General features: G+C 71.1%; 53 protein-coding genes (2 of these 53 cut by a window edge). 25 read left to right on the top strand and 28 right to left on the bottom strand.

Features of this window, described 5'->3' with window-relative positions:
- The 5 genes in view from G6G98_RS05890 to G6G98_RS05870 are tightly spaced (at most 1 nt apart) and all read left to right on the top strand, a layout consistent with a single transcriptional unit that may run on beyond the window.
- Positions 1-753, top strand: the 3' portion of a protein-coding gene (locus G6G98_RS05890) for an ABC transporter substrate-binding protein (RefSeq protein WP_164233265.1). It extends 258 nt beyond the left edge of the window; 753 of the gene's 1,011 nt are visible here — the last part of the coding sequence; the start codon falls outside the window, past its left edge; its stop codon occupies positions 751-753.
- A gap of 1 nt (position 754) precedes the next feature.
- Positions 755-1,534: an ABC transporter permease gene (locus G6G98_RS05885; protein ID WP_164233266.1), complete on the top strand. Its 780-nt coding sequence runs from the start codon at positions 755-757 to the stop codon at positions 1,532-1,534.
- Positions 1,534-2,370 carry an ABC transporter permease gene (locus G6G98_RS05880; RefSeq protein WP_164233268.1) on the top strand — a complete coding sequence of 279 codons (837 nt, stop codon included), beginning with the start codon at positions 1,534-1,536 and terminating at the stop codon, positions 2,368-2,370. The genes G6G98_RS05885 and G6G98_RS05880 overlap by 1 nt, the downstream gene beginning before the upstream one ends.
- On the top strand, positions 2,367-3,155 hold the full coding sequence (locus G6G98_RS05875; RefSeq protein ID WP_067349950.1) for an ABC transporter ATP-binding protein: 789 nt from the start codon (positions 2,367-2,369) through the stop codon (positions 3,153-3,155). The genes G6G98_RS05880 and G6G98_RS05875 overlap by 4 nt, the downstream gene beginning before the upstream one ends.
- Positions 3,156-5,468 (top strand): arylsulfatase, encoded by a 2,313-nt coding sequence (locus G6G98_RS05870; protein ID WP_164233270.1) that lies wholly within the window; start codon positions 3,156-3,158, stop codon positions 5,466-5,468. It abuts the gene before it with no gap.
- A 49-nt stretch (positions 5,469-5,517) separates the two neighbouring features.
- Here the strand turns inward: G6G98_RS05870 and G6G98_RS05865 are convergent, their stop codons facing one another.
- The 6 genes from G6G98_RS05865 to G6G98_RS05840 all read right to left on the bottom strand — a co-directional run bounded on the left by G6G98_RS05865 (position 5,518) and on the right by G6G98_RS05840 (position 11,151).
- Entirely contained in the window at positions 5,518-6,411 is an 894-nt protein-coding gene (locus G6G98_RS05865; protein ID WP_164233272.1) for a formylglycine-generating enzyme family protein, read from the bottom strand.
- On the bottom strand, positions 6,411-6,761 hold the full coding sequence (locus G6G98_RS05860; RefSeq protein ID WP_164233274.1) for a DUF202 domain-containing protein: 351 nt from the start codon (positions 6,759-6,761) through the stop codon (positions 6,411-6,413). Before G6G98_RS05860 ends, G6G98_RS05865 begins: the two co-directional genes overlap by 1 nt.
- Positions 6,758-7,114, bottom strand: coding sequence for a YidH family protein (locus G6G98_RS05855; protein ID WP_067349961.1), 357 nt, complete (start codon positions 7,112-7,114; stop codon positions 6,758-6,760). Before G6G98_RS05855 ends, G6G98_RS05860 begins: the two co-directional genes overlap by 4 nt.
- Positions 7,115-7,142: 28 nt before the next feature.
- Positions 7,143-8,792, bottom strand: a complete 1,650-nt coding sequence (locus G6G98_RS05850) for an amidohydrolase (RefSeq protein ID WP_164233276.1) — start codon at positions 8,790-8,792, stop codon at positions 7,143-7,145.
- Between the two features lie 2 nt (positions 8,793-8,794).
- On the bottom strand, positions 8,795-9,631 hold the full coding sequence (locus G6G98_RS05845; RefSeq protein ID WP_164233278.1) for a molybdenum cofactor biosynthesis F family protein: 837 nt from the start codon (positions 9,629-9,631) through the stop codon (positions 8,795-8,797).
- A 65-nt stretch (positions 9,632-9,696) separates the two neighbouring features.
- Positions 9,697-11,151 (bottom strand): APC family permease, encoded by a 1,455-nt coding sequence (locus G6G98_RS05840; protein ID WP_164233279.1) that lies wholly within the window; start codon positions 11,149-11,151, stop codon positions 9,697-9,699.
- 115 nt (positions 11,152-11,266) lie between these two features.
- Here G6G98_RS05840 and G6G98_RS05835 point away from each other — a divergent pair, with 115 nt between their 5' ends.
- Entirely contained in the window at positions 11,267-12,139 is an 873-nt protein-coding gene (locus G6G98_RS05835; protein WP_243842016.1) for an SDR family NAD(P)-dependent oxidoreductase, read from the top strand.
- Between the two features lie 51 nt (positions 12,140-12,190).
- Entirely contained in the window at positions 12,191-13,006 is an 816-nt protein-coding gene (locus tag G6G98_RS05830; protein WP_067349971.1) for an SDR family NAD(P)-dependent oxidoreductase, read from the top strand.
- A 13-nt stretch (positions 13,007-13,019) separates the two neighbouring features.
- Here G6G98_RS05830 and G6G98_RS05825 read toward each other — a convergent pair whose 3' ends face one another.
- The 7 genes from G6G98_RS05825 to G6G98_RS05795 form a co-directional block, all read right to left on the bottom strand.
- Positions 13,020-13,670 carry an HAD-IA family hydrolase gene (locus G6G98_RS05825; protein ID WP_164233281.1) on the bottom strand — a complete coding sequence of 217 codons (651 nt, stop codon included), beginning with the start codon at positions 13,668-13,670 and terminating at the stop codon, positions 13,020-13,022.
- A 117-nt stretch (positions 13,671-13,787) separates the two neighbouring features.
- Complete coding sequence (locus G6G98_RS05820) at positions 13,788-14,480, bottom strand: ABC transporter ATP-binding protein (RefSeq protein ID WP_164233283.1); 693 nt, start codon at positions 14,478-14,480, stop codon at positions 13,788-13,790.
- Entirely contained in the window at positions 14,477-16,267 is a 1,791-nt protein-coding gene (locus G6G98_RS05815; RefSeq protein ID WP_067349976.1) for a branched-chain amino acid ABC transporter ATP-binding protein/permease, read from the bottom strand. Before G6G98_RS05815 ends, G6G98_RS05820 begins: the two co-directional genes overlap by 4 nt.
- Entirely contained in the window at positions 16,254-17,114 is an 861-nt protein-coding gene (locus G6G98_RS05810) for an ABC transporter permease subunit (protein WP_067349980.1), read from the bottom strand. Before G6G98_RS05810 ends, G6G98_RS05815 begins: the two co-directional genes overlap by 14 nt.
- 142 nt (positions 17,115-17,256) lie before the next feature.
- On the bottom strand, positions 17,257-18,420 hold the full coding sequence (locus G6G98_RS05805; protein ID WP_067349982.1) for an ABC transporter substrate-binding protein: 1,164 nt from the start codon (positions 18,418-18,420) through the stop codon (positions 17,257-17,259).
- A 57-nt stretch (positions 18,421-18,477) separates the two neighbouring features.
- Positions 18,478-19,266, bottom strand: coding sequence for a MoaF C-terminal domain-containing protein (locus G6G98_RS05800; protein ID WP_067349985.1), 789 nt, complete (start codon positions 19,264-19,266; stop codon positions 18,478-18,480).
- A gap of 217 nt (positions 19,267-19,483) precedes the next feature.
- Positions 19,484-20,440, bottom strand: coding sequence for a helix-turn-helix domain-containing protein (locus G6G98_RS05795; protein WP_067349987.1), 957 nt, complete (start codon positions 20,438-20,440; stop codon positions 19,484-19,486).
- A 116-nt stretch (positions 20,441-20,556) separates the two neighbouring features.
- Here G6G98_RS05795 and G6G98_RS05790 point away from each other — a divergent pair, with 116 nt between their 5' ends.
- Positions 20,557-21,717, top strand: a complete 1,161-nt coding sequence (locus G6G98_RS05790; RefSeq protein WP_243842015.1) for a hypothetical protein — start codon at positions 20,557-20,559, stop codon at positions 21,715-21,717.
- 24 nt (positions 21,718-21,741) lie between these two features.
- Here G6G98_RS05790 and G6G98_RS05785 read toward each other — a convergent pair whose 3' ends face one another.
- Entirely contained in the window at positions 21,742-22,602 is an 861-nt protein-coding gene (locus G6G98_RS05785; RefSeq protein ID WP_067349990.1) for a MurR/RpiR family transcriptional regulator, read from the bottom strand.
- A gap of 72 nt (positions 22,603-22,674) precedes the next feature.
- Here G6G98_RS05785 and G6G98_RS05780 point away from each other — a divergent pair, with 72 nt between their 5' ends.
- On the top strand, positions 22,675-23,580 hold the full coding sequence (locus G6G98_RS05780; RefSeq protein WP_164233285.1) for an N-acetylglucosamine kinase: 906 nt from the start codon (positions 22,675-22,677) through the stop codon (positions 23,578-23,580).
- Positions 23,570-24,505 carry an N-acetylmuramic acid 6-phosphate etherase gene (gene murQ, locus G6G98_RS05775; protein WP_067349996.1) on the top strand — a complete coding sequence of 312 codons (936 nt, stop codon included), beginning with the start codon at positions 23,570-23,572 and terminating at the stop codon, positions 24,503-24,505. Before G6G98_RS05780 ends, murQ begins: the two co-directional genes overlap by 11 nt.
- Positions 24,506-24,586: 81 nt before the next feature.
- Here the strand turns inward: murQ and G6G98_RS05770 are convergent, their stop codons facing one another.
- Positions 24,587-26,563 (bottom strand): primary-amine oxidase, encoded by a 1,977-nt coding sequence (locus G6G98_RS05770; protein ID WP_208321428.1) that lies wholly within the window; start codon positions 26,561-26,563, stop codon positions 24,587-24,589.
- A gap of 195 nt (positions 26,564-26,758) precedes the next feature.
- Complete coding sequence (locus tag G6G98_RS05765; RefSeq protein WP_164233287.1) at positions 26,759-27,343, bottom strand: TetR/AcrR family transcriptional regulator; 585 nt, start codon at positions 27,341-27,343, stop codon at positions 26,759-26,761.
- 66 nt (positions 27,344-27,409) lie between these two features.
- Here G6G98_RS05765 and G6G98_RS05760 point away from each other — a divergent pair, with 66 nt between their 5' ends.
- The gene (locus G6G98_RS05760; RefSeq protein ID WP_164233289.1) at positions 27,410-27,940 is read left to right on the top strand and encodes a hypothetical protein; all 531 of its coding nucleotides are present in this window, start codon (positions 27,410-27,412) and stop codon (positions 27,938-27,940) included.
- Positions 27,941-27,976: 36 nt separating this feature from the next.
- Here G6G98_RS05760 and G6G98_RS05755 read toward each other — a convergent pair whose 3' ends face one another.
- Genes G6G98_RS05755 through G6G98_RS05730 form a run of 6 tightly spaced genes read right to left on the bottom strand, consistent with a single transcriptional unit; the run spans position 27,977 to position 33,995 of the window.
- Positions 27,977-29,125 carry a multidrug effflux MFS transporter gene (locus tag G6G98_RS05755; protein ID WP_164233291.1) on the bottom strand — a complete coding sequence of 383 codons (1,149 nt, stop codon included), beginning with the start codon at positions 29,123-29,125 and terminating at the stop codon, positions 27,977-27,979.
- Between the two features lie 26 nt (positions 29,126-29,151).
- Positions 29,152-30,135 carry an alpha/beta hydrolase gene (locus tag G6G98_RS05750; RefSeq protein WP_164233293.1) on the bottom strand — a complete coding sequence of 328 codons (984 nt, stop codon included), beginning with the start codon at positions 30,133-30,135 and terminating at the stop codon, positions 29,152-29,154.
- Positions 30,132-31,130 (bottom strand): alpha/beta hydrolase, encoded by a 999-nt coding sequence (locus G6G98_RS05745; RefSeq protein WP_164233295.1) that lies wholly within the window; start codon positions 31,128-31,130, stop codon positions 30,132-30,134. The genes G6G98_RS05750 and G6G98_RS05745 overlap by 4 nt, the downstream gene beginning before the upstream one ends.
- A gap of 43 nt (positions 31,131-31,173) precedes the next feature.
- Positions 31,174-32,133 (bottom strand): aldo/keto reductase, encoded by a 960-nt coding sequence (locus G6G98_RS05740; RefSeq protein ID WP_164233297.1) that lies wholly within the window; start codon positions 32,131-32,133, stop codon positions 31,174-31,176.
- Positions 32,134-32,141: 8 nt separating this feature from the next.
- Positions 32,142-33,242 carry a zinc-binding dehydrogenase gene (locus G6G98_RS05735; protein WP_208321427.1) on the bottom strand — a complete coding sequence of 367 codons (1,101 nt, stop codon included), beginning with the start codon at positions 33,240-33,242 and terminating at the stop codon, positions 32,142-32,144.
- Positions 33,243-33,257: 15 nt separating this feature from the next.
- Positions 33,258-33,995 (bottom strand): SDR family NAD(P)-dependent oxidoreductase, encoded by a 738-nt coding sequence (locus G6G98_RS05730; RefSeq protein WP_164233299.1) that lies wholly within the window; start codon positions 33,993-33,995, stop codon positions 33,258-33,260.
- Between the two features lie 100 nt (positions 33,996-34,095).
- Between G6G98_RS05730 and G6G98_RS05725 the strand changes: the two genes are divergently transcribed.
- Positions 34,096-35,064, top strand: a complete 969-nt coding sequence (locus tag G6G98_RS05725) for an aldo/keto reductase (protein WP_164233301.1) — start codon at positions 34,096-34,098, stop codon at positions 35,062-35,064.
- 2 nt (positions 35,065-35,066) lie between these two features.
- Here the strand turns inward: G6G98_RS05725 and G6G98_RS05720 are convergent, their stop codons facing one another.
- The 3 genes from G6G98_RS05720 to G6G98_RS05710 are packed head-to-tail and all read right to left on the bottom strand — an operon-like array spanning position 35,067 to position 36,336.
- A complete protein-coding gene (locus G6G98_RS05720) occupies positions 35,067-35,633 on the bottom strand; it encodes a hypothetical protein (RefSeq protein WP_067350019.1) in 567 nt (188 codons plus the stop codon).
- Positions 35,634-35,650: 17 nt separating this feature from the next.
- A complete protein-coding gene (locus G6G98_RS05715; protein ID WP_067350021.1) occupies positions 35,651-35,968 on the bottom strand; it encodes a DMT family transporter in 318 nt (105 codons plus the stop codon).
- Complete coding sequence (locus G6G98_RS05710) at positions 35,965-36,336, bottom strand: DMT family transporter (protein WP_067350026.1); 372 nt, start codon at positions 36,334-36,336, stop codon at positions 35,965-35,967. The genes G6G98_RS05715 and G6G98_RS05710 overlap by 4 nt, the downstream gene beginning before the upstream one ends.
- Before the next feature lie 268 nt (positions 36,337-36,604).
- Between G6G98_RS05710 and G6G98_RS05705 the strand changes: the two genes are divergently transcribed.
- The 7 genes from G6G98_RS05705 (at position 36,605) to G6G98_RS05675 (ending at position 44,270) form a co-directional block, all read left to right on the top strand.
- Complete coding sequence (locus tag G6G98_RS05705) at positions 36,605-38,134, top strand: ABC transporter substrate-binding protein (protein ID WP_243842014.1); 1,530 nt, start codon at positions 36,605-36,607, stop codon at positions 38,132-38,134.
- A gap of 67 nt (positions 38,135-38,201) precedes the next feature.
- The gene (locus G6G98_RS05700; RefSeq protein WP_067350032.1) at positions 38,202-39,143 is read left to right on the top strand and encodes an ABC transporter permease; all 942 of its coding nucleotides are present in this window, start codon (positions 38,202-38,204) and stop codon (positions 39,141-39,143) included.
- The gene (locus G6G98_RS05695) at positions 39,140-40,927 is read left to right on the top strand and encodes a dipeptide/oligopeptide/nickel ABC transporter permease/ATP-binding protein (protein ID WP_164233303.1); all 1,788 of its coding nucleotides are present in this window, start codon (positions 39,140-39,142) and stop codon (positions 40,925-40,927) included. The genes G6G98_RS05700 and G6G98_RS05695 overlap by 4 nt, the downstream gene beginning before the upstream one ends.
- Positions 40,924-41,757, top strand: coding sequence for an ATP-binding cassette domain-containing protein (locus G6G98_RS05690; RefSeq protein WP_164233305.1), 834 nt, complete (start codon positions 40,924-40,926; stop codon positions 41,755-41,757). The genes G6G98_RS05695 and G6G98_RS05690 overlap by 4 nt, the downstream gene beginning before the upstream one ends.
- A 68-nt stretch (positions 41,758-41,825) precedes the next feature.
- Positions 41,826-42,413 (top strand): TetR/AcrR family transcriptional regulator, encoded by a 588-nt coding sequence (locus G6G98_RS05685; protein WP_164233307.1) that lies wholly within the window; start codon positions 41,826-41,828, stop codon positions 42,411-42,413.
- A gap of 58 nt (positions 42,414-42,471) precedes the next feature.
- Positions 42,472-43,170, top strand: a complete 699-nt coding sequence (locus G6G98_RS05680; protein ID WP_164233309.1) for an alpha/beta fold hydrolase — start codon at positions 42,472-42,474, stop codon at positions 43,168-43,170.
- 110 nt (positions 43,171-43,280) lie between these two features.
- A complete protein-coding gene (locus G6G98_RS05675) occupies positions 43,281-44,270 on the top strand; it encodes a methyltransferase family protein (RefSeq protein ID WP_164233311.1) in 990 nt (329 codons plus the stop codon).
- A 156-nt stretch (positions 44,271-44,426) separates the two neighbouring features.
- On the opposite strand, the gene G6G98_RS05670 is transcribed toward G6G98_RS05675, so the two are convergent.
- A complete protein-coding gene (locus tag G6G98_RS05670; RefSeq protein ID WP_243842013.1) occupies positions 44,427-45,746 on the bottom strand; it encodes an amidohydrolase in 1,320 nt (439 codons plus the stop codon).
- A 159-nt stretch (positions 45,747-45,905) separates the two neighbouring features.
- Here G6G98_RS05670 and G6G98_RS05665 point away from each other — a divergent pair, with 159 nt between their 5' ends.
- Together G6G98_RS05665 and G6G98_RS05660 are read left to right on the top strand one after the other, a co-directional pair.
- Complete coding sequence (locus G6G98_RS05665; protein WP_208321426.1) at positions 45,906-47,348, top strand: glyceraldehyde-3-phosphate dehydrogenase; 1,443 nt, start codon at positions 45,906-45,908, stop codon at positions 47,346-47,348.
- A 35-nt stretch (positions 47,349-47,383) separates the two neighbouring features.
- Complete coding sequence (locus tag G6G98_RS05660) at positions 47,384-48,430, top strand: winged helix DNA-binding domain-containing protein (RefSeq protein ID WP_164233317.1); 1,047 nt, start codon at positions 47,384-47,386, stop codon at positions 48,428-48,430.
- Positions 48,431-48,437: 7 nt separating this feature from the next.
- On the opposite strand, the gene G6G98_RS05655 is transcribed toward G6G98_RS05660, so the two are convergent.
- Positions 48,438-49,880: an XRE family transcriptional regulator gene (locus tag G6G98_RS05655; RefSeq protein ID WP_164233319.1), complete on the bottom strand. Its 1,443-nt coding sequence runs from the start codon at positions 49,878-49,880 to the stop codon at positions 48,438-48,440.
- A gap of 112 nt (positions 49,881-49,992) precedes the next feature.
- Between G6G98_RS05655 and G6G98_RS05650 the strand changes: the two genes are divergently transcribed.
- From G6G98_RS05650 to G6G98_RS05635, 4 genes are all read left to right on the top strand, one after another.
- Positions 49,993-51,855: a phosphoenolpyruvate carboxykinase (GTP) gene (locus G6G98_RS05650; protein WP_067350058.1), complete on the top strand. Its 1,863-nt coding sequence runs from the start codon at positions 49,993-49,995 to the stop codon at positions 51,853-51,855.
- A 297-nt stretch (positions 51,856-52,152) separates the two neighbouring features.
- Positions 52,153-53,538: an MFS transporter gene (locus G6G98_RS05645; protein ID WP_067350059.1), complete on the top strand. Its 1,386-nt coding sequence runs from the start codon at positions 52,153-52,155 to the stop codon at positions 53,536-53,538.
- The gene (gene uraD / locus G6G98_RS05640) at positions 53,535-54,050 is read left to right on the top strand and encodes a 2-oxo-4-hydroxy-4-carboxy-5-ureidoimidazoline decarboxylase (RefSeq protein ID WP_067350061.1); all 516 of its coding nucleotides are present in this window, start codon (positions 53,535-53,537) and stop codon (positions 54,048-54,050) included. The genes G6G98_RS05645 and uraD overlap by 4 nt, the downstream gene beginning before the upstream one ends.
- Before the next feature lie 16 nt (positions 54,051-54,066).
- Entirely contained in the window at positions 54,067-54,510 is a 444-nt protein-coding gene (locus tag G6G98_RS05635; protein WP_067350063.1) for a nucleoside deaminase, read from the top strand.
- Between the two features lie 63 nt (positions 54,511-54,573).
- Here the strand turns inward: G6G98_RS05635 and G6G98_RS05630 are convergent, their stop codons facing one another.
- A protein-coding gene (locus G6G98_RS05630; RefSeq protein ID WP_067350065.1) for an ABC transporter ATP-binding protein crosses the window boundary here: on the bottom strand, positions 54,574-55,871 show its 3' portion. It continues 598 nt past the right edge of the window; only the last 1,298 of its 1,896 coding nucleotides appear in the window; the start codon falls outside the window, past its right edge; it ends in the stop codon at positions 54,574-54,576.

Below are 55,871 nucleotides of genomic sequence, written 5' to 3'. Positions count from 1 at the left end.
GCGGCCGCGCAGAGCGGACAGGTCGACATCGCGTACTCGCCGAGCATCCCCCTGCTCAACGCCCTCGCCAGCGGCGTGGCGCTCAAGGTCGTCGGCGCTGCCGACGGCTACATCGACGGTGCCGCGGAATCGGATGATCCGGACGCCCTCGACGACACCGGCCTCTACGCGAGCGCGGCCAGCGGCATCTCCTCGGTCGCCGACCTCGAGGGCGCGACGATCGCGGTCCCCGCACGCAAGGCGCAGCTCGAGGTCGTCATCGCGGAGGCGCTCGAGAAAGAGGGGATCGACGCGGGAGCGGTCGAGTGGGTCGTGCTGGACTTCACCTCCGCGGTCGCCGCGCTCGAGAGCGGCACGGTCGACGCCGCGGGACTGGTGAACCCGTTCACCGCCGAGGCGGACGCGATCGGCGCGGTGCGCCTGTCGTCGCCGTCGGTGCGGTTCTTCGAGGAGGGTGCCACCGGACTCTGGACGGCCGGAGCGGCGACGCTGCAGGGGAAGGCCGACGTCATCGCGGCGTTCCAGCGGGCCATCGCGAAGACGAACGCCTACGCGAACGAGCACCCGGAGGAGGCCATCCAGGCCGGCCTCGACTACACCGGGTCCAAGCTCACCCTCGACCAGGTGAAGGTGCCGTTCTGGCCGCTCGAGGTGAAGCCGGAGGAGCTCGAGAGGGTCGACGAGAAGCTCGTCGCCCTCGGATTCCTCCCCGCCCCGGTCGACCTCGAGGGCGTCATCGTCGCGGCCGAGTGACATGAAGGACTCACGACTGCTTCCCCCGCTCGTCGGAGCGGCCGGCGTCATCGCGGCGCTGGCCCTCTGGGAGTGGACGGCGACCGCGGGGCCGCTCGCCACCTCGCCGCTGCCACCGGCCACGGCCGCGATCGGCGAGGCCCTCCGGCTCCTCGGGACCGGTGCGATGTGGACCGCGCTGGGCGACACGCTCACCATGGCGCTCGGCGGCCTGCTGCTCGCGATCGCCGTCGGCGTCACGATCGGCGTCGCCGTCGGCACCTCGCCGCTGGCGATGCACGCCACGAGGGTGCCGCTCGAGTTCCTCAAGCCCATCCCGCCGATCGTCATCCTGCCCGTCGTGGTGCTGGTCCTCGGGCCCACCTGGGGCATGGGCATCTTCCTGGTGTTCTTCGGGTGCTTCATCGCGATCGCGGTCCAGTCCTCCGCGGGGGTCTTCGACACCGATCCGGTGGCGCGCGCCACCGGCCGCTCCTACGGCATGAGCCGCGCCGAGATCCTCGGCCGGATCGTGCTGCCGAGCGCACTGCCGTACATCGGCACGGCGGTCAGGGTCGCGGCGCCGACCTCGCTCGTCGTCGCCGTGGTGGCCGGCCTCCTCGGCGGCGGCCCGGGACTCGGACAGAGCCTGCTGCTCTCGCAGATCGCCGGGAACCAGCCGCAGCTGTTCGCCTACGTCCTCATCCTCGGCATCCTCGGACTGCTGGTGCAGGGGCTCAGCCAGTGGGGCGAGCGGCGGCTGCTGCACTGGCATCCGCAATACCGGAAGCAGGTCCTCTGATGACGCTCACGTCCTCGATCCAGGTGCGCACCAGGATCGCCCGCCGGCAGAGCAGGGGGTCCGCACCCCGCTGGCTCCTGATCGGCGCGGAGATCGCGGTGCCGGTGATGCTGCTCGGTCTGTGGTGGTTCGCTTCGGCCGGGTCGCTCAACGCCTTCTTCCCGCCGCTGCAGCGCATCGTCGAGCGGCTCTGGCAGCTCGTGCAGACTCCGGCGTTCCTCGTCGACGTGGCGTCGTCGGTCGGCAACCTCGTCGTCTCGTTCCTCCTCGCCACGGTCATCGGGGTGCTGCTCGGCCTCGCCCTCGGGCTGGTCAGGGTGCTGAGCTTGTTCGTCGAGCCGACGATCCACTTCTTCCGCGCCATCCCGCCCGTCGCGCTCGTGCCGATCTTCGTCTCGCTGATCGGCTTCGGCAACGAGACCCGCGTCCTCTCGATCACCCTCGCCGCCGTGTTCCCGATCCTCATCTCGACGATCGACGGCGTCCGCGCGGGCGAGCCCACGCTCGAGATGGTGAGCAGGGTGTACCGGCTCAGCGCGGCGGAGCGGCTGTTCTCTGTGATGCTCCCGGCGGCGAGCCCGCGCATCCTCTCGGGGATGCAGGTGAGCCTGATCACGGCCTTCGTCGTCATGATCGCCAGCGAGATGCTGGGCTCATCGACCGGGCTCGGCGCAGCGACCCTGCTCGCGCAGCAGTCGTTCGCGATCCCGGACATGTGGGCCGGCATCCTCGTCCTCGGCGTCATCGGCTACCTGGCCACGGCGCTCTTCACCCTCTTCCGGCGCCGTGTGCTGCGCTGGTACATCGCCTCCCAGCAGCAGGAGAAGAACTCATGACCTCCACAGATCAGGCCCCCGTCCGGCTCCGCGTCGACGGGCTGGCAAAGTCCTACCAGACCAAGAACGGTCCCGTCCCCGTGATCGCCGACCTCACCTTCGACGTCCACGTGGGGGAGGTGTGCTGCATCGTCGGCCCCTCCGGCATCGGCAAGACGACGCTGCTCAAGTGCCTCACCGGGCTTCAGGGGATCACCGCCGGCAGTGCCGCGATCGACGGACGCCCCATCGACGGGCCGCCGGAGGAGATGGCCCTCGTCTTCCAGGAGTACACGCGGTCTCTGATGCCGTGGCTCACCGTCGAGAAGAACGTCCGCCTCCCGCTCCGGCATCTGCGCCTGCCCGTCGTCGAGCGCGAGGAGCGCATCGCCTCGGCGCTCGCCGCCGTCGGGCTCTCCGGTGCCGAGGCGAAGTTCCCCTGGCAGCTGTCCGGCGGCATGCAGCAGCGCGTCGCGATCGCGCGCGCCATCGCCTACCGCCCTGAGGTTCTCGTGATGGACGAGCCGTTCGCCTCCGTCGACGCGCAGACGCGGTTCGAGCTCGAGGACCTGTGCCTGCGGATCCGCGACCAGTTCGGGATGACGATCGTGATCGTCACGCACGACATCGACGAGGCCGTCTACCTCTCCGACCGGGTCGTCGTCCTCGGGGAGCGGCCGGCGAAGGTCACCGAGATCATCGAGATCGACTTCGGCGGTCCGCGCGACCAGCTCGCCACGCGAGCGCTCCCGGCCTTCGCGGAACTGCGCACCGAGATCTTCGAGCTGATCCGGAAGGCGGGCTAGATGTCGACGGACGACGCACGCGGCTACGGGGCGTTCGGCGGCCGGGCCGAGGAGTTCACCTCGGAATCCGAGCCCTGGTGGCCCGCCCCGGTCCGCGCCGGCGAGAAGGCGCCGAACATCATCGTGATGCTCATCGACGACCTGGGCTTCAGCGACCTCGGCCCCTTCGGCGGAGAGATCGACACGCCACACATCGACGCGCTCGCGGCGGAGGGGTGGACCTTCACGAACTACCGCACGGCGCCGATGTGCTCGCCGGCGAGGGCGGCGCTGCTCACCGGGCTCAACCCGCACCGGGCCGGGTTCGGCTTCGTCGCGCACATCGATCCGGGCTACCCCGGTTTCACCTGCGAGCTCCCGGCGGACGCGCCCACCCTCGCGGAGTCGCTGCGCGCCGGGGGATATGCCACCTTCATGGTGGGCAAGTGGCACCTCACGCTGGAGTCCCGGCTGCACGACGGCGCCGACCGGTCGACGTGGCCGCTGCAGCGCGGATTCGACCGCTACTTCGGCAGCATGGACGGGTTCACCTCGCTGCACCATCCGCACCGGCTCGTGCAGGACAACGCCGTCGTCGACATCCGCGAGTTCCCCGAGGGGTTCTTCCTCACCGACGAGCTCACCGACCGGGCCATCGGCATGATCGACGACCTGCGGGTGAACGACCCGGACAGGCCCTTCTTCCTCTACTACGCGCACACCTCGGTGCACGGGCCGATCCAGGCGAAGGACGCCGACATCGAGAAGTACCGCGGCCGGTACGAGGCCGGGTGGAACGCGCTGCGCGAGGAGCGGTTCGCCCGGCAGCGCGAACGCGGCATCGTCCCCGCGCACGCCGTGCTGCCGGACGACCGGCTCGCCGACGGCGACCGCATCCCCCGCTGGGAGGCGCTCGGCGACGACGAGCGCCGGCTTTTCGCCCGGCACATGGAGGTGTACGCCGCGGCCGTCGACGAGATCGACCAGAGCGTCGGCCGCCTGCTCGAGCGGCTCGAGCGCAGCGGCGAGCGGGAGAACACCATCGTCGTGCTGGCGAGCGACAACGGCGGGACGGCCGAGGGCGGTCCGAGCGGGACGCGGAGCTACTTCGCCCAGTTCGGCACCCACGGCGGGATGCCGGAGGGATGGGTGACCGACGTTCCCCGGGACATCGACGAGATCGGCGGGCCACGCCTTTTCGGGCAGTATCCGACCGGATGGGCGCGGGTGTCGAACACCCCGTTCCGATCGTTCAAGGCGACCACATACGAGGGCGGTGTGCACGCGCCGCTGATCGTCTCCTGGCCCGGCGCGCCGATGGCGGGCGGGCTGCGCGACCAGTTCGTGTTCGTGTCGGATCTCGCCCCGACCCTGCTCGATCTCGCCGGCGTCCCCGCGCTCGCCGAGAGGGGAGGTCGCCCGGCGCAGGAGATGGACGGCGACAGCATCGCCGGGGTGCTCGCCGACCCCGCAGGGCCGGGGCGCGACGTGCAGTACTTCGAATGCGTGGGCAGGCGTGCGCTGGTGGAGGGCGACTGGAAGGTGCTCTCGCCGATCGCCCCGACGAGCGCGGAAGGAGCATCAGGCGGCACCTGGGAGCTCTACGACCTGGCTTCGGACCCGACCGAGACGGAGGACCTCGCGGCCGTGGCTCCGGAGCGGGTGGCGCGGATGGCCGAGCGCTGGCGCACGGAGGCCTGGCGCAACACGGTCTTTCCGCTGGATGACGACGGGTCGCTGTTCCGCCTGCGACCGGACACGGAGGAACCGCTGTCCGACCCGGTGGATCTCGTGCCCTTCCGTCCGCCGCTGGAGCGCTTCCGCTCGGCGAAGCTCACCGTGCTGCGCTCGTTCGCGATCGAAGTGGATCTCGAAGCAGGGGAGGGGACTGCCGGCGTCGTCGTCGCGCACGGCGATCAGGGCGGAGGCTATCTGCTCGCGATCGATGAAGGCGCTCCGCTGCTCGTCTACAACGCCTACGGTGCGATGCACCGCGCCCGAGGCAGGCGTCTGGCCGGGGGAGCGCACCGCATCGTCGTGCGGGTCGACGAGCTGCCGGGACTCCGGTGGCGCCTGACCGTGCTGGTCGACGAGGCGGAGCAGGCGGTCGTCGACGACGTGCCGATGCTGCTCGGCATGGCTCCGTTCACTGGCATCAGCGTCGGATACGACTACGGCGGCCCCGTGGACTGGGAGCTCCACGAGGCGCACCGCTCCTACCCGTTCCGCGGCGGGGCGCTGCGGCGCGTGCGCTATGTGCCCGGTGCGCGGTCGCAGCACGACGCGACAGAGCTGAGGGCCGTCGGGCGCGCCGTGCAGGCGCTCGCCGACTGATCCGGTCCGGCTTGCGCTGCGGTCGGCGCGGCCGGCGCAGGGCCGGCGGTCAGCGCGCGCAGCGGAAGCCGAGATGCGTGGTGGCCGAGTCCTCCGTCTGGGAAGAGCGCGCCGCCGGCCGGTAGCGCATGCAGTACTCCGGCGCGCAGAGGTGCGAGCCGCCCTTCGTCACGCGACGCGCGGGCCCTCCGGCTCCGTCGAGGAGCGTGGCGCGCGCTTCCGGCTGCACGGTGGGTCGCATCCCGTGGCGGGGCGTCCAGGGGTCGGCCGTCCACTCCCAGACGTTGCCGATCATGTCCTTGAGCCCGTAGCCGTTGGCGGCGAAGGAGCCCACCGGGGACGTCCCCGTCCATCCCGCCGCGCCGTCGTTGCGGTACGGGAAGGCGCCCTGCCAGGTGTTGGCCATCAGCTCGCCGGCGGGGCGCAGCTCGTCGCCCCAGGCGTAGCGCGCGCCGACCAGCCCGCCGCGGGCCGCCCACTCCCACTCGGCCTCGGTGGGCAGCCGCTTCCCGGCCCACTCGGCGTAGGCGGCGGCATCCGCGTAGGCGACCTGGACGACCGGGTGGGACATCCGGTCGGCGATGCCGGAACCCGGTCCCTCCGGTGCCCGCCAGGACGCTCCGGGCTGCCAGCGCCACCACTGTCGCCAGTCGCGAAGGTCGACGGGGCCCGGCGTCGTGGTGAAGACGAGGGCGCCGGGTACGAGCGTGGCCGGGTCGGCGCCCGGGAAGTCCGCAGGATCGGGGGCGAGCTCGGCGACGGTGGTGTACCCGGTGTCGGCGACGAAGCGGAGGAAGTCCGCGTTGGTGACCGGATGCTCCTCGAGCTCGAACGCGGCGACCTCGATCTCGACCACCGGCCCTTCCTCCGGGTAGCCGTCGGCCGACCCCATGAGCAGCCGTCCGCCCGGGATGCCGATCATCGCCGCCGCGCCGGCCGTCATCACAGCGCCGACATCGTCGCGAAGAGCAGCGCGAGCACGCCGAATCCCGTCCCGAAGGCGGTCAGCGCGAACAGCAGACGCCCGCCGGGCCGCGAAGCGGCGCCGTCTCCGGCGAGCACCGCGCTCAGCCGCAGCTGGCGGCGGCGCGCGGCGAACCACAGCGCGCACGCCGCGAGCAGGCCGGCGAGGCCGGGGGCGAATCCCCACCCGAGCGCGGCCTCTGGCAGCGCGAGAGGCAGCACCCGCAGCGAGAGCAGCGAGCCGATCGCGATGGCGAGCGCCGTCCTCCGCCAGGCGAGTTCCGTGCGCTCCACCTGCAGGCCGGGGTCGAACGGACCGGGTCCGCTCATCGCCAGAGCACCCCGGCGGTCACGAGCAGCCCGACCGTGACGACGACGACCGCGAGCAGCACCGCCGAGAACGCGCCCGGGAGCGGCCGGGCGAGGCGCAGGGCACGCTCGGCGCGCATCCACTCCCACCAGGCGAGCGGCGCCACGGCGGTGCCCGCGACGATCAGCAGGAGGGATGCGGCGAGCCGGAAGCCTGGCTGCAGGTCGAGCCCCAGCACCTCGAGGGCCACGCCGCCGGCGATCAGCGCCAGGCCCGTGCGCGTCCAGGCGAGGAAGGTGCGCTCGTTGGCCAGGGAGAAGCGCGGATCGGGTTCTTCACCGATCCCGTACACCGAGGCAGGGAACCGTCGCATCGACTCATCGTATCGGGGCACCTCCGCCTCAGCCCGCCGTGTGCACCTCGCGGCCCGCGAACCAGGTCGACAGCACGCGCGTGTGGATGATCCGGTCGGCGGGGCCCGCGACGGCATCGCGATCGAGGACGACGAGGTCGGCGGACTTGCCGACCTCGATCGAGCCGGTCTCGTGTGTGAGTCCCATCGCGGTCGCCGCGTTGATCGTGAACACCTCGAGGGCCTCCTCCGCCGTGATGGCCTGCTCGAGCCACAGCGTCCCCGGTGCGCGGCCGAGCGGGTCGGCGCGGGTGACCAGGCCCTGCATGCCCTCCAGCGGGTTCGGAGAGTCGACGACCGGCCAGTCCGAGCCCCCGGCGACGACACCGCCCGCGTCGAGGATCGAGCGGTTCGGCTGCGAGTGCTCTGCGCGATCGCCGAGCACGGCCGCGAGAGCATCCGGGATGACGCCGGGGTACCAGATGAACGGGGAGATGTCCGCGCTCACGCGGAGATCGACGAGCCGGCGGATGTCGTCGTCCGCGAGGAACTGCCCGTGCGCGATCTGGAAGGGCGTGTCGGTGAACCCCTCGGAGCGGAGGCGTTCGACCACGTCGAGGAGGAGGCGCGCCGAGCCGTCGCCGGTGGCGTGCACCTTGGCGCCCAGACCCCGTTCGGCGACCCGGCGGAGCCAGTCGTAGAGCTCGTCGAAGGACATCGTCGTCGTGCCGTGGAAGTGCGCGCCGTGCACGTCGTCGGGCAGGTACGGGTCGATGAAGAGCGCGGTGCGAGCCGGGGGCACGCCGTCGAGGAAGATCTTCACGAAGTCCGGGCGGTGGTGGGCCGTGCGGAACTCCTCTCCGCGCGCGATCAGGGCATCGCCGATGGTGTCGTAGCCGAAGATCTCGTCGTTGATCGTCAGGCTCGACACGACCCAGGCGTTCAGCTCGCCCGCGTCGTCGAGCGACTTCAGCGCGCCGAGGATGTCCAGCGACGCCGCGGCATCCTGGAACGCCGTCACGCCGAAGCCGTTGAGCAGCTCGACGCCGCGTCGCGACGCCTGCCGGTGCTGTTCGGCGGACAGGCCGCCGTCGCGGGCGTGCGCCTGCGCGACGAGGATGCCTGCGGCCTCGAGGAGCACACCGGTCGGCTCGCCGTCGGCCGGGTCGACCAGGGTCACGCCGTCGTCCGGGATCGCGTCCTTCGAGATCCCGGCGAGCCGCAGCGCCGCGCTGTTCGCCCATCGGTTGTGGTGGCTGTCGTCGGAGAGCATGACCGGGCGTCCCCCGGCGGCCTCGTCCAGGCGCTCGCGCGCCGCGGTCGTGTTCAGCTCGTCCATCAGCGTGCTCGCCCAGGAGCCGCCGGTGATCCAGGAGCCCTCGGGCAGGGACGCCGCGCGCTCGCGGACGAGGTCGAGGATCTCGTCCAGGCCGAGAGACGTCCCGAACGACAGCTCGAACAGCTCGGTCACTCCTGCGATCGCGTGGTGGTTGTGCACGTCGACGAAACCGGGGTAGACGGCGGCACCGCCGAGGTCGCGCACCTCCGTGCGGCGTCCGCGGAGCGCGTCGACCTCGGCGGCCGTGCCGACGGCGAGGATGCGACCATCGGCGACCGCGATCGCCTCCGCGAGCGGATTGGCCCGGTCCGCCGTGCGCACCGTCGCGCCGGTGAGGATGAGGTCGGCGATGGTCGTCATGCTCAGCGCTCCAGTGCCCGCGCCGGGTCGTACTCGACCGGGTGCACGGTGTTCGACAGCAGGCGGCCGTGGGCGCCGAAGGTGAAGTGGGTCGGCGTCGTGCCGCTCTCGTCCCAGCCGAACAGCACGCCGTGCGAGCGGATCGCCTTCTGGTCGCGGTGGTCGGCGATGGTCACCGAGCCGCACGGGATGACCTTCTCGCGCCACGTGAAGACGTAGATGCCGGGGCGCACCTTCCACACCGTGTTCGCGTCGGTGTCGGCGAGCCCCTGCTCGGGGCCGGCGAGGCACTGCCAGGTGTACCAGTGCGGGGAGAGGTAGACGTGCTCGTACGCGTGGATGCTGGAGTACACCCACAGCACCCGGCGGCCGATGAGCTCCTCGGTGGGCGCGGGCGCCTCGCCGCGGGTCTCGATGCCCTCGATGGTCCCGGGGGCGAACACCATCTGCACGGCGGTCTTCCCTGGTTCGGCCTGGCCGAGGATGGAGATGACGGAGAGGGCGTGGCCGCTGGCGAGGTCGAGGATCAGCGTGACCGCCTCGTTCGGCAGGTACCTGTGGTGGAACTGCGCGTAGAACAGGTCCTCGGCGACCTCGATGACCTCGCAGTCGTCGGTGTCCTCTGCGGCGGCGGTGTCGTCGCCGGCACCCGGCTCGTACTTCCAGCTCACCGTGCCAGGGCCGAAGGTGTGCGTGATGCGCGTTCCGCGCTCGTCGACGACGGTGAACGTGCGTCCGTCGAGGGCGTCGCTGAGCTCGGCCTTGCTGGCGTCGAAGCCGGGGGCCAGCCCGTCCAGCGGCAGCCAGGTGGAGGTGTCGGAGAGGTTGACGTCGGTCATGATGGGCGCTCCTTCGCGGTCCGGGATGGGGATCAGGTGTTGTCGGTTTCTGGCGGGCGAGGCGTTCAGCGGCTGCTGAACTGCTCGAGGTCGGCGGTGAGGCCCTGGTACACGGCGGGCTTCGCGCTCTTCAGGTACGCGCCGTACACGATGCCGCCGACCAGGGCGACGACGAGCAGGAGCGGCATCAGCCGGATGGCGAGCTCCTCGGAGCCTGCGACGATGTTGAAGTTCACGATCGCGAGCACGGAGATCGCCGCGATCCCGAGGAAGCCGATGCCGGGCGCGATGAACGTGCTCCACCAGCGCGGGTCCTGCGCACGGCGGAAGTGCACGACGATCGAGATCGCTGCGAGCCCCTGCAGGATCAGCACGCTGAGCGTCCCGAAGCCGAGCATCGCGGGCACGAGCGTGAGGATCGGGTCTGCTCCGGCGATCGCGAAGATCACGGCGACGACGGCTGCGAACGACGCCTGCACGATGCCGGCGACCTGCGGGGCGCCGTTGGCGCGCGTGCGGGCGAGGGCCTGCGGGAGGATGCGCGCGCGACCGAGCGAGTACAGGTAGCGGGTCGCGGAGTTGTGGAACGCGAGCATCGCGGCGAACAGGCTCACCAGCAGCAGGATCATCATGACCGTGGTCAGCGGGCCGCCGAGGTACTGCTGGGCCAGGGAGAAGATGAGGTCGCCCGTGGGCAGGTGCTCGAGGGCGGTGGCCTGAGCCTGGGCGACGCCGGTCGCGCTGACGACCGCCCAGCTGGTGACGCCGAGGATGACGCCGATCGCGATGATCGAGGTGTACGTGGCGCGCGGGATCGTGCGCAGCGGCTGCTTCGCCTCTTCGCTGAACAGCGCCGTCGCCTCGAATCCGAGGAAGCCGGTCGCGGCGAGCAGCATGCCGATCGGAAGCGAGCCGGAGAACACCTGCTCGGCGCTGAAGGCGGTGACGTCGTAGCCGGTCTGCACGAGCACGGAGATGTCGAACACGACGAGCATGAGAACCTCGAGCACGAGGCAGATGCCGAGCACCTTGGAGCTGAAGTCGACGCCCACCCGGGCGAGCACGAAGCAGACTGCGATCGACAGCAGGCCCCAGGCGAGCCAGTGCAGGTCGAAGCCGGTGAGGTCGCGGATGATCAACTGCATGAAGAAGCCGCTGGTGCCGATGGTGCCGACGACGAAGAAGTTGTAGCCGATGGTGGCGATGAGGCCCGCGATGAGCCCGCCCGTGCGGCCGAGGCCCTTGACGACGAAGGCGTAGAACCCGCCGGCGTTGACGAGCTGCTTCGACATCTGCGCGTAGCCGACGGCGAAGAGCAGCAGGATCCCGGCGACGAGGAAGAAGGCCGTCGGCGTGCCGCCGCCGTTGCCGAGGGCGATGGCCAGCGAGGCCACCACGACGATCCCGGTCAGCGGGGCGACGGCGGCGAGGACGAGGAAGACGATGCCGGCGACGCCGAGGGCGCCGGGCCGGAGGGAGGTGTGCGTCTGCGTCGCGGACGCGGCGATCGGGTCAGCCACGACGGCTCCTTTGCTCGGTGACGGCCGCGGCACGCGCGGCGTCGGCGAGGGGGATCGCCGATAGAGCGAGTCTGCTCGCGTTGCGGGGCGTGCGCTTGACGCTGAGCGAAAGACGATGGTTCGAGCGCGCACACCCGCCGCCGGGCCGTTCGACGAGCGGATGCCGGAGGGGCAGGATGACGGTGAAGACACCGCCGTCCTCACCCGCGCCGCCGGCGCACGGCGGCTGTCCGGGGACAGGATGGATCTCGAACTCGCAGGGACGACCGCGCTCATCACCGGTGCGGCGAGCGGCATAGGCCGAGCGGCTGCGCTCGCGCTCGCCGCGGAGGGCGTGCGGGTCGCGCTGCTCGACCGCGACGGCGCCCCGCTCCGGGAGACGGCGCAGGGGTGCGCGGATGCCGTGCTGCGGGTCGCCGACGTCACCGATGAGGAGCAGGTCGCAGACGCCGTCTCCTCGGCCATCGCAGAGCTGGGGGGACTGGACGCCGTCGTCTGCTGCGCGGGGATCTCCGGCCCGGTGGGCATCGGGATCGACGGGATCTCGCTCGCCGACTGGAACATGGTCTTCGCGGTGAACGTCACCGGGCCCTTCCTCGTCCTCAAGCACGCGCTTCCGGTCCTGCGCGCGTCATCGGCGGCATCCGTCGTCCTCGTCTCCAGCGACTCCGCCTTCGTCGCCTCGCCGGGCATGGTGCCGTACTGCGCCTCCAAGGGAGCCCTCGTGCAGTTCGCCAGGGCCCTGTCGGTGGACCTCGCCGGCGCCGGCATCCGGGTGAACACCGTCGCGCCCTCGATCGTGGACACGCCGATGAGCCGCGGCGACCTCGGCGCAGAGGCCTTCGCGGCGCCGGACTTCCCCGTGCAGACCGCAGACGAGGTCGCCGCGCACATCGCCTACCTGGTGTCGCCGCGTACCCGCGCGGTGAACGGCACCACCCTTCTCAGCGACTTCGGGTACACCGCCCGCTCGGGGTTCCCCGCCTGACGGCGCCCGAGACACGACGCGCACACGCGCCAGACACACACAGGAGCACACATGGGACTCACCGTCGGATCGACCGTCACCGGACGCGTCGTCGTGATCACGGGCGGCGGCACCGGAATCGGCGCCGCGATCGCCGAGCGCTACGCCGCGGAGGGCGCGCACGTGGTGGTGGTCGGACGGCGGCCGGAGCCGCTGCAGGCGGTGTCGAAGGCCGTCGGCGCGCACGCCATCGTCGCGGATGCCGCCGACACCGCATCCTCTCAGGCCGCGGTCGCCGAGGTGCTGGCCACCTTCGGGCGCATCGACGTCCTGGTCGCGAACGCCGGCGGACACGGCTTCTCCCCGGTCGGGGAGACCGACGACGCCGGCTGGGAGGCGTCGATCCGGGCGAACCTCACCACCGCGTTCACGATGGCGAGGGAGGCGCTGCCGGCTCTCATCGAGGCGAAGGGGCAGATCGTCATCGTGTCGTCGATCGCCGGTCTCTTCGCCGGGCCCTCGGTGGCGGGGTACACGGTCGGCAAGCACGCGCTGATCGGCCTCACGCGCTCCCTGGCGCGCGATTACGGCCGTCACGGCGTCCGGGTCAACGCGATCTGCCCCGGCTGGGTGCAGACGCCGATGGCCGACGAGGAGATGGACGAGTTCGCGGCGCACGCGGGGCTGGACTCCCGCGAGGAGGCCTATGCGACCGTGACGGCCGACGTGCCCCTGCGGCGCCCGGCCCGCCCCGCCGAGATCGCCGCGGTGGTGCGGTTCCTCGGATCCGGGGAGTCGTCGTACATCACTGGGGCGGTGATCGTCGCCGACGGCGGCTCGCACATCGTCGACGTGCCCACGATCGCCTTCGACCACGCCGGCATGTAGCCCGGCAGCGGTCTCAGCCGACGCGGAGCTCGAACCCGTCGTCCGTCGGGACGACGGCCACCGCGGTCAGGTCGGCGATGTGGTACTCGGGGGAGTGCGCGCCGGCGTGCTTTCCGATGCCGATCACGCGCATCCCCGCGGCGTGCGCGGCCTGGATGCCGGCACCGGAGTCCTCGAAGACGACGCAGTCGGCGGGCTCGACGCCCAGCAGCGAGGCGCCGAGCAGGAAGCCCTCCGGGTCCGGCTTCGATGCCGACACGCGCTCAGCCGTCACCGCGAGCTCCGGGACCGCGAGCTCCGCGGCCCCCATGCGGGCGTTCATCAGGGCGACGTCCGCCGAGGTGACGATCGCGTGCGGGAACGGCGCGATCGCGGCCAGGAACGCGCCGGCTCCGGGGATCTCGACGATCCCGTCGACGTCGCTCGCCTCGGTCGTCAGCATCTCCTGGTTCTCGCGGAGGTTGATCTCGTGGTCGCGCTCGGGGAGCAAGATCGCCATGCTCTGGTGCCCCTGGCGGCCGTGCACGACGCTGAGCACGTGCTCGCGATCGAGCCCGTGCGGCTCGGCCCAGGCGAGCCACAGCCGCTCCACGACGGCCGTCGAGTCGACGAGGGTGCCGTCCATGTCGAGCAGGACGGCGCGGGCGCGGATGGTCTCGGTCACCCCTTCAGGCTACCGCCGCGCAACCCGCGCTCATTCGAATGCTCCCGTCGCGCAGAACGTCGGCTCGAGGTGCCGGCAGGCGACAGTCTGCTCGACGGGAGCATCGCCGGGAGGCCGTCAGCCTCCGAGGTAGGCCCGGTGCAGCAGCTCGGGGTCGCCCTTGAGCGCCTCGGAAGCGCCCTGGAAGGACACCTTCCCTCCCGCGACGACCACGGCCTCGCGGGCCAGGCTCAGCGCCAGCTGCGTGAACTGCTCGACGAGCAGCACGCCGACGCCCGAATCGGCGATCGACTTCACGATCGGCATCAGCCGCATGAAGACGACCGGCGCGAGACCCAGGGACATCTCGTCGATGAGCAGGATGCGCGGCTTCGCGGCGAACGCCCGCGCGAGCACCACCATCTGCTGCTCGCCGCCTGACAGCAGCGCGGTGGGGGAGTCGATCCGCTTCTCCAGCTCCGGGAACTGCGCGAGGGCGGCGTCCAGCTCGGCGGACGTCCGCGCGGTCAGGGAGATGTTCTCCCGCACCGTCAGCGAGGGGAACACGGCGCGCCCCTGCTCGATGTGCACGACGCCGCGACGCGCCCTGGCGACCCGCGACAGCTTGTCGATCGGCTCGCCGTCGAGCGTGAGCGAGCCGGCCGAATGCGGGGTGACACCGGAGATCGACTCGATGAGACTCGTCTTGCCGGCGCCGTTCGGCCCGACCAGGGCGAGCACCTCGCCGCCGGACACCGTCAGCGAGACGTCGGAGATCACCGGTCCCGCGCCACGGCTCACCGTGACGGCATCCAGCACCAGTTCGCTCATGACAGCAGCTCCGTCTCTCCCATGTACGCCTTCACGACCTCGGGGTTCGCCAGCACCTCGGCCTGCGGGCCGGTGGCCAGCACCCTGCCGAAGTCCAGCACGGTCAGCGTCGGGCAGACCGAGCGGACGAGGTCGAGGTCGTGCTCGATGATGATCAGTGCGACGCCGTACCGGGCCGGCAGCTCGCGCAGCCGCGCGGCCAGCGCCAGGTGCTCGTCGTGCGAGAGGCCGGCGGCCGGCTCGTCGAGGATGAGTAGCCGAGGCCGGGCGATGACGTTCGCCGCGACCTCGACGAGGCGGCGGGTGCCGACGTCGACGCTCGACAGGCGGGCGCGGGCCGGCGGGCAGCCGAAGAACTCGAGGACCTCGTCGATGTCGGATGCCGCGAGCCGGCGTCGCGCGACGAACCGCACGTACGCGCCGACGGTGAGGGCCGGCGGAACGCGGTCCTGCTGGAACGTGCGCCGCAGGCCCAGCCGCGCGCGGCGCGTGGGGGAGAGGCCGGCGAGGTCGCGCCCGCCGAGCAGCACGCGCCCGCCGTGCTTGGGGAGGAAGCCGCTGATCGCGTCGACGAAGGTCGACTTGCCGGCGCCGTTCGGGCCGATGAGACCCATGATCGACGCGGCGGGCACCTGGAACGAGACATCGTCGTTGGCCTTGAGTGACCCGAACTGCACGGTCAGCCCCTCCACGGTGAGTACGGGCTCTCCGCTGAGCGCGGCCTCGTCGACCGTGGCGGTCGTGGTCGTCGTGATCGCGGTCGCGTCGGCGGCGGCGTCCGGCGGCAGCGCCGTCAGCTTCGCGTTCGCCGTCTTCCGGTCGGCCCGGCGCCACAGCGCGTCGCGCACGGTCTGGCCGAGGTTCGTGCCGCTGGTGAGCGCCTGGACGCCGAGGACGCCGAAGACGACGAAGCCCCAGTTCTGGTCGACGCCCCAGCGCTTGAGCAGCTCGGGCACGAGAACCCAGAGGATGCCGCCGAGGATCGCCATGTCGATGAGGTGGGCGCCCGACATGATCGCGAGGACGTACAGCGCGAGCGACTGCAGCGGGGTGAAGCTCGATGCGAACGGGAGCTGCACCTGTCCGGCGAGCAGGCCTCCGGCGACGCCGCCGAGCGCCGCGGAGACGGCGAACGCGGTGAGCTTGGCGACCTGCACGCTCTGACCGGCGGCGGCCGTGCCCCGCTCGGAGAACGCGACCGCCTTCCAGCTGGAGCCCCAGCGGCCGCGCTGCAGGAAGAACACGCCCAGTGCGCAGACGGTGAGCACGATGATCGACAGGAAGAAGAACTGGCGGTCGTTGGAGAACAGGTCGGGGCGCTCGATCGACGTGCCGTCGACGGAGCCGGGGAACTGGATCTGCACGAGGGTGACGTCGGCTGCGGCGGCGAATCCGAGCGTCACCACGGCGAGGTTCACTCCCCGCAGGCGCAGCGCGGGGAGCCCCACGAGGATGCCGACGAAGCCGGCCGCGACGCCGCCGAGCACGAGCCAGACGACGAAGCCGCCGGGCGCCTGCATCACGTTGAGCAGCGAGACGATCCACGCGCCGACGGCCGCGAAGGTCAGCTGGCAGAGCGCGATCATGCCGGCGGATCCCGTGACGATGCCGAGGCCCAGGATCGCGATGGCCGCGATCACGGCGCTGATGGCGAGGAAGACGAAGTAGCCCGGCAGGGCCGCACTGAGGATCGCGCCCACGCCGACGGCGGCGGCGGCGACCGCGAACGGCCAGGCGGCCTTGAACGCGCGGTTCTCGAGCAGACTCGGGCGGTCAGCGAGCGGCATCCCACACCTCCTTGCGCTGCGTCCAGAGCAGCAGGGCGACGATGAACAGGAACGGGAGGAAGTTGCGCACCAGGGCGACCTCGTCGATCTGGGCGACCAGTCCGCCGAGGATGCCGAGCACGAGCCCGCCGATGACGGCGAGGTCGAGCCGGCGGAAGCCGCCGAGCAGGGCAGCGGCCGCCGCGGGCACGATGAGCATGGAGAGCCCGGTGGCGTCGCTGGACTGCGAGGGGGCGACGATGATGATCGCGATCGCGCTGATGATGCCGGTGACGAACCAGACGGAGATCGACAGCGGGCGAGAGCGGATGCCGAGCAGCTCGGCCGTGGTCGGGCGCTCGGACAGCGCCCGCAGCTGCGTGCCGACCCGGGTGCGGCGCAGGACGATGCGCACGGCGACCGCGGTGACGACGGCCATCGCGACCGTCGCGACGGTGACCTGGCTGATCACGACGCCGCCCAGCGAGAACGCGGGGCCGGCGATGATGGGGGTGAACGGCTGCGGCTTGTTGCCGAACAGGATGAACGACAGCGAGATGAGCAGCAGCAGCGGTCCCACCGTCATCGCCGAGCGGGTCGTCGTGGATGCCTCCGACAGCCAGGTCGCCGCGATCCAGCCGATGGCAGCGGCGAGGAGCCCCGCGACGAGCACGCCGAGCACGGAGCCGAGCCAGATCGGCAGATCGAGCTGCTGCACCAGCCAGACAGCCGTGAACGCGCCGAACATCCCGGTCGCGGCCTGAGCGAAGTTGACGACCCGCACGAGGCGGCTCATCAGGGTCAGGCACACGCCGAGCACGGCGTAGAGGCCGCCGGCGGCGAGACCGGCGATGGCGCCCTGCAGCATGAGGCGTCCTTTCTGATCGTGGGCAGAGCCCCGGCCGTTGAGCGAGCGAAGCGAGACGAAACGCGGTGACCGAGGTCGATCGCCGGACAGGCGTTTCGTCTCGTCGCTCCGTTCCTCGCTCAACGACCGGGCGGTGGCGGGATCACTCCCCGATGCGGAACCAGTCGTCGGCGACCTGTTCCCAGGCGTTCGTGCCGGACTTCAGCACGATCGGCCATCCGGACGTGTTCTCGGTGCCGAAGGCGTACGGGGTGCCGACCATCGGGTTCTCGATCGGGTCCATGTTCTTCAGCGCCTCGGTGACGCTCTCGCGGGTGATGTCTCCGTCGATCGTCTTCAGGACCTCGATGAAGTACGTCGCCGCGAGATAGCCGCCCTGGCTGAACGAGGTCAGCGGGATGTCGTTCTCCGTCATCAGGTCGCGCCAGTCCTTGTTGATCTCGTTCTCCTCGGTGAACGGGTAGAACTCGGCGGGCACGTAGATCCCGGCGGCGGCGTTGTCGATGGCGGCCGCGAAGTTCTCGCTGTACACGCTGGTGAGGTAGAGGAAGGTGACGTCATCCCAGCCCTGCGCGTTGGCGGCCTTGACCTGTCCGATCGCGTCGGGCTCGATCGGATTCACCGCGAGGGCCTTGCAGCCCTGCTCGCGCGCCTTCACGATGTACGGCGTGTAGTCCGAGGCGCCGTAGGGCACGGTGTCGTCGATGTACTTCGGCTCCTTGCCGGTGAGCTCGGTCCACTTGTCGATCGCAGCCTGGTAGGTCGGGCGTGTGGAGCCCGCGATCTCCAGCAGGATGCAGATGTCGTCGAGGCCGAGCACCTCGGAGCCGTACTGCAGGGTGAGGGTCATGTCGTTGAACGGGCCGACGTTGGCGGGGGAGATGCTGTCGCTGTTGAAGCATCCGGTGTCCACGCCGATGCCGGGCATCGAGAGGATGCCCTCCTGCTCGTAGTACTTGGCGTTGATCTCGCACTCGAGCAGGCTGGCCGAGCCGACGAGGGCGACGGCGCCGTCGCTGCCGACCAGCTCCCGGGCGGATGCGGTGGCCGTGGCCGGGTCGCCCTTGTCGTCGAGCGTCTTGTAGTCGATGGTCGTCCCGTCGAGGCCCCCGGCCTCGTTGAAGGCGTCGAAGACGGCCGCGGCGGCCTGCGAGGCCTCGGGGAAGGTCGCGGGCCCGCTGATGGTGTTGACGGAGCCGACGACGATGGAGCCGCCTTCGCCTCCGCCCTCGCCTCCCGCGCATCCGCTGAGGATGAGCGCCGCCGCGGCGACGTACGCCGCGGCTCCTGCTGCTCGCTTGTTCATGTGATCCTGCCTCTCGTGTTCGGGTGATGCTGTGAGGGATGGTCGACGGGCGCCGGCTCAGACGGGCTGGGCGTCGGGGTAGGCGACGGAGCCGAGCGGGTAGATGTGGCCGCCGGCGCGGGAGTGCTCGGCGTCCCCGTCGCCGGTCAGGCCGAGGAAGATCCCCGTCGTCCTCAGCTGGTAGCCGAGGTCGTGCAGCCAGACGCTGGCGACGGCGATGCGGAACTCGCGGAAGCAGAACAGGTACAGGCCGTCGGCGAACCTCCACACCGTGGAGAGGTCCATGTCGCCGTGTCCGCGCTGCACGCCCTCGAGGCACTGCCAGGCGTAGCGCCGGCTGGACACGTACACGTGCTCGTAGAGGTGCTCGGGGCTGTACCGGTACACGTTGCGCTTGCCGATGAGATCACGGCTCGGGCCGGGGACCTCGCCGGTCGCCGGGCCGGCGTCGGTGACGGCGGCCCAGAACTCCTGACCGACCTGCGGCGTGCCCTCGACGGCCTCTGCGGCGATGCGGGAGCGCACCACGGCTGCACGATGGGTCGTCGTCGAGTAGACGACGGTGATCGCCTCGCGTTCGCGGCTCTCCAGCGGAAGGTTGACGAACACGACGTCGTCGCGCACTCCGACGGCGTCGTACGGATCCGTACCGGAGCCGCCGAGGCCCTCCCAGGTCACGGCGTCGGCATCGAATGCCAGCGACAGCTCCGAGCCGTCGTCGAGGATCAGGCGCAGCCCGGTGCCGGCGAGCGAGACGTTCGGCAGCCGGTACGTGTCGATGCCCGCGGCGAACTCGTCATACGTCCGCCACTCGTCCAGCGCCGGGTCGAGGGAGGTGTCGGTCATGGAGGGTCCTGACATCCGCACGGCGGAGCGACCTCGCTCCGGGCACCGCATCGTCACGGTGCGCTTGCCTCATGCTCGATCCGCCGGCGGCATCCGCTCAAGGAGTGCGCGGCCATCGCGCACCGACAGTCAACGGGCGTGCCCTACGGGGCAAGCGCGCCTTCCTGCCGACGGCACGACGGAGCGCGCCGCGGGGCGCGGCGGCGGGTTCCGGCGTTCAGTGCGCGGCGCGGAACTCGCTGGGAGAGATGCCGAAGGCGGCCTTGAAGGCGCGGCTGAAGTGCGCGGCGTCGACGAAGCCCCATCGGGCGGCGATCGCGGCCACGGGGCGGTCGGCGAGCATCGGGTCGATCAGGTCGCGGCGGCACCGCTCCAGGCGGCGGGTGCGGATCCAGGTGGAGACCGTCACGCCCTGCTCCTGGAAGAGGCCGTGCAGGTGGCGGGTCGAGATGAAGTGCGCCGTGGCGATCGATGCCGGGCCGAGGTCGGTGGACGCGAGGTTGCGGTCGATGTATGCGCGGATGCGCTGCACCAGCGCGCGGTGCGGATCGGCTGACACCTCGTCGAGTCCGAGCTCGCGGGTGAACACGGTCGACACGAGGTCGAGCGCGCTGTGAGTGAGTCGGGCCCCCGTGGTCCCGGCGAGCTGGTCGAGGTTGCCGGCGAGCTGCGTGAGGTAGGGCACCACCATGCCGCCGAGTCCCTCCTGGCCGGAGATGCGCACCGCGGTCAGCTGGCCGACCATGTCGGGCGGCAGGCTGATCAGGTGCTTGGGGAACATCACGACCATGGTGCGGAACTCCTCGTCGAACACGAGGGAGTACGGGCGGTCGGTGTCGTAGACGGCGAGGTCGCCGGGGCGGAGGACCGCCTCCCTGTCGTCCTGGATGAGCAGCCCGGTGCCGGCGAGCATGAGGCTGAGCTTGAAGTAGGAGCGGTCGCCGCGTGCGATCAGCTCAGGGGTGCGCTCGACGACGTGCGAGGTGGCGTGCACCTCGGTGACGTGCACCTCGTCGACCGAGGCCGCGCGGATCCTCCCGCGGAAGTGATCGGGACCGTCGGTGGACACCTGCAGGGGAACGAAGGACTGCGACACGGCCGCGCGGAAATCACTGATGTTGCGCGCGACGAGCGTGGACACCGATTCGGCGGGAGCGGCGGGTGCACCGTTCATGACTGATCACCTCGGGATGGTGGAACGACGACGTTGTATACGATCCGTTCCGTGATGTTATCACCGGCTGTGCCCCGGCGTCACGGCTTCTAGGATGTGTGACGGAGAGGGGGGCGATGAGGGCGTTCGGTGATCGGGTGATGCGGGTGCTGCGCCAGCTGCGCGGGCCCGACACCTCGGAGACGGTGCTCGAGGCGACGGCACTGATCGTCGGCGCGGCGTTCTTCCTCGCGGGCTTCGCCGTCGGATTCCCGGTGTTCTGGGGGCATGAGCTGTCGATCAGCGGCCCCGGTTCGCTCGGCGCCTTCGCCGCCGCCGGCGGGGCGATCACCGCGGCCCTCGCCTTCTTCCTGGGCCGCGGTGCGGTCCGTCCGGTCGAGATCCGCCCCGACGTCCCGCGCGACGGATTCAGCGTTCCCGGCGACCGGCTGCGCTGGTACGACCTCGCCGCCATCGCGTTCGCCCACGCGGCGATCGCGTACCTCGGCTGGCTCGGGGTCGCAGAGCTCCTCGAGCGGAGCTTCATCGGCGCCCCTGTGTACGCGTTCCCCGGAGCGATCCTGATCGGCGTCGCCCTCGCGCTGACCGCCTACGTCAGCTTCCTCAGCTCTGTGGCGCTCACGCCGATGGTGCTCTCCCTCGTCCTTGCGGTCTTCCTCGTGGTCGGAGCCTTCTCCGCGATGCTGGCGTCGAGCGACCCCGGCTGGTGGCGCCTGAACCTCTCGGCTCTCGGCATGAGCAGCAACAGCGCCTCCATCGCCTTCAACGTCACGCTCGTCATCGCCGGGATCATGGTGACGACGATCTCCCGGTACGCGACGGCCGGTCTCCCGGTCGAGGGCCGGAAGGCCAGGCGCGGGCGGTTCGTCGTCCGCGGCGGCCTCATCCTCGTCGGGATCTTCCTCGCCTGCGTCGGGCTGTTCCCCGTCGACGAGTTCTTCCTCGTGCACAACACCGTGGCGACCGGCATGGCCGTGGTGTTCGCGGTGATCGTGGTGGGGCTGCCGTGGTTCCTGCCCACGATCCCTCGGGTGTTCGTGGTGTTCGGGTGGGCGTATGTACTGGTGATCGCTCTGCTCGGCGTGTTCTTCGCAGTGGGCTACTACAACCTCACGGCGGTCGAGCTCATCGCCGCCGTGCTCATCTTCAGCTGGATCATCGTGTTCCTGCGCACCGCGGGCTCCGTCGGGCGGCACGAGCCCGCGCCCGGCTCCGCCGCGTCCGCCGGATCGGGGCAGCCCTCGGCCGAACCCGCGCGCGCCGAGCCCGCGCGCTGAGCCCAGTCGCGGCTCAGTCGCGGCTCAGTCGCGGCGGAGTGCGCGAGTGGCCTCCGCGGTGCGCTGCAGCGCCTTCACCGTGTGGGCGTGGCGCCGCTGGGCCACGCCCACGAACAGCGAGTCGACGAGGGCGAGCTGCGCGATGCGGCTCACCATCGCCCCGGCGCGCAGACGCGGTTCCCGGGCTCGGGTGAGCAGCACGTGATCGGAGGTGCGCGCCAGCGGAGAGTCCCCGGAGCCCGTCACCCCGATCGTCGTGGCGCCGGTGGTACGGGCGGTCTCGAGGAATCGCACGGTCTCGACGGTGGAGCCGGAGGTGGAGAAGCCGATGGCGACGGTGCTCCCCGCGCCGAGTGCCGCGGCGCCGATCGCCTCGTGCGCATCGGACAGCACGATGGCGGCGCGCCCGATGCGCAGGAGCTTGTGGGCGAGGTCCGCGGCGGTGAGCCTGCTCGCCCCGATGCCGAACAGCAGGATTCGCTCGGCCCCGTCGATGTCCTCGACGGCCGCGGCGAGCACCTCGAGGTCCAAGGAGGCGATCGTCTCCTCGATCGCCAGGGCTTCCAGGGCGGCGACCTTCGTGATCGCCTCCTGGAGCGAGTCCTCGGGGGCGATCTCCGATCCGAACCCGCTCGAGCCGCTGAACTGAGCGGACTCCCTGCCGAGCTCGGAGGCGAGGGCGACGCGGAGGGCCGCATAGCCGCTGATCCCGATGGCGCGGCAGAAGCGGACGACTGACGCCACCGACGTCTCGCAGGCCGCGGCCAGCTCGGTGATCGTGCTGTCGACGACGAGCGCCGGGTTCGTGCTGATCGCCGCGGCGATGCGGGCGAGTGACGGCGGCAGGGCGTCGACCTCCGCAGCGATCCTCGTCTGGACGCTCATGTCCGATCTCCTCTTCTTCCCGTGCTCTAAACAATAGTTTCATGGTTGAATGGGAATAGGTACACTATTTTCATGCTCGGATCCGAACCCCTCCTCGCCGTCGATCTCGGCAAATCCCGCTGCCGCATCGTGCGCAGCGACGGAGGGCAGACCGTTCGCAGAGACGGTGTCGGCACCCCGGGGCTCGCCGCGCCCGGCGGCGTGGACGACGCGTACGACGCGATCATCACGCAGATCGATGCGGTCGACGACGGCCGGCTCGTCGGCGTCGGCGTCGGCGCCGCCGGAGCCTGGGCGGCCCCCGACGCGGCAACCGCGCTCGCTCATCGGCTCGCCTCCAGACTCGGTGCACCCGTCGCCGTCACCTCTGACGTGGTGACGGCTCACGCCGGCGCGCTGGCGGGACGCGACGGAGTGCTGCTCATCGCAGGGACCGGCGCAGTCGCTCTCGGCCTCGACCGTGATGGAGCCCGGCTCATCGACGGCTGGGGGCCCGAACTCGGTGACCTCGGCAGCGGCTCCTGGTTCGGACGCGAGGCGCTCCGCGCCGTGCTGCGCACATCGGTCGGCCTCGGGCCGGCGACGGTGCTCGCCGACACGGTCACCGAGGTGACGGGTCCGGCCTCCGCCATCCCCGGATGGGCTGCCGGTGAGGAGCCGCTCGCACGGCGCATGGCCGCCCTCGCGCCGCTGGTGCTCGACGCCGCGTCCGGCGGCGATGACGTGGCGCTCAGCATCGCCGCCGAGGCGGTCCGCCTGCTCACCGCCTCCGCGATCGCCGCCTCGGCCGGGGATGCCGATGTCGCCCTCCATGGCGGGCTCACCGAGCATCCGTGGTTCCGTGAGGCGCTGACGGCCTCCCTGGCCGGCTCAGAGTGTGCGGTCGTGCCTGCCGCGGGCGACGCCCTCGACGGTGCACTGCTCCTCGCGCGCCGCGATGACCTCCCACATGAAAGGTTCGTGCACCGTGCCGAATGATGATGCTCGCCTGAATGAGCTCCTCGAGGAGCTCTCGCACCTCGCCACCGAGACGGTGACGCCCGACCGGGGCGATCTCGACCTCCTCAGCACCACGGACCTCGTGCGGGCGATGAACGCCGAGGATCGCACAGTTCCGGATGCGGTGGCCACCCGGTCGACCGAGATCGCAGCCGCCGTCGACGGCATCACCGACCGCTTCCGCCGCGGTGGGCGCCTCATCTACTTCGGTGCGGGCACCGCCGGTCGCGTCGGCGTCCTCGACGCGAGCGAGTGCCCGCCCACCTTCGGCACGGATCCGGGCATGGTCGTCGGCCTGATCGCCGGTGGCGAGGTCGCGATCCGCTCCGCCGTGGAGGATGCCGAGGACGACACCGAGGCCGCCGCGGCGTCGCTGCGCGAGCTGGAGCTCTCCGAGCGCGACACCGTCGTCGGGATCTCGGCCTCCGGGCGCACGCCGTATGTGGTGGGCGGTCTCGAGTTCGCCCGGGAGGTCGGGGCGCTCACCATCGCGATCTCCTCCAACGAGGGCTCGGCGACCGGGGCCGTCGCCGACATCGCGATCGAGATCGTGACCGGACCGGAGTTCGTCTCCGGATCGACGCGTCTCAAGTCCGGGACGTCTCAGAAGCTCGTGGTGAACATGCTCACCACGCTGTCGATGATCAAGCTCGGCAAGACCTATCGCGGAGTGATGGTGGACCTCATCGCCACCAACGAGAAGCTGCGGGCGAGGTCGGTCCGCACCGTCATGCAGCTGAGCGGCGCCGGTGTCGACGAGGCCGCTGCCGCCCTCGGCGCCGCCGGGGGCTCGGTGAAGCTCGCCCTTCTCATCGTGATGACGGGTGCGCCAATCGAGAAGGCGGCACCCGCGCTGGAGAGCGCGGGCGGCGTCCTCCGCGACGCGATCGCCGCGCTCCGCTGAGCCGACGGAGCTCGACTCGTCGATCGATTGGCGGCTCCTTTCCCGGGAGGCGCCGCTCGCGGTGCCGGCGGACCTGCGGGCTCAGTGGCCGCAGGCGCAGGCGGCGCCACCACCGCAGCATCCGGCATCCGCCCTGCCGTGCGCCTGCGAGGACTCGGGCACGTCCATCGCCGGGTTCTGGTCGAGGAAGCCGTACGGCTTGAACCAGAAGCCCGCATAGTCGACGGGCATGATCGGCCAGTCCTCGGGGCGCGGGAAGTGCGTGAGGCCGAAGGTGTGCCAGAGCACGATGTCCTCGCCGTCGAGCGACCGGTCGCCGGCCGTGTACTCCGGCAGCCCCGCACCGCCCTGGTGCGCGTTCGGGTAGCGTCCCGCAGGCCAGATCTGCCCCTGCTCGTGCTGCGTCGCCCACAGGTGCTTGGTGGCGAAGGCCGCGCGCGCCGCGACGGAGGATGCCGGGTCGGCCATCAGGAGGGCGGTCGGCTCGGGGATGAGGTGGTAGGCGGTGGGGCGGCCGACGTGGTTCGTGCGGGACGCGCTCTGCACCTCCCAGACCCGGGCGGCCGAGGAGTCGGCCTCGCGCTGCGCCTGCTTCTCGGTGAGGAGCGGCGTCTCCGACCAGGTGAAGGCGTTGCCGAAGGGGTTGTCGGGGCCCATCGGGATGCGCTGCGCGTCGACCTCCACGAGCCGGTTGTCCTCGCCGTCGATGGCGACGTCGAGGCGTGCGCTGAAGAGGTGCTGGTGCACCGGCGCGAACACTCCGGGGGCGAGCTCGGTCGCGTGCTTCTGTCGCACGCCGGGCTCGCCGGCGCCGGCGAAGACGATGCCGGTGGCCTTGGCGACGACCTCGATGGATCCGTCGAGGTAGAAGTGCCAGTAGAAGCCGTAGTCGTAGTTGCCGATCGTGGAGAAGTAGGAGATCACGAAGCGACGGGAGCGGCGCACGTCAGAGCGGCCTTCGAGGTTCGTGTGCTTCCAGAGGATGCCGTAGTCCTCCTCGTGCATGCAGATCACGTTCGGGATGCGCACCGGGTGGCCGTGATCGTCGGCGACGTAGCCGTCGAGGTAGCGGATCACGCCGAGGCAGTCGCAGCCCAGCTCGAGGTGGTTGGCGTTCTTGCCGAGGAGGTACTCGCCGGCGTCGAAGTAGCTGATCCAGAAGCGGCCGGGCGCGGTGTCGCCGTAGGGGACGACCATCTCGGGCACGCTCGCGCGGCTGAGAACGGAGCGTCCGTCGAAGGTCACGTCGTGCAGCACCAGGCCCTCGCGGGCGTTGAAGCTCACGCGCATCGCCCAGTTCTGCCACTCGACGAGCGATCCGCTCACGCCGAAGCTCGGGCCCTCGGGCTGCGTGATCTCGATCGGCTTCAGGGTGGTGCGGGCGGGCCCCTGGATCTCGGGGTAGTAGTTGCCGTGGCCGGCGGGAACGGGGACGTCTCCGACGTCCTCGACGCGGATCACGCTGTTCGTCGTGAGGTCGATGTGCACGATCAGTCCCTCGACGGGGCGCGCCCACGGGCTGTCGTCCTCGTCGTGGCGGAGGAACGTGAGCGAGCGGATGACGCGGCGGCCGACCTCGTCAGCGCGTCCGGTGTACCCGGGCGCGAGCGGCGAGCAGAAGGCGAGGTCCATGTGCTCCTCGAGGCCACGGCGGCGCATGGCCGCCTGCCACTCCGGGGACGCCTTGGCGATCGCCTCGGCCCGCTCGTACTCCTCGAAGAGGTACTGCGGCTGCCCGTACGGCGGCGCGTCGTTCGGGACGCGCTCGGCGCGGAGCACCTCGCCGCGGGTGATCGAGACGACGACCTCGGTGGCGACGCCGGTCGCGGTGTCGAGGAGGGTCGCGTCGACGCGCCTGTCGATGGGGGAGCCCGGCTTCCAGCTCGCGAGCTCGGCCTTGGTCGGCTCGTCGGGGAGGAGCATCGGCACGCGCATCGTCTCGCCCAGGAGGCCTGCGGCGTCGAGCACGGCGCGGGCGGCGGCGATCTCGGCGCCGGTGAGCGGGTCGAGCGGATGCGGGACGGCGATCTTCTCGATGGTGACGGGCTGGTGGGACATCTTCGTACCTCACTATTTCGAGCGAGTGCTCAATAAACGGGTTGGGAAGAGAGTACGCCGGGGTCCGTCGTCTGCGCAAGCACTGTGTCGGACGGGCACGGATTCGGAGATCGTGCGTGCCGCGCCGGGCAGAGGGCGCTGTCGCCGGCGTTTCCGGTCCGAGATCCGAAGCAGTGCCCGAGATGCCGGCGTCGCTCAGGCGCGCCAGGGGGCGAGGATGCTGCGCAGCACCGCGACGTGCGCGGCGGCGTCCTGCGGCTCGGTGACCTCGACGACCTGCTGGCCGTAGGTGACGGAGCGGAGCAGGGCCATGACTGCGTCCGTCGGCGTCTCGGGCCGCAGCTCGCCGTCGGTGACGGCCTCGTCCAGTGCCTCGCGGATGCCGCCCTGCCAGGTCGCGAGGGTGGGCGCCCCGGCATCCGGCGCCGGCGCGAGGGTCGCGAGCCGTCCCCAGAAGCCGACGACGACGTGCGCCTCCGTGCGGGTGCGCTCGTCGACCGGGAGGACCTCGTTCATCAGCGCCTCGAGCCGGGCGAGCCCGCGGAGCCCGGCCGTCGCGGCGGCGATGCGCTCGTCGGTGCGGCGGGTGACCTCGGCGGCGGCGGCGCGGATGACGTCGTCGAAGCCGTCGAAGTAGTGCCACAGCGATCCGGTGGCGACGCCGAGCTCCTTGGCGACGGCCCGGGAGGACACGTTCTCGTGTCCGTCGCGGGCGGCGACGACGAGGAGCGCCTCGGCGATCTGCCGGCGGCGCTCATCGTGGTCGACGACGCGGGGCACCTGCCCATCCTGCCGCATGCGGATCGGGTCTGGCTATCTTGAGCGGTTGATCAATATAATGCCGTCGTGGATCACCTCCTCCCCGCAGCACCGTGGCTGATGGCTCTCGCGGCCACCGTCTCGGCCGCCGCGTGCGTGGGGGCGTGGCGGGTCGTTCCCTGGCAGGGGCGGCAGTCCGCGCTGATCATGGCGGCGGCGATGGTCGCCCTTGCGGTCAGCGGCGGCGACCCCCGCGCCGGTCTGCTGCTCGGCACCGCGCTCCTCGTGTCGGCCATGCTCGGCACTGTCGGGGTCCGCGGCACGCCCGCCGCCGCGATGTGCTGCCACCGGGCGCTGGTGTCCCTCGTGATGGCGCTCTGCGCCTTCGAAGGTGTCGCCGCCGCGTCGACGGACCCCGCGCCGGCGCACGCGCATGGCGCCGGGCTCGCCGGCGTCCTGCCCGCCCTCGTGATCGTCGGGACGGTCGGCGTCATCCTCTGGACGGTCGTCGCGGAGTGGCTGCTGCCGCCCGTCCATCGCGGGCGCACCGCGCGGCTGCTGACCATCGAGTCGTGGGCGATGGCCGCCGGCGTGGCCGTGATGTGCCTAGGGTTCTGAGGCACCGGACGGAGCGGCCGCGGGCCGCACCATCAGTCACGCCGCCGTCGCAGCGATGCCGGCCGCGGTCGTCATCGTGAGCGCCATGGTGATCGCGTTCGTCCCGCCGATCCCGGCCGCGACCGGTGCCAGGACGGGGCCGAAGAGGAAGGTGGCGACTCCGAGCAGTGCGGATGCCGTGCCGGCTCTGGCACGGTGATGGGTCAGGGCGAGGGCCTGCCCGTTCGGCCCGCCGACGCCCGCGCACAGCATGAAACCGGCGAGCGCGGCGATCACGCCCGCGGGGCCGGTGCCGGCCAGCGCGATCGCGAGGAACGCCGCCGTCGCGAGCAGCGTCGCGGTGATGCCGCCGAGGTAGACGTTCAGCGGGCCCCAGCGCCGGACGACCAGGCGGCTGGTCTGGCTGCCGGCGATGTTCGCGAGGGCGCCGGCGGCGAAGGCGAGGCTGAAGCCCTGCGGCGTCAGCCCGAACTCCTCCTGCAGCACGAAGGGGGACATCGACAGGTAGGTGAAGAAGGCGACCCCGCCCGCCGCGCCGGCGCAGAGCACGGCCAGGAAGAGGCGGTCCCGGACGACTCCGCCGCCGTGTCCGACGAGCTCTCGGACGCCGCCGGCGTGACGATCCTGCGGATCCAGCGTCTCCGGCAAGGCGAGCACGACCACGAGCAGCAGCGCGACACCGACGCCGCCGAGCACCCAGAAGATCCCGCGCCAGTCCATGACGCGTGCGAGCTGGCCGCCGACGACCGGGGCGATGATCGGAGCTGTTCCGGAGACGAGGAAGAGCAGGGACAGCATCCGCGAGAGCTCCGCGCCCTCGAACTGGTCGCGGGCGACGGCGAGGCAGATCACGATGCCCGCGGAGCCCGCGAGACCCTGCAGGAACCGGGCGAGGAGCAGGAGGTCGATGTTCGGCGAGAGGGCGCACAGCACGGACAGGGCCGCGAAGGCGGCCACGCCGATCATGAGCGGACGACGTCGCCCGAACCGGTCGGTGAGGGGACCGGCGACGAGCTGGCCGAGCCCGAGACCGATCATGCAGGCGGACATCGTCGCCTGGCCGAGCGCCTCCGTCGTGCCCAGCGACGCGGCGAGCTGCGGCAGCTGCGGGAGGTACAGATCCATCGACAGCGGCCCGAACGCCTCCAGCATCCCGAGCACGAGCATGGCGCGCAGTGTGCCCATCCGGGGCCGGCGCGGAACGGCGCCGTTCATCCGTCGGGGCGGAGCACGCGCCGCAGCCAGCTCTCCCTGGCGGCGTTCGCGGCTCGCGAGACCTCCGCTTCAGGGGAGAACCCGTGGAAGCCGTGGTAGCCGCCGGCCCACACGTGCAGCTCGGCCTGGCCTCCGGTGGCCCAGATGCGCAGGGCGTAGTCGACCGCCTCGTCGCGGAACGTCTCGGCGGCGCCGACCTCGATGAAGGCGGGGGCGAGTCCGGACAGATCCCGGGCGCGCGCCGGAGCGGTGTAGGGGGAGACGTCGTCGCTGAAGCGGTCGGCGCCGGCGATCGCGTCCCACGCCGTGTCGTTGTTGTTGCGGTCCCAGGCGCCGAAGCCATCGTACTGCCGGCTGGACACCGTCTCGTTGCGGTCGTCGAGCATCGGGCAGCCGAGGAGCTGACCGGCCAGCCGCGGCCCGCCGCGGTCGCGTGAGAGCAGCGCCACGGCGGCGGAGAGCCCGCCACCGGCGCTCATGCCCGACGCGATGATGCGGTCGGGGTCGATGCCGAGCTCCTCGGCGTGGGCGGCCATCCACTCCAGTGCGGCGTAGCAGTCCTCGGCCTGCGCGGGCCCCGGATGCTCGGGAGCGAGGCGGTACTCGACCGCGACTCCGACCGTGCCGTGCCGCTCGGCGAGGTCGATGAGCTCCCCGGTGCCGAAGAACCGGGTGCCGAGCACCATGCCGCCGCCGTGGATCGACAGCACCGCCGGCGCCGGAGCGGATGCCGCGCGCGCGGGCCGCACGATCGTGACCTCGACGTCGGGGGAGCCTGCGGGGCCGGGGATGGTCCGGTGCTCCCAGGCGACGGCGCGGCCCTCGGCCTGAACCTCGATCGGCGGGATGATCGTGGCGAAGTGCTCGCGGTTCGCGTGGATCGTGTCGGCGCGCAGCGGGATGATCTCGACGAGGTCGACGAACGCGTCGAGCCCGGCGACGAGCTCGGGGTCGTAGGGCACCGGCGCGGGGGCGGTCATCGCGTGGCTCCCCAGATGCGGCGCAGCCACGAGGAGCGTGCGGCGAGAGCGGCGCGGGTGATCTCCGCCTCCGGCATGTACATGTCGAAGCCATGGGCGCCACCGCCCCAGACGTGGAGCTCGGCCCGGCCTCCGGTGGCCCAGATGCGCAGCGCGTAGTCGGTGTCCTCGTCGCGGAAGGCCTCGGCCTCGCCGACCTCGATGTAGGCCGGCGGAAGCCCCGACAGATCGGTGGCGCGGGAGGGCGCGGCGTAGGCGGAGGCATCCGGGCTGAAGGCGAGGTCGTCGCCGAGGACGCACGACCAGGCGAGGAGGTTCATCTCGCGCTGCCAGGTGCCGATGCCGTCGTACTGACGGCTCGATATGGACGTGTTCGTGTTGTCGATCATCGGGCAGAGCAGCAGCTGACCGGCCATCTCAGGCCCCCGGCGGTCACGGGCCATGAGGGCGACCGCGGCAGCGAGCCCGCCGCCCGCACTGCCGCCGCCGACGATGATCCGGTCGGCGTCGACGCCGAGCTCCGCGGCGTGCGCATGCGTCCAGGCGAACGCCGCGTAGCAGTCCTCCACGCCTGCAGGGAACGGGTCCTCCGGGGCGAGGCGGTACTCGACGTTGACGGCGACCACGCGGTGATCCTCGACGATGTCGACGACCCGCGCGGTCTCCCAGGAGCGGTGGCCGACGATCATGCCGCCGCCGTGGATGTTCACGAACCCCGGAAGGATCTCGCTCTTGCTGCCGCGGGGGCGGAAGATCGTGATCTCGAGGTCGGGTTGACCGGCGGGGCCCGGGATCGTGCGATCCTCCCAGTCGATCGCCCGACCGGCGATGACCGCGTCGTTGCCGGGGAACATGCGGTCGGTCCCCTCCCGGGGAAGCGTCTCGCGGGTCAGCGCGGGCTGCGGGTTCCGGGCGATCTCGTCGAGGACGGCCTGCACCTCGGGGTCGAAGGGCACGGGCGCCACGGTCGGATGTCCGGCGGCGGTGACGGTCATGGGGTCTCCAGGGGTCGGTGGGATCGCGGGTGGGGCGGGGATGTCAGGGGCCTTCGGGGTCGACGACCCCGCGATCGGCCCAGAAGGGTTCGACGAGCCGGCGCAGCTCCGCGGCGCCGACGCGCTCCACGAGAGTCGCGGCGTCGAGGTTGGCGCGCAGCTGCTCGACGCTCGAGGCTCCGAACAGCGTCGTCGTGAGGGCGGGGTGGGTGAGCGTGAAGGCGATGCCCAGCTGCGCGGGCGACACGTCGAGGGAGGCGGCGAGCTCGGTGAACGCCGGGATGTCGGCGATGATGCGCTGCCGGATGTCTCCGGGGTCGCGCCCGATCTGCCGGCCTCCGTCGATCTTCCCGGCCAGCACGCCGCCCTCCAGGCAGTCGGAGGCCTGCAGGGTGAGGCCCTGCTCCCACAGACGGGCGAACGGCTCGCCGTCGGGGATCGACCGGCGTGACACGCTGTACTTCAGCTGCGCGATCTGCGGACCTGCGACGCCTTCGGCCGCCGCGATGTCGATGAGGTTCTGGATGCTCGACGCCGACCAGTTGTTCACGCCCCAGGCGCGGATCAGTCCGGCATCCGCGAGCCCGGCGAGATCGAGGACGAGGTCGCGGAGCTCGATGTCGTCGCGGCGGAGGTCGCCGAGGACGACGAGGTCGGCATGCTCGACGCCGACGCGCATCAACGCGTTCTCCAGCTGGGGGCGGAAGCCGTCGCCTGCGAACGACTCGAGCCAGAGCTTCGACGACAGCAGCCAGTCGTCGCGCTTCAGGCCCGCTTCGCGGACCATCGCGGAGAAGATCACGTCGGTGAAGACCGGCGGCATGCCGGGAACGGAATACACGCCGACGTCGAAGAGGTCGACGCCGCGGTCGACGGCCTCCCTCAGCATGGTCACGGCGTCGGCGAAGTCCATCCGGTCGTAGGTGTGCCACGACCCGAGCGAGAAGAGCGAGGTGCGGATGCCGCTGCGGCCGATCTCGCGGCGGGGGAGGGAGGTGGTCATCGGGGTCCTCACAGACTCGGGTCGATGACGGCCTTGACCTCATCGAGCTGGTGCATGTGCGCGATCTTCTCCGAGGCTGCGGAGAGTCCGACGGGCGGGCTGAAGAGGTCGTCCCAGGGGAAGCGGTCGGCGAACGCGGTGAAGAACTCGATCGCCCTCGCGTAGTCGGAGATGTCGCCGTTGAGCGAGCCGACGAGAGTGAGCTCCCTGCCCATGATCGCGCTGAGCGGGAAGCCGTCGCCGGCCGGTCCCGTGGAGCCGACGATGACGACCGTGCCGCGCTGTGCGGCCATGCCGACGGCATCGGGACCGACGCTCGGAGCGCCCGCGAAGTCGAAGACCACGTCGGCGCCGAGCGCGCCGGTGAGGGCGCGGACCTGCTCGACGACCGGGCCGTCGCGGAAGTCGACGACGGCGTCGGCGCCGAAGCGGGCGGCGAGCTCGAGTCGTGCGGCGGGCGCGCCGACGGTGATGACCTTTCCTGCCCCGGCGATCTTGGCGACGGCGGTGGCGAAGATGCCGAGGGCGCCCGACCCCTGCACCACCACCGTCGATCCGGGGCGGATGCGCCCGGCGCGCTCGAAGGCGCGCAGCACCGTCTTGGCTGCGCAGCCGGCCATCGACGCCCAGGTGTCCTTCACCGCGGCGGGGAGCAGCAGCTTCGCGGCACCCGGGGTGACGTACGCGTACTCGGAGAGCCCGGCGGTCGCGAACGGGGGCACGTCGGCGCGCTGCAGGAAACCGTACCCGCGGCGGGTGCAGGCCACGGGTTCGCGGAGCACCACGCAGCCGTGGCACTCGCCGCAGGTCGATTCCGACCAGCCGATCCGGTCGCCGGGGGAGAGCGGGCGCCCCAGGGCGTCCCTGGTGTCCGGGCCCGTGGCGACGACCTCGCCCACCATCTCATGGCCGAGCACCATCGGGAGCATGCCGGGGAACGTCATCCGGCCCTCCCAGATCTCGATGTCGGTGCCGCACAGGGTGGTGCAGGCGATGCGCACGAGCGCGGCGCCCGGCTCGATCTCGGCCGGCAGCGGCAGGTCCTTCAGCGTGAGCGGCTCACCGTGCGCGGTGAGAACCGCGGCACGGGTCATGGTGGGGATCGTCATCGTCTCGTCCTCCGGTCAGACCAGGAGCTGTCCGCCGTCGACGGCGACGGAGACCCCGGTGATGTGGCTGGCGGCATCGCTCGCGAGGAACAGCACGAGCGGCGTGATCTGGTCGACCTCGGCGATCGTGCCGAGCGGGATGCGCGACTCCCAGGCCGCACGGGCCGCGGGGTCGGCGGCGAAGCCGGCGGTGAGCGGCGTGATCACGGGGCCGGGGGCGACGGCGTTCACGCGCACCCCCGACGGGGCGAGCTCGATCGCCGCCGTGCGGGTGAGCGCGTCGACGGCCGCCTTGGTGGCTTCGTAGTGCCCGAGACCGGGGGTGGGCTGGCGGGCGCCGATCGAGGAGATGTTCACGATCGCGCCGCGGCCGGCGCCGGCGAGCAGCGCGCCGAAGACGCGGAGCATGAGGAACGTGCCCCGCACGTTGACGCGCAGGGCGGCGTCGACGACGTCGACGGGGACCTCCTGGAGGGTGCCGCCGCCGGCGACGACGCCGGCGTTGTTGACGAGCACGTCGAGTCCGCCCTCGCGCCCGATCCGCTCGGCGGCGGCGGTCACCGAGGGCTCGTCCCCGATGTCGAGGAGGAGCGCGGTCGCGCCGATCTCGGCGGCGACCGCAGCGGCGGCATCCGCGTTCACGTCGCCGATGAAGACCTCGGCGCCCTCGGCGCGGAAGGCGGCGGCGATGCCGCGGCCGAGGCCGGAGGCGCCGCCGGTGACCAGGACTCTGCGGGCGGGGGTTTCGGTCATGTCGGTCCTCACTGACGGCTGCGCTGACGGGGTGAGTCAGTTATATTCTACAAACATAGAAAAACACAAGCCCGGTCTGAACGACGCCGAAGGAGCCTTCATGCCCACTCCGACATATCCCCGGAAGCCGCTGGCGCGCGGGGGTGCGGCCGTGCCGCCGCTGGCCCTCGGGTCGTGGAACACCTGGGACCGGATGCCGTCGGACGAGGCCGTCGCCCTCATCCGACGGGCGGTCGAGCTCGACGCGGGCTTCTTCGACGTCGCGTACTACAACATGGGCCCGCACGCGGAGAACTCGCGCACCGACATCCTCTTCGGCGAGGCGCTGCGGGCGAGCGGCGTGGCCCGCGACGACATCGTGCTGTGCGGCAAGCTGTGGCTCTGGGACTGGCCAGGCCAGCCGTTCCGCGGGCAGCTGCTTGAATCGCTCCAGCGCGCCGGGCTCGACCGCTTCGACACGCTCGTCGTCGGCGACTACATGGTCGCGCCGGACATGGCTCGGCTCGTCGATGACGTCAACGCCCTCATCGACGAGGGGCTCGTCGGCTCCTGGGGGATCAACAACTGGCGCATCGAGCACACCCGCGAGGCGCTCGATGTCGCGGCGCGGCGCGGGCTCGCCGGTCCCTCCTTCGCGCAGCTCAAGTACGGCATCGCCCGGCGCGCCATGGCGGAGGGCGACGCCTACGGGCCGCTGTTCGCCGACGGCACGCTGACGCTCCAGGCGTCCGACGTGTTCGAGGGCGGGATCCTCGCCACCGGTCGCGTGCCGCAGCGCAAGATCGGCGCCGACGTCGGCGGCGTCCGCGAGCAGATCGCGGCCCTGTTCCCCGAGGTCGCCCGGGTCGCCGACGGGTTCGGCGTGACTCCGGCGGCCCTCGGCATCGCGTTCTGCCTGTCGAACCCGGCCACCGCGAACGTCCTGTTCGGCGCCTCGCGTCTCGCGCAGCTCGAGCAGAACCATGCCGCCCTCGCCCTCGCCCTCGCCCGCGACCACGGCGCCGAGGTGCGCGCCGCTGTCGCCGACTGCGCGGTCGATCGCGAGGTCCGCGCCGACGGGGTCTGGTGACCTCAGGCGCCGCGGCGGGCCCGTGCGCGCGCGATCGAGAACCCCGCCAGCCGGATGCCGGCCACCAGGCTGCGGATGCCGAGGGCGACGGCGAGCGCCACGCTGCCGGAACCGGGTGAGATCACGCACAGCGCGATGAGTGCGACGTCGATCGCGGCGTGCGCGTAGTCGGTGCGCGGGGTCGTCGATTCGCCGCGGACGGCGGTGACGACGTGCTCGATCGCATTCGACGCCATCACGGCCACGGCGAGCCAGATCATCGCGATGGTGGGAAGCGGAGCGAGCAGCACCGTGAGGCCAGCGGCCGCGGACAGCACCCCGATCGCGACGCCCCACAGGCGCGGCGGCGGCTGGATTCCGCTGGCGACGTCGTCGAGGCCGGAGAGGAGGAAGCCGAGGCCGGCGAGCATCGCGATCCGGGAGGTGACACCGCTCGGATACAGCAGGAGAAGAGCGCCCGCGACCAGGGACAGTGCGGCCATCGCGAGGGTGGCCCACCAGGGGACGCGGCGGGCGATCCGGGCCATCGCCGTCTGCAGGGCCGATGCGCGGGTGTGCAGGGCGTTCACCCCGCCATTGTCTCGCGTCAGTGCCCGAACTCGATGAGGCCGACGCCGATCGCGATGAGCGCGACGCCGGCGGCCATCAGGAGGGAGAAATGATCCTTGAAGATCACGCGTCCGAGGATCGCGGTGAGCGCCACGCCCGCGGCCGCCCAGACGCCGTAGGCGACGCCGACCGGCATCCCCATCGCGAGGATCGCCCCGAGGAGGACGAACGCGGCGAGGTAGCCGATCACGATCACCGGTATCCAGCGGCGCCGACGGAGCCCTTCGGACGCGCGCAGGCTCAGGGTCGCGGTGACTTCGCTGGCGATGGCGAGTGCCAGCAGCACCCAGGTCACGAGGTCGCCTCCGCGGCGGGCACGCGCGGGTGCGAGCCGAGCTCGACCAGCAGCACCCCGATGACGATGGCGCCGACCCCGATGATCTGGACCGTGCCCAGCGTCTCGCCGAACAGCACTGTGCCCAGGATCGCGGTGAGCACCACGCCGATCGCCGACCAGATCCCGTAGGCGACGCCGACCGGCATCCCGCGGTCCAGGACGACCGACAGCAGCCACAGCGATCCGCTGTAGCCGAGGACGACGGGGATCAGCCAGAGCGGATGCGTGAAGCCCTCCGCCGCGCGCAGCGACAGCGTCGCCGTGACCTCGAGGGCGATCGCGAGGAGGAGCGGCGGCCAGGCCGACCGGCGGCGGGGTGCTGTCATCGAAGGCCTTTCGGGGCGGGGATCCGTCGGGGAGAACAGTGGTGATGCTCCCAGGATTCCCTGTCCCACCGGTGAACTCGTGCGTCCGGTGACAAGCCCGGTGCGCCGGGCGTCATGACGTCCGGCGATGCGGGACGAGAACGGTCTTGTGCTCTTTTTCCACATGTGTAGACTAACCAGCACGACACATCGACGTGGCGTCGGTCCCGCCAGCGGGCCACGGCACGGAGAACCTTCTTCACCACTCCTGCACCCGAGAGAAGGAACCATGAAACGAATGCCCCTCGCACTCGCCGCCGCCCTGGCCGCGTCGCTCGCCCTCACCAGCTGCAGCGGCGGCGGCACGCCGTCGCCCTCCGGAGACACCGGCGTCACCGGACCGGACGCCCTCAACATCGGCAACTTCCTCGACGTCACGTCGTGGGACCCGTCGCTCGCGGACATCGGCTTCGACGGGCCGTACCTCTCCGCCGTGTACGACGCGCTCGTTGCGCTCGACGCCGACGGGGAGCCGATCCCGTCGCTCGCGACCGGCTGGACCGTCGCCGACGACGACCTCAGCATCGAGATGGACATCCGCACCGACGCGGTGTTCAGCGACGGCACCCCGGTCGACGCTGACGCCGTCGTCACCAGCCTCGAGTACCTCAAGGCCGGCGCACGCTCCGGCGAGGCCTACGTCAACGTCTCCTCCTTCGAGAAGCTCGACGACGACACCATCACGATCAACCTGACCCAGCGCGACGACACGATCCTCTACTTCATGGGTCTCGGCCGCAGCTACGTCGCCTCCCCGGCGGCGATCGAGGCGGGCACCCTGGGCGCGGAGCCGATCGGATCCGGTCCGTACATCCTCGACACGGCGACCAGCGTGGCCGGCGCCGAGTACCACTTCACCAAGGTCGACGACCACTGGGATGCCGGCGCGTACGAGTTCTCGCAGCTGGCGATCTTCCCGATCATGGATGCCACGGCGCGCCACAACGCCATGCTCAGCGGGCAGATCGACGTGCAGTACGGCGATGTCGCGAACCTGGCTCAGGCGGAGGAGCAGGGCTGGAACGTCGCCGAGCGCGTCTCCGGCTGGGCCGGTCTCGTCATCACCGACCACACTGGTGCGAAGAGCGAGCCGCTCGGCAACCTGGAAGTGCGTCAGGCCCTGAACTACGCCTTCGACGGCGCGGGGATCCTCGCCGCCGTCGGCAGCGGGGCCGGCGTCGCCACGAATCAGGTCTTCCCCGACGGCGGCGGCATCAACGATCCCGCGCTCAACGACCGGTACGCCGTGAACATGGACAAGGCCAAGCAGCTTCTCGCCGACGCCGGTTACCCCGACGGCTTCTCGATCTCCATGCCGATGTCGCCCGTCTTCGAGGTGTGGAAGCCCTCCGCCGAGCAGGCGCTCAACGAGCTGGGCGTCACCGTCACCTGGGACAACATGCAGATGCCGGACTACCAGCTGAACGCCCCGAACTACCCGATGTTCATCTCCTTCCTGGCGATGGACGGCAACGAGGTCGCCACGGTCGCCCGGCAGGTCACCAGCGTGCAGTGGTTCAACCCGGCGCCGGACTACGCGCAGAACGACGTGATCGCGCCCCTCGTCGAGAAGGTGCGGACCGAGCGCGGCGACGCGCAGACCGCCGCGGTCAAGGAGCTCAACGAGGCGCTGGTCGACCAGGCGTGGTGGTCGGTCTGGTACCAGGCGAACAACATCTACTACAGCACCGCGGGCATCCAGGTGCAGCCGGTCGTCGGCATGATGTTCCCGACGCTGCGCTACATCACCCGCGGCTGACGCTCGCCGGGGCGACCGCTCTCCGGTCGCCCCGGCATCCCCGTCCTCCGACCCCCGAGAGGTCCTCATGCTCCTGTTCACGGCGAAGCGCCTGCTCTCCGGCATCCTGCTGCTCGTCGCGGTCTCGATCGGTACCTTCTTCCTCGCGCACCTCGCCATCAGCGATCCCACCGCGGCGCTGCTGGGCACCACGGCGAGCCCCGCGCAGCAGGCGGCGCTCGCCGAGAAGATCGGCCTCGACCGCCCCCTGCTCGTCCAGTTCTGGGACTGGTTCTCGCACGCCGTGCTGCTCGACTTCGGCACGTCCTGGCGCAACTTCCAGCCGGTCGGCACGCAGCTCGCCATCAAGGTGCCGGTGACGCTCTCGGTGGTCACGCTCGCCACGCTCATCACCGCCGTCCTCGGCGTCGCCTTCGGGATGCTCACCGGCCTGCGCCCCGGCACCTGGTACGACCGCGTCATCAAGGGCGCGTCGGTCGTGCTCTTCGCCCTCCCCGGGTTCTGGGTGAGTCTCGTGCTGGTGATCTGGTTCGCCGTCCAGCTGAAGTGGTTCCCCGCCGTCGGCTACGTGCCGCCGACGCAGTCGGCCGACGGCTGGCTGCGGTCGATCACGCTGCCGGCCGTCTCACTGGCGCTGGGCGGCATCGTGGCCGTCTCCGAGCAGCTCCGCAACGCCGTGATCGCGCAGAGCCGGCAGGACTGGGTGCGTACGCTGCGCAGCCGCGGCCTCTCGCCGATGCGGGTCAACCTGCACATCCTCCGCAACGCCTCTCCCGCCGCGCTGACCGTGATCGCCCTGATGTTCGTCGGCCTGCTCTCCGGAGCGATCGTCGTGGAGCAGATCTTCAGCCTCCCGGGTCTCGGGCAGCTGACCAATCAGTCCTCGCAGAACGGCGACATCCCGATGCTCCTCGGCATCACGGTGATCTCGGTCGTCTTCGTCGTCGTGATCAACCTCCTCCTCGACCTCGTGCTCGGCTGGATCAACCCGAAGGTGCGCGTCGCATGACCACCACAGACATCCGCGTCGCCTTCGACCGCGCCGCGCAGAAGCGCCGCTCCGGCCTGCTCCGGCGGTTCCTCCGGCATCCGGGCGGCTTCGTGCCGCTGGCGATCTTCCTCTTGATCGTGCTCGTCGGCGTCTTCGCGCCGCTGCTCGCGCCGATGGACCCGAACCTCGTCGACCTCACCGCGGCGAAGGCGCCCCCGGGGCCGGAGCACCTCCTCGGCGGCGACTCGACCGGACGCGACATCCTCTCCCGCCTCATCCACGGCACCCGCACGACGATCTGGGGCGCCCTCATCACCATCGTCGCCGCCGTCGTGATCGGGGTGCCATCGGGCATCGCCGCAGGCTACTTCGGCGGGGTCTTCGACCGCGTGGCGACCTGGATCAGCGACGCGCTCCAGTCGATCCCCGGAATGATCATCCTTCTCGTGGTGGCGGCGGGCAGCCGCAACAACTTCGAGGTGCTGATGGTCACCGTGGGTGTGTTCATGGTGCCGGGCTACTTCCGCATCACGCGGTCGCAGGCGCTGGCCGTGCGCGGGGAGACGTACATCGACGCCGCGCGCGTGTCCGGACTCTCGGACGTCCGCATCATCTTCCGGCACGTGATCCGGGCCGTCTACCCGGCCGTCATCATCCAGACCGCGCTCACCGCCGGCATCGCCATGGGCATGCAGGCCGGCCTCCAGTTCCTCGGCATCGGGGATTCGAATGTGCCCAGCTGGGGCGCGATGATGCTCGAGGGCTTCCGCCTGATGCTCACCTACCCGCTCATGCTGCTGTGGCCGTCGGCGGCGCTGGGGCTCACCATCGCGGTGCTCGCGATCATGGGCTCGACACTGGCGGAACTCGTGCAGGTGCGCACGCCGCGGGTGAGCAGACGGAGGGCGGATGCCGTGCCCTCGGTCGCAGCCGCGACGGGATCCGTCCGCCCCGCCGCCGAACCCGCCACCCTGCGCGTCGAGAACCTCCGGGTGTCGCACGCGACGCCCTCCGGGGAGACCGAGGTCGTGCACGGCGTGAGCTTCGACGTCGCGCCGGGGGAGGTCGTCGGCATCGTCGGCGAGTCCGGCTCCGGCAAGTCGCAGACGATCTTCTCCGTGCTCGACCTGCTCCCTTCCACCGGACGCGCCGAAGCCGACTCGATCCTGATCGGCGGCGCCGAGATGAGCCGGGCGACGGCGAAGCAGCGTCAGGCGCTGCTCGGCCGCACGATCGGCTACGTTCCGCAGGAGCCGATGAGCAACCTCGACCCCTCCTACACGATCGGCCACCAGCTCATCGAGCCGCTGCGGCACACGCACGGCCTGAGCCGGGCCGATGCCAGGGAACGCGCCAGGGCGATGCTCCTGCGCGTCGGTCTCGCCGAGCCCGAGCGCGTGATGCGCAGCTACCCGCACCAGGTCTCCGGGGGCATGGCCCAGCGCGTGCTCATCGCCGGCGCGATCGCGGGCAAGCCGTCGCTCCTCGTCGCCGACGAGCCCACCACCGCCCTCGACGTGACCGTGCAGGCGGAGGTGCTGGAGCTGCTGCGCGAGCTGCAGGCCGAGTACGGCATGGCGCTGCTCATCGTGACCCACAACTTCGGCGTCGTGGCCGACATCTGCGACCGCGTGATCGTGATGCGCGGCGGCGACATCGTCGAATCCGGTCCGGTCGACTCGCTGTTCGCCGCCCCCGCCGAGCAGTACACGCGGGAGCTCATCGCGGCGTCGCTCGACGATGCCGACGGACGGGCTGCGCTGGACCGCGCCGCCGCTCGCGACCAGGAGGTGACCGCATGAGCGCCCTGCTCGAGGTGAACGATCTCGTCGTCGAGTACGGACGCGGGCGGCACGCGTTCCGCGCCCTGCACGGCGTCTCGCTCGACATCGCGCCGGGCGAGTGCCTGGGCCTCGTCGGCGAATCGGGGTCCGGCAAGTCCACCCTCGGCAAGGCGATCCTCGGACTCGCGCCGGTGTCCGGGGGACGCATCCGCTTCGACGGCCGGGAGATCGCCGGTCTCGGCCGCAGCGCACGGCGGGCGCTCGCCGACGACATCCAGGTGGTGTTCCAGGACCCGTACGGGTCGCTGAATCCGGCCATGACGATCGGCGACATCCTCGCGGAGCCGCTGCTGACCACGGGGATCGGCGCGGCGGAGGCGGCGGCCAGGGTGCGCGCGATGCTCGACCGCGTGCGGCTCCCGTCGACGGCGATGGAGCGCTACCCGAGCGAGTTCTCCGGCGGTCAGCGCCAGCGGATCGCGATCGCGCGGGCCCTGGTGCGCGGTCCGCGACTCATCGTCTGCGACGAACCCGTGAGCGCCCTCGACCTCACCACCCAGGCGACCATCCTCGACCTCTTCATCGAACTGCAGCGCGACACGGGCGTCTCCTATCTGTTCGTCTCGCACGACCTCGGCGTCGTGCGCCGGGTGTGCCACCGCGTCGCGGTGATGTACCGGGGCGAGCTCGTCGAGGTCGGCGAGGGCGAGCAGGTCACACGCAGCCCGCAGCATCCGTACTCGGAGAGGCTGCGGCTGGCTTCACCGGTCGCCGATCCGATCGCCCAGCGGGAGCGACGCTCCCGGTGGCTGGCTCTGCGGGGGGCGCCCGATGCGGCTGTACGGTAGCACCAGGCCGGATGCGCCGACGCCCCAGCGCGGAGGAACACGGAGTCAGCACCGGCCGGAAGGACCCCATGCCGAAGATCATCGATCACGACCAGCGCCGGCGGGACATCGTCGAGGTCGCCAAGAGCATCATCCTGAAGGGCGGCTTCGAAGCGGCCACCATGCGCAGCATCGCCGCGGAGGCGGGGTTCGCGAACGGGGCGCTGAAGCACTATTTCCCGGGCAAGGAGAGCATCGTCGCGGCGACCTTCGAGACGATCCTGCAGCAGATGTCCGAGGGCGTGCAGGCCGCGGGGGAGGAGCCGGCGACGGCGGATGCCGCGCTGCGCCGCTTCCTCGAAGCGACGATTCCCCGCGACCCGGAGCAGATCGCCGCAGGACGGGTGCTGCTCGCTCTGTGGGAGTACGCGATGGCGAACGAGACCCTCGCGGATCTGTACCGCGGACACCTCGCGAACTGGCGCTCGGCGCTGGTGGAGCGGATGGAGGCGGCGAGGGGCGAGGGGGCGATCCGCGACCAGGACTATCTCGCCGCGGCGAACGAGTACATCTCGGTCGCCGTCGGCGCGACCGTGATCAACCTCATGTACCCGGACGGCGACCGCGTCGCCGACTATCAGGCCTACATCGACCAGTTCCTGGCGCGCCTGCGCTGACCGGGGGGCCCGCGGTCCCCTCGATCGCGACGCGCCCGATCAGAGAGGACGGCGCGCCGTGACTCCTTCCCTGTCCGTCCGCCGGAGCCCGGGCTCCGGACGGGCCGTGGTCTTCCTGCACGGTCTCGCATCGTCCGGATCCGAGGACTGGCCGGATGCCGTGTGGCGGGATGCCCTCGCGGGCCGGCCCCGGGTGGTCGTCGACCTCCCCGCGCACGGCGCGAGCCCCGGCCTGGGCGCGGCGCCGACGAGCGTTGTCGTGCGGGCGCTCGCGGATGCCGTCGGCGAGGAGCCGTTCGACCTCGTCGGCTACTCGCTCGGGGCAAGGCTCGCCTGGGATATCGCGCAGCATCCGGACGTGCGGGTCCGGCGGCTGGTCCTCGGCGGACTGGCGCCGGGCGAGCCGTTCGCGCACGTCGACCTGGCCGCGGCCCGTGCGGCGCTCGCCGGGGGAGTGGCTCCGGCCGATCCGCTGAGTGCGATGATCGTGCATATGGCGTCGCTGCCCGGCAACCGCCCGGAAGAGCTCCTCGATCTCATCGAGGGACTGGCCGCCGAGCCGTTCGATCCTGCGGCGGGCGTGCCGGCTCAGCCGACGCTGCTCCTGGGTGGTGTCGACGACGGTATGGTCGCGGGTCTGCCGGAGTTCCTGGCACTGCTGCCCGATGCTCGTGCCGTGCGCGTCCCCGGAGATCACCTGGCCGCGCTGCACGCCGCCGAGTTCCGCGCAGCCGTCACCGAGTTCCTGGCGGACTGAGCCGTGTGGACCTCGTACTGGACGCATTCGCATCCGTTATTTCCTACATATGTAGATAAACCTGTCGACCACCATGCGCTGCCGGCGCACCCTGATGAAAGGCATCACCCATGATGAACACGACCACCCCCGACGCCGCGCGCATCCTCGACATCGCGACCGGGTACATGGCCTCGAAGCAGCTCTTCGAGGCCAGTCGCATCGGCCTCTTCGCCGCCGTGTCCGGCGGCGCGGCAACCGCCGCGGAGATCGCGGAGCGGTGCGGCGTCAGCGAGCGCATCGCACGGCTCCTCGCCGACGCCATGGCCGCGAAGGGCCTGCTCGACCGCAGCGGCGGCGAGTACGCCCTCACCGAGGAGGCATCCGCCTACCTCACGGGCGCCGATTCCGTGATCGACCTCGCGCCCTTCCTCGCCTTCCTCAGCGAGATCAGCTACCCGCACTGGCTCCAGTTCGCGCACACGGTCGACACCGCCGAGCCCGGCGACCTGCAGATGGACGACGCCCGCTGGGCGACCTTCATGTCCGGTGTGATGACGTACAACCGCCTGCACGCGCAGGAGTTCGGCCGCCTCGTCGACCTCTCCGCGGCGACGAACGCCCTCGACTTCGGGGGGCTCTCGGCGGAGTTCGCGCTCGCGGCGATGGCGCGCAATCCCGAGCTGCGGACCACCTTCCTTTACGCGGAGGGCTTCGAGGGCGGGGTCGCCGAGGCGATCGCCGCCGCCGGGGTCGCCGACCGCGCGCGCGTGGAGATCGGCGACACGGCGACGGCGACCCCTCAGGGCGACTACGACGCGGTGTTCGCCAACCACGTCATCCACCGGTTCAGCGCCCAGGAGAACGCGCAGATCTTCCGCAGCCTCCGCGCGGCCGCGCTGCCGGGGGCGACGCTCACCGTGCTCGACTTCTTCCTCGACGACGACGTCGCCCAGCGCGGCCTCGACGCGCTGCACGCGGGGGAGTACCTCGTCATCGACGGCACCGTCGTCTACCCCGAGGCCGAGGTGCGCGGCTGGCTCGCCGACGCCGGGTGGCAGGTGCGTGAGAAGGTCGCGCTGCCGGGCAGCCCGCGGGTGCTCGTCGCGACCGCGGTCTGACGCGCCGCCGGGACGCCGCTCCACCCCGGAGCGCTCCCGTCGAGCCGGTGACTTCCTGCCGAGCCGGTGTCCTCCCGGCGTCAGGCGGGCACCGGCTCGACGCGTCGGCGCCGGCTCGACGTGGCGACGGCGCCGCGCGCCGCATCGCCGGCGCACTCAGGAGCCGGAGGAGAAGACCGTGCGTCCGCCGACGATCGTGCGGGCGACGCCCGCCGCGGCGAAGGGCCGGCCGGGCTCCAGGGGATCCTCGTCGAGGACGGTGAGGTCGGCCACCTTCCCGGTCTCGAGCGTGCCCTTCCAGGCCTCCGCACCGTCCTGGCGGGCGGCATCCGCGGTCATCCGGCGCAGGAGCGCGCGGCGGGTGCCGACCGCATCGGCGCCGAGGAGGGCGAGCGCGGCATCGAGGCTCGCCCGCCAGTCCGGAGTCGCGATCGGCGCGTCGCTCGTGACGGTCGTGAGCACGCCGGCGTCGAGCATCTCGCGCAGCGGCCACGCGGTCGCGAGGCGCGCGGGCCCGAGCTGTGCACCGGCCCAGGCGTGCGTGTGCGCGGCGATCAGGGGCTGCACGGCGAACCCCGCGCCGATGCGGCGGAGCCGCTCGATCTGGTCGGGGGTCGCGAGGTCTCCGTGCACGACGTAGTGCGGCCCGGATGCTGTGGGGGCGCCGAGCCCCTCGAGCGCGAGCAGGAACTCCTCGATCGAGCGGTCGCCGGTGGCGTGCACCGCGACCTGGCGGCCGTCGCGCACGGCCAGCTCGACCATCCGGCGGAAGGCGGTGACGGGGTCTTCGCCGCGGGTGAGCAGGTGCCCCGTCGTCCCGTCCGCATACGGCTCCTGCACCCAGGCCGTCGCCAGCGGCGGGATGCCGTCGGCGAAGATCTTCACCCCGGTGATCGCCAGCCACCGGGGATCGGTCTGCGGGGCGGGCATGCGAAGGCCTCGCTCGAAGTCCTCCAGTGTGCTCTCGCCGTCGATCGTTCCGAACAGGCGCAGCATCGTCACGCGCGACGTCTGCGCGCCTGCGCGGTGGAGCTCGACATAGGCGTCGAGCATCCCGGTGCCGAAGCATCCGGTCTCGCCCTCGTCCTCGCCGGGGCCGATGCCGGGCTCGGTGTAGCTGGTGATGCCCAGCTCCGCGAGCAGTCTCCATGCGCGCAGCAGCGCAGCGTGTCGCTCCGCCGGCGTCGAGACCAGGCGCCCCGAGGGCTGGTGCGCGGCGGGGTCCTCCGAGAAGAACAGGTGCGGCCAGCGGGCGCCGAGCCAGGCGGCGTGCAGGTGGGCGTCGTTGACGCCAGGGATGGCGGTGCGTCCGTCGAGCTCGACCGTGTCACGGGCTCGGAGCGCCTCCGCCTTCTCATCCAGAGCCACGATGACGCCGTCCCGCACGGCGAGAGCGGTCGCGGTCGACTCCTCCGCGTCGAAGCGGTGGATGCGGCCGCCGCGGATGATCAGGTCGGCCTCGTCTCGGTGGTGCATGCCGCCCATTATTCCACGTATGTAGAAGTAAAGTTTCCACTGCGCGAGAGGATTCGGCGCCTGCGGCGGCAAAGCGTACCCTGGAAGCACCCCCGATGCACTCCCTCGGCAAATCCGCGCCGACGATCTCGGCGCGCCCTCACCCATGCAAGGATGCAGATGAACGACGCACACGGCGACGACTGGACCGCGAGAGAAGAGCTGGCGGAGCGGATGATCCCGCTGATCAGCTCCCTGAGGCGGGAGCGCGACGTGGTGACGTCGCTCCACGGGCATCGCCTGCTGGGGCTCTCCGCCACCGGCATCGTCGAGGTCCACGACCGCGTCGCCCAGCTCGGTCACGCCGAGCTCTCCCTCGAGGACAGCCTCGCCGTGCTGGAGACCCTGCAGAAGCTCGCACCGGGTGCCTCCTCGATCGACGTCGCACGCCTCGTCGAGGGCGGCAACAGCTCGGACGCGACGCTGGAAGCCTACCTGGCGGAGGTCCTCGCCCCGGCCATGGGCGCCGTGGCCGCCGAGCCCACCGATGTCGTCCTCTACGGCTTCGGCCGCATCGGCCGCCTGCTCGCCCGCATCCTCATCGCGCACACCGGCGGCGGCAGCGGCCTGCGCCTGCGCGCCATCGTCGTCCGCCGCGGCTCCGAGAACGACATCGTCAAGCGTGCCTCGCTGCTGCTGCGCGACTCGGTGCACGGCCGCTTCGCCGGTTCGGTCACCGTCGACGAGGAGAACGAGCAGATCATCGCCAACGGCACGCGCATCCAGGTGATCTACTCCGACGACCCGGGGTCCATCGACTACACCGCCTACGGCATCCGCGACGCGATCGTCGTCGACAACACCGGCCGCTGGCGCGACGAGGCCGGCCTGTCACAGCACCTGAACTCCACAGGTGTCGCCCGCGTGCTGCTCACAGCGCCCGGCAAGAGTCCCCTCAAGAACATCGTCCACGGCATCAACGACGACACGATCGAGGAGTCCGACCGCATCCTCTCCGCGGCGTCCTGCACGACCAACGCGATCACCCCGGTGCTCGCCGCGATCGACGAGGCCTACGGCGTCGTCAAGGGCCATGTCGAGACGGTGCACTCGTTCACCAACGACCAGAACCTCATCGACAACTTCCACAAGGGCGACCGCCGCGGCCGTTCCGCCGTGCTGAACATGGTCATCACCGAGACCGGTGCGGCCAAGGCCGTCGCCAAGGCTCTTCCGCAGCTCGAGGGCAAGCTCACCGGCAGCTCGATCCGCGTCCCCACCCCCGACGTGTCCCTGGCGGTCCTGCACCTCACGATCTCGCGTCCGGCCACCAAGGAGCAGGTCAACGACTACCTGCGCCGCGTCTCGCTGCACTCGAAGCTGCGCCAGCAGATCGACTACGTCGAGTCGCCCGAGGTCGTCTCCACCGACTTCGTCGGCTCGCACCGCGCGGGCATCGTCGACGGACTGGCGACGATCGCCGATGAAGACACCCTCATCCTCTACGTCTGGTACGACAACGAGTTCGGCTACTCCTGCCAGGTCATCCGCGTGCTCGAGGTCATGGCGGGCTCCCACCCGGTCGTGCTCCCGGCGCGACGCGAGGTGACGCTCGAAGGCTGACGCGAACTGTCGGAGGCGCCCGGCATGATGGGGTCATGAAGACCGCGACCCTGCTGGCCGAGCGTCTCCGATCGCACCGCCTCACCGCGCCGGCGCGCACCGTGGCGGATGCCGCGGCGCACATGCTCGCCGTCCAGAGCCAGGATTTCACCGCCGGGCGCTGGGCGCTCGCGGCGCGCACCCGCGGGGAGCCGGCCCTGGGCGCCGTCGACCGCGCGTTCGACCGCGGCGAACTCGTGCGCGCCTGGACCATGCGCGGAACCCTGCACACCATCTCCGCCGGGGATCTCGGCTGGGTGCTCTCCGTCACGGCGACGCGCCAGCGCCAGCAGGCGGCGGGCCGGCACCGCGACCTCGGCATCGATGAGGAGATGATCGCCGCCGTGGTCCGCGCCGTCACGCCGGCCCTGCGCGACGGCGGGCTCACCCGCGCCGAGCTCTTCGAGGCGTTCGCGGGGATCGGCATCGACCCGGCCGGGCAGCGCGGCATCCACCTCATCGCGGCGCTCACGCTCGACGGCCTCATCTGCCAGGGGCCGGTGGTGCCGCGCGACGGAACGGCCCGTGAGCAGCGGTTCGTGCTCGTCGAAGACCACATCCGCGAGCCGGTGACCCCCGACGACCCGCTGGGAGAGCTCTTCGTCCGCTACATCGACGGCCACGGCCCGGCCGGCGTCGCCGACTTCGCGTGGTGGTCGGGGCTGACCCTCGGCCAGTCCAGGGAGGCCGCGGAGCGAGCGGCGGGCCGGGTCGACGAGGTCGCCGAAGGGCTCTTCCTGGCCAGGGAGCGGCCGCGCCGGGCGCCGGGCGCGGCATCCGTCCACGCCCTCGGCGCCTTCGACGAGTACTACATCTCCTACGCCGACCGCACGGCGGTCTGCGCTCCCGAGCATCTGGCTGCCGTCGGCCCCGGGAAGAACGGCATGGTGCGCGCCACGATCGTCGAGAAGGGGCGGATCATCGGATGTTGGACGCACGCGGCGGCATCCCTCGGCGCGGAGCCCGAGCTCTTCCGGGAGCCGGCCGATCCGGATGCCGTCTCCGCCGCGCTCGCGCGGTTCACGAGGTTCCTCGACAGCTGAGGGGTCGTCACTCGCTCGCGTGCCGTGCGAGGAAGTTGTAGACCTCGTTGTCGTCGACGCCGGGGAAGGCACCGCGGGGGAGCGGCGAGAACATGTGCGTGTGCACGCGGGCGCTCGGCCACGCTTTGCCGCTCCAGCGGTCGGCGAGATCGGTCGGCGGGCGCCGGCAGCACGCCTCGTCGGGGCAGGTCGACACCGCGCGGTCGCTCGTCTCGCGTCCGCGCCACCAGCGCGCGTCGTCGAAGGGGACGCCGACCGTGACGGAGAACTCGCCCTCCGTGGAGGACCCGGTCTGCGTCGAGCACCAGAACGTGCCGGAGGGCGTGTCGGTGTACTGGTGGTGCTCGGTGGTGCGGTTCTGCTGAGTGAAGGCGCTGCGGGCCTGGAACTTGCGGCAGACCCGCTGGCCCTCGACGGAGCCGGTCACGTCCATCGGCAGCGGCAGGTCGTCGTTCTCGTAGACGCGGGTGATCGCACCGGTCTCGTCCACTCGCAGGAAGTGCAGGGACATGTCGAGGTGGTGGGTGAGCAGGTTCGTCATGCGCATCCCGGCGGCCTCGTGGGTGACCCCGAAGGCGTCGCGGAAGTCCTCGACGGCGAGGTTGCGGTCCTTCTTCGCCTGCTGCAGGAAGGCGACGGCGGCGGTCTCCGGCATCAGCGCCGCAGCGGCGAAGTAGTTGATCTCCAGCCGCTGCATGAGGAAGTCGGCGTAGTCGGTCGGCGGGGTGTGGCCGAGCAGGCGGTGCGCCATGGCCTGCAGCGCCATCGAGCGCAGGCCGTGGCCGCCCGGGATGGAGGCCGGGGGCAGGTAGATCCGGCCGTTCTCCAGGTCGGTGACCGAACGGGTCGAATGCGGCAGGTCGCTGACGTAGATGAGCTCGAAGCCGAGCTTCTCCGCCATGATGCTCACGGTGCGGTGCGTGAGCGCGCCCTGCACATGTCCGGCGGCCTTCAGCTGCTTCTCGGCGAGCTTCTCGATCTCGGGAAGGTAGTTGCTCTGCGCACGCATCCGCAGCCGCAGCTCCGTGTTGGCCCGCCGCGCCTCCTCCGGCGTCGCGATCGCCTCGCGCTCCCGACGCTGCAGCTCGCGGTGCAGGCCGAGCACCGATTCGATGGTCTCGTCGCTCATGCCCTTGGTCACCCGCACCGGGGCGATGCCGAGCTGCCGGAAGACAGGGCTCGCCTGCGCCTTGTCCAGCTCGATCTCCAGGGCCGCCCGCCTGTTCGGCGGCTCGCCCGAGATGAGGTCGGCGACCTCCGTGGCGCAGGCCTCCGCGATGGCCTGCAGCAGGGACAGCTTCGGCTCGCGCTTGCCGTTCTCGATGAGGCTGAGCTGCGATCCGGCGACGCCGACGAGGGCGCCGAGATCGTCGAGCGTGAAGCCGGCTGCCAGCCTGTGGTGACGGATGCGATGGCCGAGGGTGGTCAGGTGGATGCCGGAGGTCGCCATTCCTTGAGCATAGCGAAAGAACTCAATTTCTTACCACTCGAAATGGCGGAAAGTCACGCCCAAACCGGAAGAAGATGGATGCAACGCCCCCCACTTCAAAGGAGCAGCAGTCATGGCAATCGCCGAAGTCTTCACCCCTCGCGCCGCATCCGTCGTTCCCGCCGGCACGTTCGGGACGGCTCCGACCTATGACACTCCCGCGATGGCCGCGCTGGTCGCGTGGGTGGACGAGATCGCCGCGCTGACGCAGCCGGCATCCGTCCACTGGATCGACGGCTCCCGCGCCGAGAACGACTGGCTGCTGCGCGGCCTCGTCGACGAGGGCAAGCTCATCAAGCTCAACCCCGAGTGGCGTCCCGGTTCCTACCTCGCCCGGTCGCACCCGAGCGACGTCGCCCGCACCGAGGGGCGCACCTTCATCTCCTCCGAGCGCGAAGAGGACGCCGGCCCCACGAACAACTGGGCCCCGCCCGCCGAGATGCGCGCGAAGATGACCGAGATCTTCGAAGGGTCCATGCGCGGCCGCACCATGTACGTCGTGCCTTTCTCGATGGGTCCCGTCGGCGGCCCCCTCTCGCACATCGGCGTCCAGGTCACCGACAGCGCCTACGCCGTCGCCTCGATCGGCATCATGACGCGTGTCGGCGACGCCGTGACGCGTCAGATCGCCGACGGCGCTCCCTGGGTCAAGACCGTGCACTCGGTCGGCGCCCCGCTCGCGGAGGGCGAGGCCGACGTCGAGTGGCCGTGCAACGACGAGAAGTACATCGTGCACTTCCCCGAGACGCTGGAGGTCTACTCCTTCGGCTCCGGCTACGGGGGCAACGCGATCCTCGCGAAGAAGTGCTTCGCGCTGCGGATCGCCTCCGTCATCGCCCGTGAGGAGGGCTGGCTCGCCGAGCACATGCTCCTCATCCGCGTGATCGATCCGCAGGGCAAGGCCTACCACGTGGCCGCCGCGTTCCCGTCGGCCTGCGGCAAGACGAACCTCGCCATGCTGCGCCCGACGATCCCCGGCTGGAAGGTCGAGACGCTCGGCGACGACATCGCCTGGATCCGTCCCGGTGAAGACGGTCGCATGTGGGCGATCAACCCCGAGGCAGGCTTCTTCGGCGTCGCACCCGGCACCGGCGAGTCCACGAACGTCACGGCGGTCGAGACCCTGTGGGGCAACACGATCTTCACGAACGTCGCGCTCCGCCCCGACGGCGACGTGTGGTGGGAGGGCCTGACCGACGAGGCGCCCGCGCACCTGACCGACTGGCAGGGCAACCCGTGGACGCCCGACTCCGGCCGCCCCGCGGCGCACCCGAACTCGCGTTTCACGGTGTCCGCCGCGCAGTGCCCGCAGATCTCGGAGGACTGGGAGTCGGCAGTGCCGCTCGACGTCATCCTGTTCGGCGGCCGCCGGGCGAGCAACGTCCCGCTCGTCGTCGAGGCGACGGACTGGACCCACGGCGTGTTCCTCGGGTCCAACATCTCGTCCGAGCGCACCGCGGCGGCCGAGGGCACGGTCGGAGAGCTGCGTCGCGACCCCTTCGCGATGCTCCCGTTCTGCGGCTACAACATGGCCGACTACTTCGGGCACTGGCTCAAGGTCGGTCGTGGTCTGCGCTTCGACCGGGCGCCGCGGATCTTCCAGGTGAACTGGTTCCGCCGCGGCTCCGACGGGCGCTTCCTGTGGCCCGGTTTCGGCGACAACTCGCGCGTCGTGGACTGGATCATCCGCCGCATCTCCGGCGAGGTCCCCGCGGTGGACAGCCCGATCGGCCGCCTGCCGCGTATCGAGGATCTCAACCTCGACGGCCTCGACATCCCGGCTGAGGACCTCGAGGAGCTGTTCGCGGTCGACCCCGAGGCGTGGAAGACCGAGGCCGACCTCACCGAGGAGTTCTACGACACGTTCGGAGACCGCATCCCGGCGGCGCTCCGCTCGGAGCTGGCATCGCTGCGCTACCGGCTGTCCAGCTCCTGACACAGACCGGGCGCCGGCATCGGGGGATGCGGCGCCCACCACACCCGTGAAGGCGGGATGCTCGAGACGAACCCATGGCTGAGTGGTCTCCGGCATCCCGCCTTCGCGCGCGTGCCCCAGCACTCCGGTAGACCATTTCTGAAATTGGTATGCCAAATCCTTGACCGGGAGGTGCGTGCGGGAATATGATCAGGCACTGCCACAGAGTGGAACATCGATTTCACAATGCGGAAGATCAGTTCCCTCCACCACCACCCGGCGCCCGTCAGCGCAGGGAGAAATCAAGGGAGATTTCTCATGTCATCACTGCTTTCACGGGCCGGAACGCCCGAATCCGCAGAACGGGTCTACCGGAAGATCTTCTTCCGGATCATCCCGTTCCTCATGCTGCTGTGGATCGTCGCCTGGATCGACCGGGTCAACATCGGGTTCGTCAAGCTCCGGATGCTGGAGGACCTGCAGTGGAGCGAGACGATCTACGGCATCGGCGCCGGCATCTTCTTCATCGGCTACTTCCTCTTCGAGGTTCCCAGCAACCTCCTGCTGCAGAAGATCGGCGCCCGCAAGACGATCATGCGCATCACGATCGGCTGGGGAACCGTCAGCGTGCTGATGATGTTCGCCACCACGCCCGAGATGTTCTACGTGCTGCGCTTCCTCCTCGGCGTGTTCGAGGCCGGCTTCTACCCCGGCATCATCCTCTACCTGACCTACTGGTTCCCCGGCAACCGTCGCGCCAAGGCGTTCGGCATGTTCATGTCGGCATCCGCGTTCGCCGGCGTCATCGGCGGTCCGATCGCCGGTCTCATCATGAACACCATGGGCGGCGTCGCCGGCCTCGCCGAGTGGCAGTGGGTCTTCATCATCGAGGGCATCCCGTCGATCATCCTCGGCATCATCACCTTCTTCTTCCTGACCGACCGTCCGCGCGACGCCAAGTGGCTCACGCCCTCGGAGCGCGAGTTCGTCCAGAGCGAGCTCGATCTCGAGGAGAAGACCGAGAAGCGCCCGCACGGCATGCTCGACGCGCTCAAGGGCAAGACGATCTGGCTGTTCATCCTCATCTTCTTCTGCATCATCGCCGCGAACTCGTCGCTCACCTTCTACGGCCCGACGCTGGTCTCGAACGTCGGGTTCTCCGACCCGCTGATCGTCGGCTGGATCATGGCCGGCATCTCCCTGCTGGGAGCGATCGGCATGATCGTCGGCGGATTCATCTCCGACCGCACGGGTGAGTCGCGCATCCAGACGGCGGTCTCCGCCGGCATCGGCGCGGTCGGTCTCGCCGGCGCCGCCATCATGATCAACATCAGCCCGCTGGGTGCCATCCTCTGCCTTGCGATGGCGCTGGTCGGAACCATGTCCGCGATCCCGATCTTCTGGCAGATGCCGAACCGGTTCCTCGCCGGCGCGGCCGCGGCCGGCGGCGTGGCGCTGATCAACTCGATCGCCAACCTGGCGGGCTTCGGTGCACCGTTCATGCTGGGCTCGCTCAAGGACCAGACCGGCAGCCTGGCTCCCGGCCTGCTGATCGTGTCGGCGGTCGAGATCTGCGCCACCATCCTGATCCTGCTGCTGGTGCCGAAGTTCAAGGAGGTCGCCAAGACGACGACCATCACGGTCCCGGTCGTGGAGACCGAGGCAGAGGTCGCACCGGTCGCCGTCAAGGAGCCCCAGGCGTGACGGGACTCAGCCTCGACGCGATCAACGCACTGGACCAGGGCGGCTTCGTCGCCGCCCTGGGCCCGGTGTTCGAGAACTCGCCCTGGGTCGCCGAGGACGCGTGGAGGTCACGGCCGTTCGCGGACGTCAGCGAGCTGCATCGGGCGATGTTCTCGGTCATCGAGAAGGCCGACCGGGCGGTCGTGCTCGACTTCCTGAACGCGCACCCTGCGCTGGCAGGCAAGGAGGCCCAGGCCGGCGAGATGACGGCGGAGTCCGTCGGCGAGCAGGCCAGCGCCGGACTCGACGCGCTCAGCCCGGAGGAGTTCCAGCGGATGGGCGCGCTCAACGCGGAGTACTCCGCCCGGCACGGCTTCCCGTTCGTGATCGCGGTGCGGGGCCACACCAAGGAGTCGATCTTCGCGGAGTTCGAGCGGCGCATCGGCGCCGATTCCGAGACCGAGCTGCAGACCGCTCTCGGACAGATCGCGATCATCTCCCGCGGGCGGCTCGACCGCGTCATCGCGGCCTGAGAGCGGAAGGAAGACCATGACCGACCTCGAAGAGCACGCGCGGGCGGCCCTCGCGCAGGCGCGGATGGCCGAGCAGGAAGGGAACCACCCCTACGGCTCGGTGATCACGGGACCCCGCGGCACCATCGCCGCGCGGAACCGGGTCGAGACGACCGCCGATTGCACGGCGCACGCGGAACTCGTCGCCGTGCGCGAGGCCACGGCGCGATGGGGACTCGACCTCTCCGGCGCCACGCTCATCACGACGTTCGAGCCGTGCGCGATGTGCGCCGGCGCGATCGTCAACTCCGGCCTGCGCGACCTCGTCATCGCGGTCCGGTCCGCGCCGGGGATCGAGGCCCCGGGGCAGTACAGCGTCGAGCGTCTCCTCGACCTTCTCGGCCTGCGGGACGAGTTCACGCTGACCCGCGGGGTGCTCGAGGAGGAGATCACGGCGTACTACGCCGGGCTCGCGACCTGAGGGCCGAGAGACGAAGCGGGGCGGTGCCGGAGACGGCGCCGCCCCGCTTCGCGCGTCGCCGCCTCAGGCCAGGAGCTGGTGCCGGGCGAGGTCACGGTACAGCGGAGTCGACTCGACGAGCTCCGAGTGCGTGCCCCGACCCACGACGACGCCGTCCTGCAGCACGACGATGAGATCGCTGTCGACGACGGTGGACAGCCGGTGCGCGATCACGACGAGAGTCCGGTCGGAGGAGGCGGCGTCGATCGCCTCGCGCATCCGCTGCTCGTTCACGCCGTCCAGTGAGGACGTCGACTCGTCGAGGAGGAGGATGGGCGCGTCCGTCAGCAGCGCGCGGGCGATCGCGAGGCGCTGGCGCTCGCCGCCGGAGAGCATCACGCCGTCCTCGCCGACGGGCGCGTCGAGCCTCAGCGGGCTGCGTTCGAGCACATCTCCCAGGTTCACCGCGCGGAGCACGCGCTCGCAGTCGGCATCCGATGCGTCCGGGGAGGCGAGCCGCAGGTTGTCGGCCAGTGTGCCGGCGAGGGTGGGCGCGTCCTGCTCGACGTAGCCGAACTGCGCGCGCAGCTCTTCCCGCGGGTAGGTGCGCGCGTCGTGGCCGTGCAGCCGGATCGAGCCGCCTGTCGGGTCGTAGAAGCGCTCCACCAGGGAGAGGATCGTGCTCTTGCCCGCACCGCTCGGGCCGACGAGGGCGACGCGCGCACCGCGCGGCACGGCGAAGGAGACGCCGCGCAGCACGTCCTGGGAGGGCGCGGTCTCGTCTTCGTGCGCGCGCTCCAGGTGGGCGTCGGCGAGGAGGGTGTGCGCCTCCTTCGCGGCGGCGGCGCGGGCGGCGACGACGTTCTCGGGATAGCGGAACCGCACGTCGCGGAACTCGATCGCCGGCGGCTCCTCCCCGGCCTCCTCGAGGGCCTCCGCGCCGGCGATGGCGGCCGCCGTCGCGGCATCCTCCTGGGTCTCGGTGGGCAGGTCCAGCACCTCCTGGATGCGGCCGAGCGCCCCGAGGGCCTGATTGACGGAGGTGATCGCGCCGAAGGTGGACGCCAGCGGCATCACCAGCATGAAGAGGAACATGATGAACGTGACGAGAGAGGCGATCGTGATCGTTCCGTCTGCGACGCGGAATCCGCCGACGCCGAGCACGACGAGCAGAGACAGCTGCAGCGCGATGCCCGCGACGGGGACGACGAGCGACGAGATCCTGGCGATGCGCACGCCGATCCCGTAGGCGTCCTCGGCCAGCTGCGACACGGAGGCCGTCTCGCGCTCGGTGGCGCCGGAGGCGCGGACGGTGCGGATCGACCCGACGGCGCGCTCGACGCCGGAGGCGAGCTCGCCGACCTTCGCCTGCTGTGCCGCCG

The organism is Microbacterium hydrocarbonoxydans, assembly GCF_011752045.1.
Classification (GTDB): Bacteria; Actinomycetota; Actinomycetes; order Actinomycetales; family Microbacteriaceae; genus Microbacterium.
The sequence above is the reverse complement of the archived record's forward strand: the minus strand, read 5'-3'. Positions and strand labels throughout refer to the sequence as shown.

Bases quoted from the DNA above. Each gene is read 5' to 3' on its own strand.
- G6G98_RS05885 (WP_164233266.1), top strand. From the start codon at position 755: ATGAAGGACTCACGACTGCTTCCCCCGCTCGTCGGAGCGGCCGGCGTC.
- G6G98_RS05880 (WP_164233268.1), top strand. From the start codon at position 1,534: ATGACGCTCACGTCCTCGATCCAGGTGCGCACCAGGATCGCCCGCCGG.
- G6G98_RS05875 (WP_067349950.1), top strand. From the start codon at position 2,367: ATGACCTCCACAGATCAGGCCCCCGTCCGGCTCCGCGTCGACGGGCTG.
- G6G98_RS05870 (WP_164233270.1), top strand. From the start codon at position 3,156: ATGTCGACGGACGACGCACGCGGCTACGGGGCGTTCGGCGGCCGGGCC.
- G6G98_RS05865 (WP_164233272.1), bottom strand. From the start codon at position 6,411: ATGACGGCCGGCGCGGCGGCGATGATCGGCATCCCGGGCGGACGGCTG.
- G6G98_RS05860 (WP_164233274.1), bottom strand. From the start codon at position 6,761: ATGAGCGGACCCGGTCCGTTCGACCCCGGCCTGCAGGTGGAGCGCACG.
- G6G98_RS05855 (WP_067349961.1), bottom strand. From the start codon at position 7,114: ATGCGACGGTTCCCTGCCTCGGTGTACGGGATCGGTGAAGAACCCGAT.
- G6G98_RS05850 (WP_164233276.1), bottom strand. From the start codon at position 8,792: ATGACGACCATCGCCGACCTCATCCTCACCGGCGCGACGGTGCGCACG.
- G6G98_RS05845 (WP_164233278.1), bottom strand. From the start codon at position 9,631: ATGACCGACGTCAACCTCTCCGACACCTCCACCTGGCTGCCGCTGGAC.
- G6G98_RS05835 (WP_243842016.1), top strand. From the start codon at position 11,267: ATGGTTCGAGCGCGCACACCCGCCGCCGGGCCGTTCGACGAGCGGATG.
- G6G98_RS05830 (WP_067349971.1), top strand. From the start codon at position 12,191: ATGGGACTCACCGTCGGATCGACCGTCACCGGACGCGTCGTCGTGATC.
- G6G98_RS05820 (WP_164233283.1), bottom strand. From the start codon at position 14,480: ATGAGCGAACTGGTGCTGGATGCCGTCACGGTGAGCCGTGGCGCGGGA.
- G6G98_RS05815 (WP_067349976.1), bottom strand. From the start codon at position 16,267: ATGCCGCTCGCTGACCGCCCGAGTCTGCTCGAGAACCGCGCGTTCAAG.
- G6G98_RS05810 (WP_067349980.1), bottom strand. From the start codon at position 17,114: ATGCTGCAGGGCGCCATCGCCGGTCTCGCCGCCGGCGGCCTCTACGCC.
- G6G98_RS05805 (WP_067349982.1), bottom strand. From the start codon at position 18,420: ATGAACAAGCGAGCAGCAGGAGCCGCGGCGTACGTCGCCGCGGCGGCG.
- G6G98_RS05800 (WP_067349985.1), bottom strand. From the start codon at position 19,266: ATGACCGACACCTCCCTCGACCCGGCGCTGGACGAGTGGCGGACGTAT.
- G6G98_RS05795 (WP_067349987.1), bottom strand. From the start codon at position 20,440: ATGAACGGTGCACCCGCCGCTCCCGCCGAATCGGTGTCCACGCTCGTC.
- G6G98_RS05790 (WP_243842015.1), top strand. From the start codon at position 20,557: ATGAGGGCGTTCGGTGATCGGGTGATGCGGGTGCTGCGCCAGCTGCGC.
- G6G98_RS05785 (WP_067349990.1), bottom strand. From the start codon at position 22,602: ATGAGCGTCCAGACGAGGATCGCTGCGGAGGTCGACGCCCTGCCGCCG.
- G6G98_RS05780 (WP_164233285.1), top strand. From the start codon at position 22,675: ATGCTCGGATCCGAACCCCTCCTCGCCGTCGATCTCGGCAAATCCCGC.
- G6G98_RS05770 (WP_208321428.1), bottom strand. From the start codon at position 26,563: ATGTCCCACCAGCCCGTCACCATCGAGAAGATCGCCGTCCCGCATCCG.
- G6G98_RS05755 (WP_164233291.1), bottom strand. From the start codon at position 29,125: ATGGGCACACTGCGCGCCATGCTCGTGCTCGGGATGCTGGAGGCGTTC.
- G6G98_RS05750 (WP_164233293.1), bottom strand. From the start codon at position 30,135: ATGACCGCCCCCGCGCCGGTGCCCTACGACCCCGAGCTCGTCGCCGGG.
- G6G98_RS05745 (WP_164233295.1), bottom strand. From the start codon at position 31,130: ATGACCGTCACCGCCGCCGGACATCCGACCGTGGCGCCCGTGCCCTTC.
- G6G98_RS05740 (WP_164233297.1), bottom strand. From the start codon at position 32,133: ATGACCACCTCCCTCCCCCGCCGCGAGATCGGCCGCAGCGGCATCCGC.
- G6G98_RS05735 (WP_208321427.1), bottom strand. From the start codon at position 33,242: ATGACGATCCCCACCATGACCCGTGCCGCGGTTCTCACCGCGCACGGT.
- G6G98_RS05730 (WP_164233299.1), bottom strand. From the start codon at position 33,995: ATGACCGAAACCCCCGCCCGCAGAGTCCTGGTCACCGGCGGCGCCTCC.
- G6G98_RS05725 (WP_164233301.1), top strand. From the start codon at position 34,096: ATGCCCACTCCGACATATCCCCGGAAGCCGCTGGCGCGCGGGGGTGCG.
- G6G98_RS05710 (WP_067350026.1), bottom strand. From the start codon at position 36,336: ATGACAGCACCCCGCCGCCGGTCGGCCTGGCCGCCGCTCCTCCTCGCG.
- G6G98_RS05705 (WP_243842014.1), top strand. From the start codon at position 36,605: ATGAAACGAATGCCCCTCGCACTCGCCGCCGCCCTGGCCGCGTCGCTC.
- G6G98_RS05700 (WP_067350032.1), top strand. From the start codon at position 38,202: ATGCTCCTGTTCACGGCGAAGCGCCTGCTCTCCGGCATCCTGCTGCTC.
- G6G98_RS05695 (WP_164233303.1), top strand. From the start codon at position 39,140: ATGACCACCACAGACATCCGCGTCGCCTTCGACCGCGCCGCGCAGAAG.
- G6G98_RS05690 (WP_164233305.1), top strand. From the start codon at position 40,924: ATGAGCGCCCTGCTCGAGGTGAACGATCTCGTCGTCGAGTACGGACGC.
- G6G98_RS05685 (WP_164233307.1), top strand. From the start codon at position 41,826: ATGCCGAAGATCATCGATCACGACCAGCGCCGGCGGGACATCGTCGAG.
- G6G98_RS05675 (WP_164233311.1), top strand. From the start codon at position 43,281: ATGATGAACACGACCACCCCCGACGCCGCGCGCATCCTCGACATCGCG.
- G6G98_RS05670 (WP_243842013.1), bottom strand. From the start codon at position 45,746: ATGCACCACCGAGACGAGGCCGACCTGATCATCCGCGGCGGCCGCATC.
- G6G98_RS05665 (WP_208321426.1), top strand. From the start codon at position 45,906: ATGAACGACGCACACGGCGACGACTGGACCGCGAGAGAAGAGCTGGCG.
- G6G98_RS05660 (WP_164233317.1), top strand. From the start codon at position 47,384: ATGAAGACCGCGACCCTGCTGGCCGAGCGTCTCCGATCGCACCGCCTC.
- G6G98_RS05655 (WP_164233319.1), bottom strand. From the start codon at position 49,880: ATGGCGACCTCCGGCATCCACCTGACCACCCTCGGCCATCGCATCCGT.
- G6G98_RS05650 (WP_067350058.1), top strand. From the start codon at position 49,993: ATGGCAATCGCCGAAGTCTTCACCCCTCGCGCCGCATCCGTCGTTCCC.
- G6G98_RS05645 (WP_067350059.1), top strand. From the start codon at position 52,153: ATGTCATCACTGCTTTCACGGGCCGGAACGCCCGAATCCGCAGAACGG.
- G6G98_RS05635 (WP_067350063.1), top strand. From the start codon at position 54,067: ATGACCGACCTCGAAGAGCACGCGCGGGCGGCCCTCGCGCAGGCGCGG.